The following is a 57,671-nucleotide window of genomic DNA, read 5'->3' on the forward strand; positions in this document are numbered from 1 at the left end:
GGGGGCGGAGGGGCATAAAGCCCCTAGAGGGAATTCCTGACGGAATTCCTGCCCCCGGAATTCGCCTGACGGCGAATTCTTTGTGGTTTATGCCGGGGCCGCTGACGCGTCCCTTGTTTGGGATGTGAATTCGCCTGACGGCGAATTCTGATGTGGGAGTGATTTCTTTGTTGTTTATGTTGGGCCGCTGGCGCGTCCCTGTTTGGGGTGCGAATTTGCCTGACGGCGAATTCTGGTGTGTGGGTGGGGTTTGTGGGTTGTGTTTTTGCCTGGCGGCAAATTGTTTTCTGTGTTTTGTTTAGCCGCTGGCGCGGCCTTTTGTGAGTCGGTGGTGTGGGTTGGTGGCGTTCCGGTGTTTGAAGGGGTGCGCCTGGCGGCGTTTTGGCGTGGGATGTTTTGAGTTGTTTCAATGGTTTTGTTGTGTTTATGGGTGGGGGTGGGCGGTGTTGTGGTGGAGTGGGTACTTGTGGGCCTGCTGTTATGGGCGTTGGCGGTTCTTTGCTGGGGCCGCTGACGCGGCTGTTGTGCCTTCTATGCGGTGCGGTGGCTTTGCCCCTTGAGCCTTGGTGTGGCTGGCGTAGTCGCCAGGTGGGCCGTGTCTTTTGAGTGGGCTGCAGGCTGGGTCTGGGCGTCGTGTTTGCGGGTGCAGGGCCCTGGGTTGTGGGGCCGCATAGGCAGCTACGGTGGGCCGATGTCCAGTCCTCTTCCTGTCAGCGGGCAGGCCGAGCCGGTGCCGGCTGGGTGTTCAGTGCGTTCGGAGCTCGCTTCTGCCCTTCAGGCCCAGGGTGCTGACGGGCGGCGGGCGCTGAGCCTGTTGTTGGACGCGGCTCACGTCCTGAACGGGCCTGCTGTGTTCCAGGCTCCTTACGAAGTGGCGCAGTCGTGCTTGCGTGGGGCGATGGACAGTGTGGGGAAGATCGCGGGCATGGACTTCCCTGGGCTTCTTAGCGCTACCCGGGCTGTCACCGAGGCGGCCGTGGCCGTGGCCGCTTCGTGGCAGCAAGGTGATGTGGGGGATGGGGATCTCGACGTCCTTGTGGATGCGGTCGCCCAGTTGCACGCCGAGCGGGCCGATCGTGGAGGGTTTCGTACACGGCAGATCGGGCGCTTGGTGCTTGAGCAGACCCGCCAGGAGATGGGGCTCGCTGAGACGGAAGCAGCCCGCAGCTGGAGCGCTTTCTACAGTGCCGCCTCCAGCGTGCTGCACGGTTCCAGGAGCGGGGCGGACGAGGCGCGCCGCCAGTTCGACGGCGTCACTGCCGCCATGGAGCAGCTGTTCCTCGGTTTGCCTGAGCGGGCCGACCGATTGCGGGAGCTTGCCCGACTGGATGCCCCAGTGCAGGAGGACGCGGATGAGATCGCGCGGATGACTGATCCGCGGGCAGGGGCGTACTTCTTCCGGGCGGCCGTGAGCGGGCACTGGCTCGGGTTGTTGTCGCTCTCCCGGCTTCTTCCCGAGGAACGCCGCTGGCCGGCTGCACCGTACCTGCGACGGGTACTGGCCGATGAGCCGGAACGAGTCTGTGGCTGGGTAGCGGAGAACCTGGATGCGATCCGTGCGCAGGGGCCTGGTGCGCTGTCGCAGACGGTCGCTCTGGTGAGTGAGACGGGCATAGCCGCGTGCGGGCTGATGACTACGCTCGTGCGAGCCCATTCCGAGAGGTTCGTCCTGCTCCGCGCCGCGTTGTGGGCCAGAGACATCCCTGTCTCCGAGCGCACCGGAGCGTGGGTCATCGTTGCGGAAAGCATTTTGCGGACCCGTTCGTTCACCACACACGAGTCATGGGAGAGCGAGCAACTGCTGGGGGCTCTGGTCGCCACCGCTCACCCCGATGGTCGGCTGCGCACCGGTCAGGACCGGCTCGGCGGGATCATCCGCTTCGCGCTCGCCGGTGTTCTGGCCGACCATCTGGATGACGAGGCCACGAGTCTGCAGGCCGAGCTCGTCAACGAACTCGCAAAGGTCACGTTGGAGGACCCGCCGCAGCACATGGTGGTGACGCTGATGCGTGCCGTGCTCGATCTCTGCCTGGCTGAGGCGCAGTTGGGTGTGTCGCTCGTGCAGCGGCTGCGAGCAGTGCACGCGAAGCTGCCCGCCACCGCGCACCGGTCACGGCTGGTGGCTGTGCACCTGAGTGAGTGCTGGGCCCACGACAGTCTGGATACGCAGGCTGCGGCCGCGTGGTGGCAGGCCGCAGTCGAGGTCGCCCGGTACATAGGCGGCGGGTCGTGGCCGAGTGCGGACCTGGCCGATTTCCTGGCGCTCCTTGGCACCCGGTGTCCGCAGCCGCTGCGGGCGCAGATGGAGGCAGCGCTCGGGGAAGGTCTGGGTGCGCCGCCGGGCGCGGAGGAGATGAGTGCGTGGGCCGGGGCTTTCCCGGGGCCGGTGCCTGATCAGTGGCGGATCGTTCGAGGACTGTCGGTGGTGCTGCCCGAGGCAGTGCGTGCGCCGTGGCAGCCGCTGCTTGCTCTGTTGGAGGAGAAGTACGGGCCGCCCCCTGGGCGGCCCGAGCCCGTGGTGAAGATCAGCACCTGGGTGGAAGCCTACGGAGGGCTTCAGTTGGAGACCTTCGCGAGCCAGGCCCAGGACGCCGGAATGGTCACTGCTGTTGTTGCGCTCGCCGCTGCGCCTGTCGATGACGACGATGGTGATGGTGATCGCGCCGCCCTCCTGGGCGAGCTCGTCGCCCAGGACCCTCAGGAATGGGCTGGCGGGCCGGGTGCGATCGCGGCGGCCGCCGCGCGCCCGGCTCTGCAAGCCGCCTACTTCAATGCCCTGCACCACGCCTCTGCCAGCGGCTTGCTGGCTCCAGGAATGCTGGGTTCCCTCGCCGAGGCAGCTTTTGCCGTGCGTCCGCAGGACGCCGGCGCTCCGGGAGCCGTCCGGCTCCAGCTGGTCATATGCAACCTCCTGCACCGTACCTGGGATCGTGGTGAGTCCATGGGAGCCGCGGAAGCGGATGCCGTGGTGTGGCTGCACGGCCTGGTTTCGGGCTGGAGCACACCGCGTCTGGGTACTTCCATGCCGCTGGCGGCGGCCACGGTGGTGCCAGGCGGCAGTGCCCTGCTGTCGCTGATCGCGTGGGGGCTGCGGGAGACGGTGCGCAGCGGTCAGGGCCTGCCCGAGGAGCTGACAGCCACCCTGGAAGGGCTGCTGGGTGCTGAGCCGGACGACCAGGCCCTCGCCGTCATCGGGTTCTGTCTCACTCAGCTGCACGTGTGCGACCCGGTGTGGACGGCCGCCCACACCGGGTCGCTCCTGTCTCTGGATGCGGTGTGGCGCCCCGCGCGGGTCTGGCTCGCCCACGGCAGGCCCGACTCATCGTTGCTGGCCCGCCTGGACCGGACCGGCCTGTGGTGCGCCATGTGTGCGTCTGATGCGGAAGGCCCCATCGACCGGGCCTTGCATGCTCTGCTGGACGAAGCCGAGCCCCTGGGCTCTGCTGGGGAGTTCATTGCCGGGCTCGCCGGCTGTCCCGGCGGGGACGAGGGCGTCTCCACCATGCTGTCCCGGCTGGCCACCTACACCGCTCGTGCCGGGAGCGGTGAGGTGGCCGGGCGGGCCGCTGTCCTGTGGCGGGCCGCTCTGGACGCCACTCTGCCCGGGTCCGCGCTGCGCGGGGCGGGGCACTTCGCCTTTGCCGATGCTCTCGATGAGGACACCTGGCTGGAGCTCACTGCCGCTACCCTCGCCCAGCAGCCCAGCCTGCACGACACCGACCGCATCGCCGCACGCGCCGCCCGCACACCGCGCTCCCCTACCGCCCAGCTCATCGCTGCCGCCGCTCTCGACCACGGACCCGTCGACGGCTACCGGCGCACCAGGACCGTCCATTACGCGGCCGCCCTCTACTCCCAGGCCCCTGACAACAACAACCCCGAGCGTGACGCATTGCGGGTGGCCCTGATCAACGCAGCCGCCATCGACGACGCCTATGCGGGCTGACGGGCCTTTACGCGTCGGTCGCATTCGGCGCAACGTGTGTGACAGGCCCACCTTTTCTGTTCACCCGGCTTTCGGGGTAAGTGGGGTCTTCTTCTGACCTGGGAGTAGTAATTCCTCCCGCGGCTGCGCGTGGGTTTCGGTCCACGGAGTTCTCCTTCCGGGAAGCACTCGGAGGTCGTGGCGATTTCCCCCTTTATTGGCGGGATTTCCCTGTCGCTGAGAGTCGTCTGACGGCTGCTTGTACGGTTGCTTTTTCCTGCAGACCCTCGATGCTTTCTTTGTTTGCTGGGAGCACCAGAGTTGAACTGTCACCCTGGAAAAGGTTCAGCAGCTTCTGTGCTGCCGCCACCAGCTCTGTGAATGTTTCATCCGAATCGAGCCGTGGAGGTTTTCCCTTGCAGGTGAATGTAGATAGTTCCTGATTCGACAGGGGGACATGGCAGTCGGTTTGGAAACGTGCCGGGGAAGTCTCTCCGTTCCATCCGTGATGCTTGTCGGCAGGGCAGTAAAGTTCCTCGAGGAGAGCGTTGCGGGTGACTGCCAGAATTCTTTCTTTCAGCATCTGATGTTCGTCAATAAATGCTGAGCGCACGGCGTCCCGGCACGTCGCCGCAGCCAAGCGGTCGCGCCATCCGAGGGGCGGCTGCAGCACGAGTCGGAGCACGAGGTGTTCCCACCCGGTGCCCTGCATCGGGTGGGCCGCCGCCCCCGGCTCCTGGTGGGAGTCCAGGCGGTCGAGCCAGGAGCGTCTTGCGTTCCATCCGCCGCTCCCCTGCCCGGCGAGAATGCGACGGAGTTCGCAGGTGAGCGCAACAGCAGCAAGGTATTCCCGTGCAGCAGCAGGCCGCCAGGTCTCCTGCCCCCGCGGCCGCGCCCGGGGCGCAGCCACCACGTACAGCACCTGGCTGGCGTCGAGGTGCTCGCTCTGCCACGGAGTGAGGTCGGCGCCGCTCGCCCGCATCAGGAGACCGGATGCCCCAGGGGCGAGAAGGTTGGTGCCATCGCGCCGGCCCCGGGCGTCCCTGCCGCCGCCTCGTTGGTGGTCGGTTCGTGCGCGGTTTCCTGCACCGATGCGGGACAGGGTGTCGAGAAGGTCGCTGTAGAGGTTTCCGGAATGCGAATACCGGACTGCCTCCAGTCCTGCGCCCAGCTCGTCCGTACCGTCGAATCCACTGCTCGGGTAGAATGTGTATTTCCTGTGGAACCTCACGTTGCCAGGATTCCCAGGAACGGGAACAGCTTTTCCTGCGTCATGCACGGAATGTTCCTGAATTACATTTTCATAAATCCTTTCTGCCGCTTCGGCGAAGTGTTCTGCTGAGTCGTCAGGCCATCCTGAAGGGGAATTGTTCAGGAAGAAAATGGGCGTGATGATTCTGGTCACGAAGCTTACGGTAAAGCTGTTCAGTTGCTCTGAATTGTGTGACCTGCTGCCATCATCCTGTCGCTCGTGGTCCAGGTCCTGTTCCTGCTCGTGACGCTGCGTCGGGGGTTGTACTTGATCCACGTCCAGCTCGGCCGGAGGTTCGACGCGCTCGATGCGACCGGGGTCAGCGGCGTCCTGGCGGGCAAGGCGGGAAGCGAGGTGTTCCTGCACAGCGGAAGGTGTAAGTCGGCGCAGCGCCTGCACCCGCGGGGCCCCCAGGCTGGAGGCGTCCAGCAGGGCGTCGAAGGCGTCGTGGCTGATGGCCACCTGGTTGGCATCCATGGCCCCTCCTGTCTGGGTTGTCATCGCGTGCCTCCCTCGCTGTACTGCTCGCGGATCTTGGTGCGTACGCGGGCAAGGCGGCCTTCCAGCTGCTTCACGCTCAGGTCGGCGAGTTTGGCAGCGTCCTCCTGCGTGCATCCCGCTCCGCGCCAGGCCACGGCCACGCGGAGTTCGGGCGTGGTCAGCAGCGGCAGGATGCGGTCGATCGTGTCGTTGACGACGGCGGTGTGGCAGGGATCCGCGGCACGCTGGTCGGGAAGGGCGAGGACGGGGTCGTCCTCGAGCCCGGTACAGGTCTGCGCAGCCCGGTCCCTGGTGTGCTGCTTGCTCCAGGCCACGTAGACCCGGCGGAAGGCGAAGATGCAGGCGCGCACGTAGTAGGTCGTCAGTGCCGCCCCTTTTACGGGGCTCCATCTTCCGCGGACCAGTGCGTTGGCACGGAAGGTCTCCAGACCGTCCAGGACGGAGTCGGTCACCACCCCGTAGCGGTCCTCCCAGGGCCAGTCGGGGACGATCAGGGCAGCGGGGACCGGACACCCGTTGTCACGGGCCTGGCGGAAGATCTCCCCGGTCTGGGTCCAGTTGAGCAGGACAGGCCAGGCGTACTCCATCAGCCGGCCGGCGAATTTCTCGAACATCGGCCCCTCGAAACCCTGCCCGTGCAGGATCCGGACCAGCTCGGCATCCCTGGCACGGCGGTCGGCCCGCTCGAGTCCGCTCTCGCCGGGGGCACCCGGGGCCATGAGCTGTTCGAGACGGTCGAGGTCGCCTTCGAGCGTGAGCAGTTCCGCTCCGCCGTGCAGGGACAGGCCGAAATGGTGGGGAGTGCCCGCCGCATCGTCAGACATGTGCACTCCTTTGTGCCGCGGCCGGATCGTCGGTTGACTGGGTTTGCCTCACCCCCACCTCATAGGGCCGAGCCGCGCTTTTCCCCTCGGCTCCCCCGCGCATCCCTTGCGTGACATGGGTCACCCGAGGGGGGCGCGGGGCCCGTTCGCTACAGCATCAGCGAACCCGGCCGGTGGTGTCGGGCTTTCTTACGGAGCTGCTGTGAACGACCACGATCCCCTTCTCGACCAACGCACCGCTTTCGTCCTCCTGCTCGGCGTGCTGGCCGCCGTCGGGGCGGGTGCGCTGACCCGCCTCAACGACGGCACCCTCGCCGCAGGTGTCCTCGCCGCCGGGGGTGCCTTCGCGGCCGCGGTGTATTTCTTCCACAAGATCATCCGTTGATCGGCCGGCCGGCTGATGTCTGTCTGCTTCCACATCTCCCAGGGGCGGGTCCGGTCGGCGGCGTCTGCGGCACCTTGGCCGCCCCGTGCCTGAAGACGCCGACTGCGTCCGGGTGATGCCCTGTTGCGGAGGGGCAGCGGGTGCCGGGCCGGGCTGATTGTCAGTGCCTGACGGTACGTTCACGGCGTGAGGCCTGGCTTCGGTGGCGGGTACGGCGGCCCGCGGGCTGTGGCCCGCACGGTGGTCAGGTCCATTCCCCTGAGCCGGAAAGCGGCGGCGGGCTGCGAGCGAGAACGGGGTTCGGGTGAACGAGCATCAGTGGGAGCGGGCGCTGGAGACGGGGCACCGCAACCGCGGGATCATCGAGCTGGCCCATCACCACTGCACCCGGATGCAGTTCCGCTACTCCGGCGGCCACGGCCTGGCGGAAGCGGAGAGCGGGCTGCCCATCGACATGCGGGAGATCTACTGCGAGGTCGGCGGCCACGGCAGCATGGCCAGCAACCTGGAGCTGATCGCCGGAGACTACGTGCGCGAGCACTGCCGTGACTGCCCCTCACGTGCGCCGACGGGCCGGATGCCCAATCTGCTCACCGTCGTGGACGCCTCGGATGCCACCGCCGAACAGCAGCATCAGCAGCACAAGGCGCTGCAGGAGGCGGCGGCGCTGCAGGCACGGCGGCGGCGTGCCGCTCGGACGGCGCTGCTGGCGGCGAACGATGCCGGAACGCACCAGCTGCGTGAGGACCTCAACATCGTTGACTCCCCCGGTCACAGTCCGGATGAACGGGTTGCCGCTGCACACCGGCGGCTGGCCGTTGCAGCCCGCCGGGCCCCCGATCTGTTCTCCGGCGATCTGGTCGGGCAGCTGTTCCCGCTGGTGCGTGAACAGCATGAGGACAGGCTGCTGACGCCGTTGCGTTCCCTGGTGCGGGCTGGTGTCACCCGGGCGGACCAGGTGGCTGCGCTGGCCTGCGAGGTTCTGCGCGTGCGGCCCTCGTCCGAGGCTGCCGCCTGCCTGGTCGACTTCCCCCGCTCCTACGGGCCCCAGGACATCACCCGTGAAGTGATCATGTCGTGTGTGCGTCTGGTGGCCGGGCCCGTGTACACGCGGTCAGGGCGTCGGCAGAGCCCGCGGTCAGCCGATCCGGCCGGTCTCATCGCGGTAGCCGACGCGCGTCTGCCGTTGGCCTTGGACCTGGTGGCCGAACTGTTGACCGCTTCCGTACCCGGGCGGCCCGCGCTGGTTCTTCCCGCGGGCAGTGCCGGGCGTACCACCGGAGCCGCGGTGCAGCCGGTGCGGGAGGCGGAGGTACGGCGCCATCAAGGGGCTGTTGCGGCACGCCTGTTGCTGGCAGGCGGGCGTTGCAGGTGGCAGGACATGTCCGGGTCGTTGCGCGAGGCCCTGGCGCAGCCGGACGCGGACCATTTCGATCTTGTGCCTTCCATGGAGGTCGCTGCGGCGGTGGCTGAGGCCATGCTGGGCGAGTTCGAGGTGGTCTTCGCGGATCTTGCCCGCGTGACCCCTCGTTGCGCCGAACACGCCGAGCGGTTGGTGAAGTGTCTCGATCACCTGCGGCGGCTGCTCAGCCAGGACGACCGGTTCCTGCGCCGGCAGGTGGCCCCCGAGGTGCGGGAGGCCGTTGCCCCGATGCTGTGCCAGGCGGCCGTCGGTCTCCTGGACGGCCGGTGGGGGCAGGAGGCGGGATTCGAGGTGGCCACACTGGTGGACGATCTGGCGAAACAGTTCCCTGAGGTCATGGCGGTCCACGCGGAGACGTTGCTGGGCCACATGCTCCTGCTGCGGACCCCGCCCACGCCGCACAGCGCGCTGGTGCACCCCTCCTCCGCGACGGGTGTTCCCCCGGTGCTGGAGCATCTCAGCCGGGAACACCGGGTGCAGGCCGTACTTCGGGAGGTGCGCAGTGCCCTGGCACGCTGCGCGGGACAGGCTCCGGTGCACGTCCTGGATGCGGTTCTGGCTGCGGACGCCGCCACGGATCAGTATGTGCAGGCCGGACAGCGGACACCGGAGCAGGTGCGGTGGATCCGCCGTGACTGCCTGGAACTCGCCTGCCGGATTGCCGGCAGGTACGCAGAGCGGCCCGGTGTCGTGGCGCGGACGCTGCCGCTGCTGTACCGGCGCCTGCTCGGCGAGGACACGCTGCTGCGGGCAGCAGCCGTGGAGGGCTGGGCCGGGCTCGCACAGCGGCATCAGCTGCCCGGCAGTCTGGCCGACTGCGGGCCCGTCCTGATGCAGGACCCCTATGTGGCCGTCGTACGGGCCATGCTGACCCACGGCCGCCGTCTGCTGCACGACCAGCACATGTGGTCCCTGATCAATCTGGCAGCGAGCGTTGCTACCGCCTACCAGGATGACGCGGAACGGCAGGACCTGGTGGCCCTGGCGCTCGACGTGATCTTCTACGAACGCACGCGGTGGGACGCGGCGCAGGTTCCGCAGGTCGAGCTGTGGATTCTCGGCAAGGCTCAAGCGCTGTCCGCGCACCGCTCCGAGCGGCTGGCGGACCGTGCCGGGTGGAGCAGCACCACGGCGTGCAGCGAGGCGATGGCCGCCGTGCGGATGGCTGCGTTGAGCGACCCCGACCTCAACGACCCGTTCAACAATCATGACGATTTGCGCTATGTCCTGCTGATGGACACGGCCGGCGGAGGGGTGCATGTGCCCTTCAGCAAGTTCCAGGAACTGGTCTCTGCCGACGGGCTGTGGGATGCCGTGGTGCTGGTGGAGGTCCTCCAGCGGTTCGGGCGCTGGTCGCAGGCACATGCCCTGGCGTGCCACGTGAACGAGCTGCTGCCCCCTGTGCCCGCCTATGACGGTCACCGGGACCTGCTGCGGCCCGTGCTCGATCACGCCCTGTCCCAGGCCGATCCGGCACACCGGTCCGGGCACACGCCCGTGTGGCCTCTTCCGGAACATCAGGGCGACCTGGAAGACGTCTTTGTTGCTCAGCGTGACCTGGCGGTCCATGCGCGTCTGGCGCTGCGCGGTGAAACGGCCGGCGTGATCGCTGCTCCGGGTGGGACGGATCCCGCTGCCCGCAGGGTCGCGGCGGCATCGGCACGCCTGGAGGACATCGCCTGCCGCGTGGAGCAGGACCATCTGCCATCCACCGCCACGGCCGGGTTCCTGCGGGTGTGGGCGGGATCTCTGCGTGTAGCGGCGTATCTGATGCGGGCTCACGAGGCGTTGCGCCGGGCGGACGCGGACCAGGAGCGGGCACATGCCCAGGCTGCCCGGGTCCGTGCCGAGGAGCTGCGGGAGGAGCTCGAGGGCAGTGACCCGCTGCACGGTGCGCTCGCTGTCTGGCTCGAGCAGGTCCTGGCGGGGGGCGTGCGGGGCGACCGGCTGGCCGGGCTGCTGGCCGATGTGCCGGTGCCGCTGCGGGCCGCCCGCGGCGTCACTGCGCGGGGCGGTGTCCCGGTGCCGTCCGCTGACGCGGCGGCCGAGGAGGATTTGGTGCTGGTCTGTCTGCTGTGGCTCGACGAGCGCCGTGTCACCCACGGCCAGGTCGTCCATCCCGCGCGGGCTTACACGCTGCGCGTCGAGTTCCGCATGGATGCCTGGCCGGACTGGGCCGACCGTCTGGAGGTCGAGCTGCTGTCGGTGTTGAGCCCTGACGAACTGGTCGTGCCGTCCTTCTCCTTGTCCCGTCCTGCGTCCCCCGCCGGCGGCCGCGCGGAGGAAGGCGAGGACGGCGTTTCGGTTGGCGGTGAAGGCACACTGGTCGTGAGATTCGCCCTCGGAGCAGGGCAGCCGCCTCAGGCGGTCCGGGTGGTGGCACGCTTCTGGTCGCAGGAGGGCAGGGTGTGTGCCGCGGACCTGGCCGGCTACCCGGAGCTGCGTCTGCGCCCCTTCGACTCCACCCGCGACGCGCTGACCTCGCTCCCCCAGATGGATTTCCGCCTGCTCACCCTGCACGAGAGGGTCCGGGAGTTCACCGAGGACGAGGAAACCCTGCAGGCATTCGGGCGCCTCTTGGCCGCCGTCACCGCCGTGGCCGCCGAACTCACCTACGACCAGCTTTTCCGCCGCGGCAGGTATGTGACCGAGGCCCGCTTCCACGACGAGGTCGAGCAGCGCCTCCAACAGGATCCGCTCCTCGGCGGCCGGGTGGCCCGCGCCACCCGGCAGGGGCTCGGCATCACCGACGTCGTGCACGACGGCGTGACCTGTGAACTCAAAGTCGAACGCAGCAAGCACTTCGACATCGACCGCTCCCGCCGGTATCTGGGCCAGCCCACCCAGTACGCCTCCGCCGTCCAGCAGCAGCTGTCCATCCTGCTGGTCCTGGACAGCACCCGCAAGACGCAACCGGTCGGCATGCAGGAGAACTACCTGTGGCTCATGCGACCGGAACTCCACGGTGCTCCTGATGCTCCGGCGCCCTCACTGGTGGCTGTCGTCGTGGTCAACGCAGGGCTCCCCGTTCCCAGCAACTGGTCGCGTCGCACCATCGCCGCCACTCAGATCGACCTGGCCAACGGCGCCTCCAGCGGGCCCGTCTGAGCCCACACCAGGTGAAGCAGGGCGCCTGGGGCCCAGTCGTCGGCGGCAGCTGATCGGCTGCGGCCAGGTGAACCAGTCTCGCCTCCGGTTCAGTTTCGTGGTGTGGCCACGCCGAGTGACGACCGAGGGCCGTTGCGGCAACCGGCTTCGCCAGGAGATCCCCCTTCATACCTTGCATTCCAAAACGCCGAGGCGCAGCAAAGCCTTCGATTCCACTGGGGCGGGCTCAGGTCCGGCTCCGACTCCGAAGCAGGCCCTGAAGCCGTCGGCCGCTTCCCTTCGTGAGCCTGCTGGCTCACGCCCCCGCCTGCGTGCGGCCTGACGCGCACAGGTCTCGTCTCCCCTGCCGAGACTCATGTTGGGGCCGAAGCCACTTCCGCGCTCGGCGGCCTTGCGGGCTCAGGGCCGCTCACAGGGCCTCGTCGGTGCTCTGCAGGATGTGCGCTGGCGGGTTGTCCAGGTAGTCGTTGAGGAGCTGGAAGGTTCGCAGGTGTGAGGGCAGTTGCTCGTACCAAGCCAGACCGCGGGTGTTGCAGGCGTGACAGAGCAGGCCACGGACGCAGGTGCCGCATCTGGTGTCCCCGGGGCAGCAGCTGTGGTCGTGGTCGAGGTGCCATGCCGCTTGTCCTTTGTTCGTGCGGCAGATGCCGCAGAGTTCCTCCTGCCTTTCGGCGAGTCGGACAAGGAATTCGACGGTGACGTTGAACTTTTTCGACTGGCTTCGCAAGGAGGCGCAGGAGGGGCAATACGGTTGGGGAAGACCGTCCCGGCGCACCCTGAATGTCTCGATCGGAAGGATCTTGGTGCAGGCTCTGCACTCGCTGGTGTCCTGGGCGCGAAGTTCGGCTAGGTACCGGGGGTCCCGGGTGCTGCGGACAGGGTGCAAGACGCGTCCTTTGCGGCGTTGCGTGTAGTGGGCCCGGCACAGGCCTTGACCCAGGTGCGGTCTGTCGCAGCCCGGGAAGTCGCAGCCGGTCTTGGGTTGCTGCACCGGCCTCATTTCGGTGCCTCGCTGGGATTGTGTGTAGTGCGCTCTGCACCATCCCCGTGCGTCCTGAAGCTTGTCGCACCCGTCGAACGTGCAGGGCTGGCCGGGAATGTGCAGGGGGCGCAGTTCGCGTCCTTGCCGGTATTGGGTGTAGTGGCCTGGGCACCAGCCCCGGGTGGTGGCGTACTTGTCGCAGCGGGGGAAGGAGCAGTCGCGGCCACCCGGCTTCTTCAGAGGTGCCAGGGAGCGGCCCAGGCGGTTTTGGCTGTAGTGCGCCGAGCACAGGCCCCGGGCCTCCGCTGGAAGGCCGCACTCCTCGTAACTGCAGGGGCTGGGTGCTTTCGCCGGCAGGGGCTTCAGGGGCCCTCTCCTGCTCTGGGAGTAGTGGGATCCGCACAGGCCAGCGGTTCGTGCGGGCCTGGGGCATGTTTCGAAACTGCACGGGCTCTCGGCCTGTTTCGTGCGCAGTGGGCGCAGTTCCTGGCCTCGCAGAGTCTGGGTGTAGTGCCCGGTGCACCATTGCTTGGACTTGGATGGTTTGTCGCATCCGGGGAAGGCGCAGAGCTCGCGTCGGGTGCCGGTGGGGGTGAAGGTGCCCAGCGGGCGGAGGGACTGCCCGCGTTGAACTTGGGTGTAGTGCCCGTTGCACAGTCCGCTTCGCCCCTTGCAGGGGTGTGTGCATCCTGAGAAGGTGCAGTGCTCCGGGCGTTGGTCGGCGGGCCTGTCGTCCAGGAGTAGTGGCCGCAGAGGCTCGTTGCGCCACAGTTGGGTGTAATGCGCGGCGCACAGTTGCTTCGCGTGGTAAGGCCTGCTACAGCCGGTATATGTGCAGGCGGCGGGGTTACTGAGGGAGCGCTCGCGCAGTTCTGTGAGTGGCTTCCCTGCCGTTTCTTGGTTGTAGTGTCCGTTGCACAGCCCGCGTGCCACGACCTTGCCCGCGCATGGCGTGAAACGGCAGTTGACGCTGTCCGGTGCAGGAGCGTGAAGCTCTTCGCCGCCTGCGTGTTCTCTGTGATGGGGACGGCACAGACCGCTTGCGTGGTGGGTCCGGGTGCAGTCGGGTACCTCGCACCCTGTGGGTGCCGGCCCGTTGGGGCGGCGGGTTCTGAGCGGGATTAGGGGTTTGCTGGCTCTGGCTTGGGCATAGTGGCCACCGCACAGTCCCAGGGAGCGACTGGGGTTTTCGCAGGAGCTGAAGGAGCAGGGTGCCTTGGCTGGCGCGGTCCTGCGAACGTGGCGCAGCGGGCGCAGGGGTTGGCCCATGTTGCGCTGGGTGTAGTGACCCGCGCACAGCCCTCCCGATTTGGCGCGTGCGGGGCGCGTGCATCCTTCGAAGTCGCAGAGGGTCATGCCTGGTCTCCGTCTGGGCAGGCAGGGTTTGTTCCCCATCGGAGGAGTGCGCGCCGGATGCCGATTGCCGCGGTATGCATCATGGCTGGGACGATATGGGGTGGGTGTGACAGTGCCGGGCGGGGCCGTCAGCGGATGAATGGGGTGCGTCACGCTGACCTTGACTGCAGTTGGCTTGACCTTTCGCGGCTATGGGCAGGGCGGTGCGCTCCAGCCAGGGCTGTGGGGACGTGGCGGGTCGGCCGGTCTCACGTTGAGGGCTTGTCGGTGGAAGGCCGTGCAGCACAGGTATGCCCTGCCGGCTGCCCGTGGCTGCCGGGTGAAATGATGCGGTGGGTAGGCCTGGGACCGTTCAGAAGTTGCCGACGGCCGCTACCCGTCGACAACGGGGGTAAGCAATGCGTCTGGACGAGCTGTTTCCTTCAGTGGCCGCGCATCTGCCGACTGGGAAGGAAGTGACCGGTGGGCTCGGCGATCCGGAGACGGTTCTGGCCGTGGCACTGGTGCTGCGCCAGCAGCAGGATCAGCTGGAGGAAGCACCCCATCTGCTGGATCAGTTCACTCACGCAGCGCTGAGCGATACCTGGCGGTTGAGGGCAGCGCACCCCGCGGTGCCAGAGCAGGCTTGTGTGGTGCTGGCGATGTTGGTGGGGTGGTACCCGGCGCGGCGGGGGTATGAGTACGCGCAGCCATTGGAGATGTGGCGGTGGCTGCACAGCGCGTTGGGTGCTCCTGTCGCCCTGGGGGCCACCACCGCTGATGTTGACCTGGCCGCGGTGGACCGCGCGCTGCGCAGTAGCACGTGGCGCCCGCTGGCAGGGCACGCCTTGATCATGCTGGCCCCGATCTTGTTCCACCTGAACACCACCGCTCACTCGGCGCAGGACCTGGCGCAGCAGCTGTGTCGGCCTGTCCTCGTCCTGTGCGGGGTCATGCTCGCCCATGGCCCTGCGTCGGTGGTGGAAGCGGCGGTGGCTCTGGTGCATCACCTGGTGCGGGCAGGGCGGCATCACGACGCGAAGGTGCTGGGTCACGTACTAGAAAGAATGCTGTATACGCGTCCTGGGCACACCATGGCGGGCTCGATCGCTGTGCTGCTGGCTGGTGCACAGCCTCCTATCACCCATCAGAGGCCGGAGGTGATCGCTCAGTGGGCCCTTGACCGCATCGGGTTGGACCCGCTTACGGTGCTCTCCTTGAAGACGGTCGCGGCGGCGCGGATGGAAGTGCCTGAGCTGGCTTCCTCCTTCGACGACGTCGTCTCGCAGCTGCAGAAGGTCGTCGCTTTCAACGAGCGGGAACAGGACGTGGCGCAGCGGTCTCGGGACCGGGGCGTGGTGTGGTCCGTGTGCCAGCCGCTGGTTCATGCTTTGCTGCAGGCAGGTGATCAGGAGCGGCTGATGCAGTGGCTGTCGGTCTGGTACGGCACCAGGTCCGATGAGCGGCGTTCCGGAGGGTGCGTTGTGCTCGCGGCCGGCGGTAGCCGCGCTTGGTATAGGCCGCAGACCGCTCCTCCCGAGGAGGATGACGCTGGGCTGGTGCGGTTGGCTGCTGCGATGAACGCGGCCCTCGGGCGGAGCCTGGTCACACCAGGTCTCAGCGATGCGGTGCTGGTGACACCCGCTACCGGCAGCAAGTCTTTCGAGCACGTCGACGAGCTGGAGGCTGCGCTGCTGGCGTACGTCGATGTGGACGATCTGGCGCAGTACGCGCGTGCCGAAGACGCTGAGGCGTTCGTGGCGCTGCTGCCTGCCCTAATCCCTGTGCAGGCGCTCCTGGCGCGTGGGGGCGGTCCTGTGTTGCCCTTGGCTGTCAGTCTGCGCCAGCCGCTGCCGGACCGGCTGGTGAAGTCGGTCCAGTTGTGGTGCGGAGATGCCCCCTTCTCCCGGGCCGAGATCGAGGTGCTGGAGACGGTGTTCTCATGGGCTGGCATCCGCTGTGACGTCGTGGAGGGCGAGGAGGTGACGCGTTCTGGCTTCCTGTCCTCGTACGAGAGCGACGCCTACGACGTGCTGTGGGTGGTGGCACATGGCCATCACCCGGTGCTGGACCCGGACGAGTCGGCTGTGCTGCTCACCTCAGACGAGCAGGTGACGCTACAGGAGCTGGCATCCGCTGCGCTGCCGTCCGCGACGGTACGGAGACTGCTGGTTCTCAACACCTGTCACAGCGCTGCCGCTAATGCCCAGGGCCCTTATGACGATCATGGTCTTGCCCGTTCGGTAGCTTCCCCCAGGCAGGCCGTCGTCGGGCATTTGTGGCCGGTCCCCGGAGGAGCGGCCGTTGTCTTCGGCGCCCTGCTGGCGTGCGAGCTGGCGGATGGGAGCGGCTTCACGCAGGCTTTCGAGGCTGCGCTGCGGGCGTTCCAGCATCCCTGGCACGACATCGCGGGCCTTCTCGGCGACCGTGGCCTCGGTGCCCAGATCGCCGAGGCACTGCACGAGTTCCGGGACCCCACGTTCTTCGACCGGAGCAGTCCCACTTTCCTCGAGTAGAGCGCTCGGACCGCTGCGAAGGACATCGTCTCGTCTTCTGGTCAGGCCTCAGTGATCCAATCCGTGGGAATCAGGGCTGTTCCGCCTCTCCAGTTCTCCACGACGGCTTCGCGGAACCAGTCGTCACGGAGGTTGACGTGATCGCAGACGATTACCTGGAGTGCTCCTTCGTTCAATGAGACGGCCTGGGAGATCAGTGAGAAGTACGCGCGGACAGCCTCCCAGTCGGCGTCCAGGACGGTATCGGCATCGTGCACTTCTTCCGGGAAGAACGCCTGCGTGGGCTGGTCCAGCATGAGGAAGCCCGGCACCGGCCGGTTGTGCCGGTTGAGGTAGGTGTGCAGGGCCAGGTGCGCGACGAGGTGGTAGCCGATCCAGTTCTTCGCGCTGCCGATGCGGGTCAGTGGGCGGCGTCCATCCGGGGTGCGTAGGACGACGTTGAGCAGGCTGGGGCTGATCCGGACTTCCTCTGCCGTATCCGCGTGCTCGAGGTCGAGGGTTCTCGCCCAGGTGGTCATGAGGTCGGCGACTTCGTTGAGGCGGTTCTCTGTCTCGGCGCCGACCTCGTCGGCGTCCACCATCAGCTGCAGTGCCTCGGCCTGCTCATTGAGCCGGTCGGCGTTGCGGTGGAGGTCTGCCAGTTCGTCCTTGCCCAGGGGGGTGGTGCGTTGCAGCTCTTGCAGAATCCGGCCCTGGATGTGGGCGAGGCGGGTGCGCTGGTCCTGTGCCTGTCTGAGTTGCCGGTCGCTGGTGTTGATGGCGTCGAGGGTCGCGGCATTGTTGCGCAGCCTTGCCTGGATCTCGTTGCTGCGGCCGTCGAGTTCCTCGCGGTGGCGGTTGCGGGCCGGCTGGAGAGCGGCAAGGTCGTCCAGTTCACGGTCCAGTCGGCGTGTGAGGCTTTCGAGGTCGCCGATGTCAGGGTCGGGAAAGGGGAGTTGTTGCGAGCAGACGGGGCACGTGTCAGATCCCGCGTTCTCCGGGTGGGCGGCTGCGAGCAGTCCGATGGGCTTGAGTCGGCTGAGCTGGGTGTGCAGTTCCCCGGTCAGCGCGGTGCTCTCTTCGTTCCAGGTGTCAAGAATGCCCCGGGCATTGGTGAGTTCCTGGAGCTGGCTGCGCAGTTCACGGCGTTCGGCGGCAAGCCGATCGCGGCGGCTGTCCTGGCCGGGCAAGGAGGGCACATCAGGAACTGCTTCGAGGGCTCGGTGCAGCAACTGGTCGAGCGCTGCGGCGGACACCGCTTCGGGGATTTCGGCGATCATGCCTGCGTCCGCCGCCATGCGGGCCAGCGCGATGCGGTGGGCTTCACCGCCCTCCACTCGGCGTCTGGCTTCCTCGATCAGTTTGCTAATGCGGCGCTGCGCCTTTTTGATCTCGGCGAGTTCGTGGCGTCGGGCTGCCTGCTCGGGTCCTGCGGCTCCGAGGAAGTAGGGCAGGGTGTCCTTGATCGCCTGGGCGATCCCGGGTTCTCCCTGACGGTGGAAGAGCAGGGTCTGGTTGGCGATCTCGTTCTGTTTTTGCAGACACAGCAGCGCGGCCTGGGAGATGGAGACATCGAAGGCGTGGCGTCCAGCTCCTGGCGGTGGCTGGAAGCGGAAGTCTTCGATGCCGATGCGGGCGCTGAGTTCGGCTCGCAGAGCGGTGGCGTCCGCGTTCACGTTCAGGTGGCTGGCTGTGGGCAGGGTGAGCGTGTGATCGCCGATGACGAGCATGGCCTTGTTCGTCGAGGCGCCCTTGGGGGCGGGTCTGCCGAGGACGAGTCGGGTAGGGCCGATCTGGACAAGCAGCGCATACCAGCCGGTTGTATTGGTGATGACGCCGTCGGGAAGGGTGAACGTCTGCCGACCGAGGCAGTACTCGACGATTCCGAGTACCGCGGATTTCCCCGTCTCGGACTCTCCGGTGAGGATGTTGAGGGCACCGGGGCGGAAGTGGACCACCCGGGGGTCGGGCCTACCGTCGCGGTGGTAGAGGGCGAGGGCGAGCAGATGCATGGGGTGCAGGCTCCTTTGGAAGGGTTAGGGCCTAACGCCCAGCAGGGTGAAGACGGTGGCGGGGTCGGCGGCGGCGAACCATCGGCCGACAAGCGTGGCGGCCCGGACGCAGGTGACAGCTTCTTCACCGTGCTCGCCGGGATCAGGCTTGCTGGGCTTTCGGGCCGCTTGCAGGCCATCAGGGGAGAGCGTCAGCGCGCGGTGGCGGATGCCGAAGCGGATGCAGCCCTGTGTGTAGCCGCGGAGGGCTGGTGCGCGTTGAGGGAAGGCGGCTCGGATCATGGCGTTGTCGGCAAGCCATCCAGCGAGTTGGGTCCGGGTGTCGCGGGGCAAGGCGCGCCGTGAGTCAGGGGGCAGGATCAGCGGCAGGGCAAGGAATGCGGTGGGCCATGGGAGGGCGGCCTCGGGCTCCGTGTGTGCCGCGGTGTATGCGGCGGCACAGTGCATGAGGATGTAGGCGCCGAAGGCCGGGTTGAGGAGCGCTGCCGCTTCGGGAAGCTGCGGTTGGGTGGTGGGCACTTGCTACTCCCCGCTCGTCGTCTGGTCGGGTGCCCGTAGCAGTTCCCGGAAGTGGGGATGCCAGCCGAGTGGGTTGAGCTCTGTCCGAGCGTTGTCCGCGAGTGAATGCAGGGTCCCCCGGGCGATCCAGCGCTTGTCGACCTGTCGGAGTTTGATGTCCTGGGCCGCGCCGAAGGTGCCGTCCAGGATGTTCTCGCCGACGGCCTCAGCGTCATTGCCGGCCTTTCCCGCTTCGAAACGGTCGGCGTGTTTGGCGAAGACGAGGTTCCATTCCTGGCGCAGGTCGCTATCGAACTGCGCCAGTTCGCCGGGGGTGACGTGGTGGCGGTAGACCCAGCGTGAGCGGTGTGCCCAGGCATGGTGGTACTCGCCGATGTGGGCACGGATGCTGCGGTTCCCCAAGCCGATCAGTTTCAGCTGCGCGACGAACACATGGCCGTCGTACTGGGCGATCTCCTGCTCGGTCAGGTCGTCGAGGCTGTCCACCACGGGCAGGGCGGTCTGTGTGTACTTGCTGAAGACGTAGTCGATCTGCGTGCGCAGTTCCTCAGCTGTGACCGATAGGCGTCTGCCGGGCGTGGCGTGGTCGAGCATCTCGTGCGACACCGTCCACCACCAACCCTTCAGCTCTTCAAGGATTTCCTGGCTCTGTCTGTCGTTCTTCCAGATCCCGACCACTTCACGCAGCGTAGAGTCGACCTCTGACACTCGTGGTGCCTGATCGTCGAGAACGACGGCTCCGACCAGGGCTGCGCGGGTTTGCGGGCTGCAGGACATGAATCGTGCACGCCAGGGTCGTGTGGTCCTGGCACCGTCGGGATCCTTCGCCACGGCCTCAAGGACCGCCAGCGCTCCGGGTACGTCGCGGTCCTCTGCCTTGAGTTTGGCCAGCAAGCTACCCGGCGGGACGCTCTGCGTGGTGACCAGGCGCAGCATGGGCATCTGCCCGGGCTGTACGTGGTCGAGAGCGTCACACCACGAGTTGATGGAGCGCCAGAGGTCAGCGCTGGTCAGCCCGAGTTCGCCTGGGTGACCGTGATGCTTGGACTGCACGAGCTCAACGGGGTTGTCCTCGTGGAGGATGTCGATGTCATCGAGCATCTCCATGCGGAGTTCGGCCTGAGGGTCCTTGAACCAGCGGCGGGCGAGCTCTACCAGCGCCCATTCACACTGATACAGGTAGCCGATCATCTGCCCGGCTGCTGAGTGCGGCATCTTCTGCATCACGATGGGCGAAACTATAGTTACGCGTCGTGATATCGGGCAAGTCGCCTCACGATGCAACTCGCTCCGGCAGCAGCCAAGATGATGCCGCCCTGCCCGATGTGTGTGAGCTCCGGCCGTCGGGCAGACCGTCGTCGAGCTGGATGACGGCGCTGCAACCAGATGCCCGCGGGGATGAACCGGTCACGGGTGGCTTTGTTCACGACTTCCGACGTGCAGATGACGATGACTTCGCGAGGCACCCTGCAGACCGGCGAAGTCGATGTTCACGAGAACGCAAGGCGCCTGCCGGCACTCGGCAACGGTACGAGGACGGGTGCCACCTGCGCCCGTAGCCAGGGCTTTTGCCCCAGCATCCAGCCTGGCGATAGATGGCGCTCCACCAGTCGTCACAGAGGCGCTGCCCGTTCTCACGAAACATCCGGCGCGGGAGGTGCCTCCCGAACTGCTGTCGAAACGCTGCTCTGCGACGTGTACAGAGCCATCACGAGGCACCGTACGGAAGATCTGCTGCCACACGGCCGACATTTTAGAAGCATAGGTAGATGGTCCCGCCCCGGACTCAAGGGCGGACTGCCCCGATGCGGGCAACGGCCAGACCGACGAGCGGTCTCGGGTCAGCCGATCCCGCACTCGAGCTCAGAGAGATGTCGTCGACACCCCCCGCTACATCGCATTCGATGTCCATCCGTCGAGAAGCTGGGCTTCCTGTGGAGGACAGCAGGGACGCCGGGATCGCCGCGCAAGCATGTACGGGTGCCGTCTTCGCGTTGCGGCAAGGCACTGGAACTGGTGATAGCACACAGGGTCCGCGGCCTAGGCCGGCAGTGCTTCCGGGGGCGACCTGCGACCCCGCGTCATGCATAAGAGCTCCGATCCCACGTCGTCGCTGGCCTACTGCCGGGAACCGATCTGCGCTGTCACCGCGTCCACCGTCCACCGTCCGACATCGGGCAGGGGCCGGAGCTGGCAGTGGTTGTCGAGTGCCATCTCCGAGGCAGGCATCGCGAGTCCTCCGCGCGACCTATCGAATCTCGCTGCCCGCTGGGGGCGGATCAGACAGACTTACGTGGGCAGCGGTGGGACCGCATCGTTTCTGACAAGGACCATGCCCATGGGGAGAGATCCTGTCTGGAGAGAAGCCCATGACCAATCGCACAAGAACCGCCACCGCGTTTTTCGCCGCCATCACATCGGCTCTGCTTCTTGTGGGTTGTGGCGGGCCCGTGGCACCCGAAGTAGCGGACTTGTCAGGTAAAACCTTTGAGGAAGCCAAGAAGGATGCTATCCAGGCCGGATACGGCAGCGAGTTCGGCGTCAACGGTCAGTCTGCCAACGCCTACACCGCCCCTGGAAGCACCAACAACTACCATGAGCGGGAGTTCGACGAGGATGATCCAGCCCACTTCTCGTGGACCGTCTGCTCCCAGGACCCCAGCGACCTGTCTTCTGAAAAAGACGGCAGCGACTGGGTCCTCTTTCTCTACCTAGTCGAGAAGCCGTCAGACTGCGAGGGCGGCGAGATCACCGCTGAAGCCCGCGAACGATACGTCGCCATTGCCAAACAGGGGAAAGCGCTGGCGACGGAGCCCACCGCAGATGACACAAGCGACATCCCGACAGAGGACAGCTACCGCACCATTGACGACCCCGACTTCACGTACACCGGAGACTTCACCCTTGACACCGGTCTGCCCGATCCTCAGGAACGGGACGCTTACGGTTCCTACCGTTACAGCTTGTGCGAAGGCTCTGACTACGCCACCGCCAGCGACTGCTATCCCACCGAGTGGCAGAGGGTGTACGAGGAATACCGCGAAGAGTACAACTAGTACTCCAGCCGCAGATCGTGATCTTGCTGGTCGGGCCGGTGCGGCCACGGTTGATCATCGCGAGTTGTGTGGACCTACGAAGAGACGGTGGCCGCAGGTCACAACATGATCCCGGCAGTTGGCAGGAGGCATTCGAAATGGCCATCAGCCGGATCGCTGGCCGATTCGCACGGTGAAGAAGCGCTATGCCGTGGGTGTTCCGTCGGGGTGGTCGTTGATCCATGACAGGCCGCCCAGGTCGAGCCTGTGGCGGGCGCGGGTGACAGCGACGTAGGCGAGGCGTGCTTCGACTCTGTCGATGGGGCGGGGACAGGGCGCCCGTTGGCGTCTTTCTTGTCGGTGTCGCGGGGTGGGGTGAAGTCGTCGGCGATTATGACGCTTGCCCATTCGCGGCCCTTGGACTTGTGGGCGGTCGAGACGGTGACGTGGGCGGTGCTCTCGGGTTCGAGGCGGTGAACAGCGTTGAGGATGGCGTCGGTTCCGTGGGTATCGACGAGGTCGACGAGCGGCTGGAAATCTCGTCCCGCGGGGTCGTTCGCAGCGTAGTCCTGCAGGTCACTCCAGGTGGGGAAGAGTAGAAGTTCGGGGTGGAAGGTGCGCGCAGGGGTGCGGTGGCAATGGAGAGCCAGCGGTTGGCTTCGTGGGCGAGGTCGGGGCCGAAGCGGAAGGACTGGGCCAGGGTCAGGCCCGTGCCGCAGAAGGCGGTCATGATGCCGCGGGCGCCGCGCCACTGGTAATGGCCTGGGCGGAGTCTCCGACCATGACGAGCTGGGCATGGTCGCGCTGGGCGTTGAAGACCCCGTGCGCTAATGGACGGGCTGTCCAGTCCCGGCCATGCCGGCCGTCGCCGGGTTTCGCTCTAGGTGACGCGGATCCGCAGCACGTACCGCTCGCCGGCCCAGTCGCCGCCACGACCTTCAGGAAGACCCGCAGGGGGGAGGACACCAGGGCGGGCAGGTCTACACGCACGAACATCGTGTTCCTTGTGCAACTCGGTATGGAGCTGGAGGACAGGGCGGAGGTCGAGGGCCCCATCGCCGACCAGCACACCGCACTTGACGGCGTCCGCCGTGACATCGCGACGGTCTGGACCCCGGACGGTCACAGCCGGTTCGAGCTGGCGAAGCACCGCAGCCTCGCGCGATCAGCGCCGGGCCGCACATTCTGGGCACGCACCGCGTCATGTTCGCCGTCAACGACATCGAGGACACCGTTACCTGCCTGCACCCTCACGGCGTCGAATTCGCGCGCGAGATGGCTCGGTCCAGGAACAGCTACCCGATCTGCTGCATCCACAGTCCGGAGGGCATCATCTTTGCCGTGGCTCAGCAGCTGCGCCAAGAGACGATCTCATTGGAATCACCAAGAACCTTCGAAAATCTCTTCGAAAGTGATGTTCCACTCCGAGATGGGATCCTCAAAGGGGCGTGGTCGAACTGTTTGATCTTGGCGTGTGTCTGCTGTGCGAGTGCTTCTTCATCGTCGACTTCGTCGCGCTCGGCATGGTAGGTCTGCAGTGCGCAGAGACTGTAGATCAGGGATTCGACATCACGGTGGATGAGGAGGTGCCGTGAAGTGCCTTCCAGGAAGGCATAGATGTGTTCGGTGTCGGGGTCCAGGGCCAGGACTGAGTCATTGAAGTAGCCCAGGAAGAGCCATTTTTGCGCCTCGGCGGGGTAGGACCGCCCCGTGGTTTCGAGGAACTCACCGAGGTACACGGACTCTTGGCTGGGATTTTTGACGTCCATGCGTGAGAGGAAGAGGTCGTCGTGCGGGAGACCCACTTCGTACAGGATGCGAGTCGAGCGTGACAGCTCGGCAGACGCTGCCAGATGCGCTCTTCGGGATGGAGCCGGCCAGGGCCCGTGCTGTCGGTGACGACTTCCTTGCGGCCTTCGGTCAGCTTGAACTCGAAGGAGGCCGAGAACGGGAAGTTCAGAGTGTGCCGCACGTCGTCCAGGACTCGGGACCACCAGCTTTCCCGTTCGGCGAAGGCCAGGGGGTCGAGGTCCTTGAGGCCGGTCATGAGGCTGCGAAGGACGGGGAGCGCGTCCTGAAGGCCCTCTGTAGAGGCGAGGCGTGGCAGGCCGCGGTCGAGCAGCATCAGTGCTTCGTTGAACAGATCCACGCTTGCGCTGACGTACATGTCCGGAATTTCCTCGGCCAGGAAGACGGCTTGGACGGCGCCGTCCGGCCTGACGCACAGCTCGGCTCCTCCATCCGTGCCCAGGCGCAGCCAGCGGCTGAGCATGCCGGGCGGGGACGGACGCTTTTACTGGGAGGCGAACGCTGCGAGTTGGGCGGCGTCGTTGGTGGCCGCCGCGCGGAAGTAGGGCGCGACAGCGACCGGAACACCTTGGTCTCGCAGCGCGCGGACAGCGTCCTCAGGTACCGGGGCGCCGTGGAGGGATACGGGGTGGAATCGGCGGACTCCGTCAGTGCCGAAGTGCGTGGTGATCGATTCGGTTATGACTACGTATTGCTCCTCAAGGCGGTGTCAAAGGTCAGGGCACATTTGGGGTTTCCCTCGTATTGCCCCGGTTGTGATGCGGAGGATGTGGCCTGCGGCTGGTTCGAGGGTCAGCGTGGGCGCCAGGTGCGGATTTCCAGGTGGGTGATGTGGGCGCCGGGGTGGATGCGGCCGGTGTCGACGAGCCACTGATGAATGGCGGTCGTGACGTCTCCGCCGGAGCGGTCGACGCGGCGGGCGAAGTCTCCTGCATCGAAGCCGCCGGTGGCGGCGGATCCGTAGGAACGCTCTTCGGTGTGGTCGGTGCGCTGGATGACGTCGCGGCGGATACCGGGTGAGTCGGTGCGGCTTCCGGAGGCGTGGACGTAGCCGGTCTTGGCGAGGCGCACGGTGAAGGCAAGGCGCAGGCCCTGACGGGCGGCTTCAGCGATGAGGGGGCGCAGGCGGGCAGAGCCGGAGGCGATGGCCTGTGCTCCTGCGCGGCCGGTGCCGGTGCCGGTGGGGGTGATCAGGAGTGCTTTGGTGCGGACGCGGGCTTTGGTGCCGGCGGCGGTGGTGCGGCGGGTGATGTGCCCAGCGGCGATGGCCGCGAGTTCGGCGGTGTCGGTGATACCTGCGCTCTGGACAGCGGTGAGGACTTGGGTGAGGGCGGGGACGAAGACTGCGCCTTTGTTCTTTGTGTAGAACTGGGAGACGAGGGAGGGGTCGCGGTTGATGATGCGGGCGATGTCGCGTTTGGTGTAGCCGGCTGCCTGGAGCTGGTCGGCGAGCTGGGCTGCGTCGTTGAGTTGTGGTGCGGGGGCGCGTCGGCGGCGGGGCGGCATCAGGACCCCTCGTTGTTGGGGGAGGTGGGCTGGATGGTGCGGCCCTTGTCGCGCAGGGTCAGGAGTTCGTCTTCGGTGGTAGGTGCGGTGAGGGGGCCTGTGAGGTGGCCCTTGTTCAGGTAGTCGCCGGGCTGGCCGTGGTAGGGCCAGGCCTGGGGCTGGGTGAGGTAGACGGCGTCGGTACGAAAGGCAACGACGCTGCCGGGCGGGGCGTGGAGAGCGCCGACGTAGGTGTTGTCGTCGCGGTGGCGCTGGGAGAGCAGGGCGGCTCGGGCGGAGGACCAGATGTGGGCGGCCCATTCGGGGTGGGCGTTGGGGTCGCGGGTGAAGCCGGTGGGGCGTTGCCAGGTGATGGTCTGGTCGTCGAAGCCGATGATCTCGGCATCGGTGGGGACGTCACGTTCTGCGGTGCGGGGTGTGGTGCCGGTGACGGTGCGGGGGCGTTGGGCGAAGGCGCCGATGCCGTAAAGGAGGATGGCGCGCACCGCCCGGGCTGCGAGGTGGGCGGCGGTGCGCTGGGCGGGGTCGCCGTTGAGGTCGGCCTGGGCAGTGAGGGAGGACCAGGCTTCCTTGAGCTTCTTGGACCAGTCGTCCAGGGGCTTGCCGTCGTCGAAGAGGATGCCGTCGAGGATTTCGACCTTCCACGGGCCGTGGGGGTTGGAAAGAGCGGTGTGGATCTCGGGCCCACCCGCCCAGGTGGTGAACGTGGTGCCGGGGGTGGCGGGGTAGTGCCAGGCCCGGTCGCCGGGGGCTGGCGCGGGGAGAATGCCGACGTGGCCCCAGTTCTGGGGGACGGTAACGCGGACGTGCCAGTGCCCGCAGGCGAACAGCGCTTTGGCCTGTTCCTTTTCCGACCACGCGGCGAACCTGGCGGCGGTGACACGGCGGGGGGTGCCGATGCCGGCTTTCCAGGTGTGCTTGGCGTAGGCGAAGGTCCGGTCGTACTCAACCAGGGCAGGGAGCTGCTCAGGGACACAGGGCGGGGTCAGGAGTTCGGTGCGTCCCTGTCCGGCGGTCGCGTGGAAGAGGCCGCGCAGTTCTTCGGACAGGACGGGGTAGCCGCCGGCGTACTGGCCCTTGGTGGGGATGGTGCGGGTCCACAGGTCCCGGCCGGTCTGGGACGGTGAGCCCATCAGGACGGCGTCGGGCCAGTGGCGGCGCAGGGCTTTCCACAGCAAGACGAACGCGTCGCGGATGACGGCGGGCTCGGTGCCCTCGGTGTCGAACCACTCCCCCGCCGAGCGGATCTCGACGTGCTGTTCGCCCTGTTCGCGCTGGTAGCGGCCGACAGGGTTGCGGGGGTGGACGAAGTGGCCGGCCATGCGGTCCTTACCCCGCCCGGTGTCCGTGCGCCAGCCGGGTGTGGGGGCGTTCAGCCAGGCTCCGACGGCGTCCTTGAGGAAGGGGTGCTGGTCGGCCTGACGGTGCCAGGGGGCGCCCGCGGTGATGTAGATCCGCTCAACACCGTCCGGCAGAACGTGGAAGACGGTGTTCAGGATTTCTGCGGCACTTGCGGTCGGCAGGTCGAGGCGGAACGTCTGGTCGCGGTGGACCAGCACACCCGCCTCGGTATCGAGAAAGACGGTGCTGCGGGCCTGCTGGGTGAAGTTCGGGTGCGTGGAGGCCAGGTTCGCCGTGTGGGCGAACCAGCGGTCTCCCTCAGGGCCTTCCGGGATGCCGGGAAGGGTGCGCTGCGCTCCATGGGCCGCGAGAGGAGCAGCCGTGAGCGGGGCCGGCGCAGAAGACGACGCAGAAAGCGACGCTGAAAGGGCTGCAGGCGGCTCGGGTTCCGCTGCCGCTTCAGGGGCGGGGCGGGTCATTGCCGGGGCGACCGTGCCTGCCCGGGACGGGGCCTGCTCCTGTGCGGGTTCGGGACCGCTGGGCGGTGCTGTCTGCCTGGCAGGCTCAGGGGGTGCGACGGCTGCGCCGGTCGGGGCTGCTGGTGCGGGGTTGGTGAGCTGGTCGGGGGCGAGAATGGGAGCGATCGCCACGATGTCGGCGAGGCTGAGTCCGGCTGCGGGCGCGATGCGCTCCGCCTTCGCCTTCTCGTATCCGGCCAGCGCGGTGATCTGCCGGGCGCGGTCCGTCTCGAGTTTGGCGAGGGTGGCCTGGGTCTTCTTGATGTCATCGCGCAGAGCCCGCAGCTCGGCCAGCTGTGCGTTGTAGGTCTTTGCGTCCATCACGATCCCTTGGGCCTGCAGGTCAGTTGGCGGTACTGCTACGGGTTGAGACGTACGCGATCGCGCCGCTCGACTGCGAGGGCAAGCGGGTTCCTAGGAGGAGATCCGCGACGTCCCGGTCGGTCTGGCGCGGTGCGGTCAGATGTTTTATCGGGGTGGCCAGGTCGCTGACATATCCAGTGAGGACTGCATCGGGAAATGCGTGCCGCCCGCCTTCGCCTTTCTCCCACCTGTCCAGGCCGGTCAGGACCGCCACCACATAGCCCGACACCGTCACCGGCAGTACTCCCCCGGCCGCGACGCTCGCGGCATCACAGCGCCACCAGCCTCTCAAGCCCTTGAGGAGGTCGTCGGGGCCAAGGTCTGGCGCGTAGCCTGCCCATTTCCGGTGGGTGTCATGGACTTGTTGTGCCGCGTCGACGCGCAGGACCCCGAGCAGGTCGGCGTCCAGGCGGTCCACGGGCGCAGGGGCGCGTTTATGCAGGGCCTGGACGACCCAAAGCGGCGTCATCACGCGAACACCGCGCCGGGATAGACCGGGCAGTACGCCTGCTCTGATGAGACGCCGGTATGTGGTAATCGCACAGCCGAGTTCTTCTGCGGCCTGTCCGGTGGTCAGCAACATGGCCTGCCTCCTCGGATCCGGGCGCTGCCGCGCTTGGACGCTATCGGCAGTCCCACCATCCACGCAAGTCTGATCAGATATCTGATTCTAGTTGGTGTAGCCCTTGGACGGGGCCGCAAGTTCCTTGGCCCGACTGGTCGTACAGTCCGTCGCTGAGCGGCTGGAAGTGCCCGACCGGCCCGGTCGCGGGACAGGGCCAGCCGACCGTGGCTTCCGGGACGGCACCCCACCACCTCCGGACGCCGGGGTGGCGGTCAGGAGCAGGCGGCCCCGGCGCACTGAGGCTGCGAGTACGCGCCTGCTGCATTTCGCCAATTCGCCCTGGCTGGACCGTCGGCGTCACCGACCATCAAGTGTGCAGGTGGGAGGGCTTCACTGGGGTGCTGGGTGCCGGACCAGCTGTGGGGTGAGGGCAGGTGTGGCAGGGAGCCGGGAAGCAGGTCGCCCGAGGTGGAGCCGCCTGGAGCATGGAGAGCCGGGACGGCAGGGTTGGGGTGGCTGTGGTGGCTTGATCGAAGCTTTGCCGGACTGTGCCTCGTAATGATCCACCAGTTTTTGTCAGTGCCCGCTGCTACACCAATTCCTTAAGGGACGGGCCGCATTCCGCGGCCCGCCGGCGGGAGGGGAACAGCATGTCGAAGGTGCCGGACGGGTTCCATCGCGTACGCGGGCACATCCGCCGCAACCCGAAGCCGCGCAGCGCGAAGCGGATGAGCGGCTGGATGATCGCCGGTCTGCTGGCGGGCGCGTGGCTGTGGGGGCAGGTCTTCGGGTTCGGCGAGTCCGCTGTCCCCACACCGGCTGCTGATCCGAAGCCGGCCGCCTCCGCACAGAGCGCACACTGATGGCGCTGCCGCGGTTGCGGCGTCCTCGCGGCACGGCCGAGGTAGTCTCAGCCGCTGTTGTCGTGGTGGCCATGCTCGTGCTCGCCCTGCGGATGCTGGTGGCAGCGGCAGGCGCGTTGGTGCAGGCCTGGCCCGTTCTGCTGGCACTCGTCCTGCTCGTGGGAGCGGTGAGCGTATGGCGCCTGCGGCAGGCGAGCACACGGCGGCGCCGGGAGGCAGCGCGGGTGGCAGCGCTTCGGATCACCCTCGTCGAGTTCGACGCGATGGACGACCGGCACTTCGAGCATGCCCTGCGGGACCTGCTGGTCCGCGACGGTTGTGCGGCCCGCAGGGTCGGAGGTGCCGGGGACCAGGCCGCCGATGTCATCGGGGACCATCCGCGGCTCGGCCGGATCGTGGTACAGGCCAAACACACCCGCGTCAGCGGGAAGGTGGGCTCCTCGGTGATGTACGCGGTGAAGGGCACCGCCTGGCCGGTACACAAAGCGGCGCATGCTGTCGTCATCACCAACGGGACCTTCACCCGTGACGCCATGGCGTGGGGCGAGCGGCACAGCGTGCACTGGGTCGACCGACACAGGCTGGAGCGCTGGGCCCGGGACGGCGCAGCGTTGCACGAGCTTCTAGGCCTGTCCGCAGCCCGTGCGGGCCGGTTCAAGCGGGCTGCCTGATCCTCAGGATCCGGATCCCTCGTTCATCAGGTCGGGAGGTGTGGTGTTCGAAGAAGACGGGTCGCTCGACCCGCTGCTGAAGTTCCTGCTCTACTCCGTTCTTACGCTGGCCATCGGCAAGATGCTCTGGGAGTGGATCACCGAGGACGTCAGCCGGTGGATCACTGTGGGCCTGTGGGGTGTGATCACTGGCCACCCGTGGTGGACCGGGGTCATCGTGGCCGGCGGGCTGCTCATGTTCCTCATGCTGGGCCGGCTGGTGGCGTTCGTGTCCGACGCCTCGTCCGCTGTCTACGCCAGCCCGCAGGACACGCTCATAGCTCCCGAAGCCTTTGCCGGACCGGACATGCTCACCTTCAGAATGAAGGAGCTGTCCTCGATGAGCGCGACGGGCTTCGAACAGGCATGTTCTGACCTGCTGGCACGAGACGGATTCCTCAGCCCACACCGGGTTGGCGGCGCCGGTGACCTCGGCGTGGACGTCACCGCCCGGGACAGCGACAACCGTCTCCTGATCCTGCAGTGCAAGCAATACCAGAGCCCGGTCGGATCGGGACACGTACAGAAATTCAACGGGACAGCTCGCCCCCACCACGGGGCCGACCTGCCCATCATGATCGCGCTCAACGGATTCACCCGGCCCGCGACCGACTTCGCCCAACACCACAAGCTCATCCTCGTCGGACGCCCGGAACTCAAACAGTGGGCCCACGGCCAGCACCTCTACGACGTCCTCGGCATCCGAAACACGACACAGTGACACTGCATCAGCGCCGCCGTTGAACAGCACCAGGTCAGTCGCCGGATCTGCCAGGTTGTGTACGGGTTGCCGAACGGACAGGCCAGCACGAAGCCGTGGTCCGAACAGAAGGGTTCACCCCCGCGTTCTACCAGCCGTACTACGCCCGGCGCATGCCCGGTAGCTAGCGCTCAACCGCACGGACGTGGGCATTCACCGCAGGAACGATTCGCGGACACACCCGTCGGGGCTGGAGAGTTGCAAAACCTGAGCAGATTGGAGGAGGCGCTCCAATCCGTGGTTCGACACGACCCGAACTTGACTGCCCTGGCCACCTCACCGCCGCTCTGCTCAGTGCTGTGCGCTTTGAATCGTGACCGTCACGGTCTGTTGCCGCAGTCGGTGATGAGTCTGTATGAGGCCGCCCTAAGCATGCTTTTGGTGCGGCGCGACGCTGAGCGCGGCATCGGCGCTGCGGGAGTTCAGATCAGCGAGCGACAGAGCGTGCAGTTACTCCAAGCCCTGGCCTACTGGCTGATACGCAACGGCCACTCCCAGACCGATCCGACGACCGCCATACGGCTCCTCGGCCCAGTCCTCGCGGCCATGCCTACCGCACCCGGCGATGCCGCGCAGGTTCTCAGGCTCCTGCTCGAACGATGCGGCGTACTTCGAGAGCCTGCCCCCGACCGGCTGGAGTTCATCCACCGCACTTTCCAGGACTTCCTGGGTGCCCGGGCCGCCATTGAGGCCGAGGAAATCAGTCTGCCGGTAGCCAACGCCCACGAGGATCAATGGCGCAACGTGGTGAAGATGGCCATCGGCCACGCCCGACCACGAGAGTGTGCGCAAATGGTCCAAGCCCTGGTGGCTCGCGGCGACCACGAAGAGCCGCACCGAAAACAGCTGTACGCGCTGGCCGCCTCCTGCGTGGAGTACGCCACGGAACTTGCCCCTGAGGTCCTGACGATCGTGCAGCAGCGGAGCCGTGACCAGGAGCTGTAGGAGGGGAGCAAGCCCGCCCGGTGGCCCACCGCAGGGCGTCCGGGCCGCAGGACGCCACCTCACAGGAAGGGCTTGCGAGGCTCAGAGCCTTACCAGAACGGTGTTTCGGCACTCTGCGCTGCCGACTCACCGCTCGGCCCTCGCAACGCGAACGGCGAGCGTGCTCCCGACTCGGGGACATAGCTGGGTCTCCGGAACCGGTACAACGCTGGCGCCTGCGGGCTGGAGTGGGGTCAGTAAGAGAACTCGATGTACACGATGTCGGTAAGCGCCACCATATGGAGCTTGCCGCTGGGCGAGACGTTGAAGTACGCCTCGCCGACGGCGTCGGCAATGATTTCTCGGAGTTCACTGTCGTCGGCGTTGCGGTATCGGGCTTGGAACAAGCGGGCGGCATAGGCCGTAGGAAGCCATTCGGTGATGTGGCGTACTCGGCCGTCGTCGGAGGAGCCGGCTGCTCCGGTGAAACCGAACCAGGCTTTGAAGTGCACGAGCATGCCATCGTGGCCGGTGGAGATCAGGTGGTGGGCGCGGCGTCGCACGCGCGGCTGCCAGAGGCGTACGACGTCTTTGGCAATGGCCTGGGATAGCACGCTGCCCGGCGCGCTCCGCCGGCCCTTCATGACCTCCTTGACGAGGCGGGGCTTGGTGCCCAGTCGGCTGGCCAGGGCCCCTAGGTCGGCGTAGCGGGTTGCGAGAAAGCGCAGGCGGGCGCTGTCGGAGCGCGGCGGTTGGCGTGTCCAGTGGTGGGTGTCGGCGAAGTCGAGCGCTTCGGCGATGGAGGCGGTGTAGAAGTCGTCGAGCATGTTTTGGCCCTTTACAGGACGCGTGCCCGCAGCATGCTGCGGTTTGCACGGCGTGTTCCAGTGGTGACAGGTGCGGTGCGGTGGCGGTCAGGCGGTGTGGCCAGCAGGCGGCAGGCGCGCAGGGCTTGTTCGATCTCTGGGTGCTCCCAGGACGGGGTGGAGAGCACGTTGGGGGCGTCTGGATGGCCTTGCAGGTGGGTGAGGTGACGGGCGGCGTTCAGGAGGGGCTGTGCCCATGCGGGCATTTCGGCCAGACCGTTTCCTGATCTTTCGTGCAGGCTTTTGATCTGCTGGCTGCTGTAGCCGGTCAGGGCGCGCAGGGCGACGCACGCCGCGTGGACGGGGTGGGCGACGCGGGTGTGGATTCGGGCGGCGATCTGGGCGGTATGGGGGTGGCAGGGGTCTTGGTGTGGTCCGGGTACTGGCAGAGGTGGGGTGATGCCGGTCGGCTCGGAGCCGGGAATGAATGTGAGGGTGAGGGGCTCGCGCGGTTGCGGGGGCAGGCGGAACCAGAGTTCGGCATCACGGGGTGGGAAGGCGGTCGTGTGCTGCCACCACGGGTGGTTGTCGGATTCCGGCGGACCGCTCGGGGGATTCCAGTGGGTGGTCGCGGCGCGCGTGGTGTCCAGCACGCGGTGGGGAATCGTGTCGAGAAGGGCGGCGGTGGGGCGCGGGAGGGGGCCGTTGCAGAGGAGGGTGAGACGGGTGCCGGTGAGGGCGCTGAGTGCCAGCAGGTGTTCCCATTGAGGTTTGCTGAGGCGGTGGGCCCGGCAGACGGTCGTGTGGGTGATCCCGAGTGCGATGAACCAGGACGCGGCGATGCGCCAGCTGCGGTCGGAGTTGTTGGTCCATGCGGGTAAAGGGTGCGCTTCGTCGGGGACGGGCAGGTGTTTGCCGAGGGCGCGGATCAGGTCGTGAGCAAGGTATGCGCCGGTTCCGGCCAGGGGTGTGGGGTGGACGGTGATGCGTCCGTGGGGCGGGGTGGATGCGGCGAAGGCGAGGCGCATGTAGTGCGGTTCGTCGTGTGGGGTGACGACGACGGTGACGAGGGGCAGTGCGGTGTGGTGATGTGGCTGCCAGGTCGGGCACCACTTTTCGCCTCTCTTCGCGTCGTCGGGTTCTGCCGTTTGTGGTGCTGTGGGGGTCAGAGTCATGTTTTGGCCGCTCTGGGGGCCAGTTGGCGCAGTAGTTCCTGCGGGCCTCTAGTGATGTGCTGGGTGCTGCGGTGGGTGAGGGTGGCCCAGCGTCGGAAGTTGCCTTGGGCCCATGTCTGGTCGAGGTCGCGGAGTACGGCGGGATCGGTTCGCTTCCAGTGGGGGTGGAAGGCGGGGATGACGGTGGTGATCTCGTCTTCGTCGATGACGTCGAGTTCGTGCCAGCAGGTCACGCGGGAGGCGAGTACAGGGGTCGTACGCAGGGCGCGGAGGCGGTGGCTGCCGGCGGCCAGGGCGACGGTCACGCGTGTGTGCGGGTCGTCGTAGAGGTAGCGCACGTATTCCAAGCAGGACGCGGAGAGTTGGTGGGCTTCGTCGATGGCTAGGAGCCGTGGGGGGTGGTGCAGGGCGTGGCGGATGAGGTCGTCGCTGGTGCCGGGGTCTTTGGGTGGGGGGCTGGGCAGGCCGAGGGCGTGGTGGATGCTGTGGCGGAGGTCGTCGGGGCGGGCTTGGGGCTGGGGCAGGAGCCGGATGGGGTGCCAGGCGGGATGCTGGTCCAGAACGGTATGGAGAGTGAAGGTCTTCCCTGCTCCTGCGGGAGCGGCGATGCACAGCATGCCTTGTTGGGCGACTGTGGCGTTGAGGGCAGATGTGGCGGCGGCGACCTGGCGGGTGCGCACGGTGCGAGCGCCGGTGAGGTCGAAGTGGTGGCGGGCGGAGCGGACGTTTCCGTGGGCGGTGCTGATGGTGGTGGTCCGCGTGGTCCGCGTGGTCCGGTAGGAGGGTGCGGTCATCGGTCGTCGTCGCGCCGTACGGGGCGGGCGGGGCGGGCGCGGCGGACGGCCCAGCGGGCAATGGTTTCGTCGACTTCGCTCAGTCCGCGGCGCTTCATGCCTTCGAGGACGTGGTGGGTGATTTTGGACCACATGCGGAAGGTGCCGCCGCCGGCTTCCAGGTCGATGAAGTTGATGAGGTCGGCGGGAACGGAGGCCCAGACGGGGTGGAACAGGGGGATGTTCTTGAGGACTTCGTCCGGTTCCATGGGCGTGAATTCCTGCCAGATGTAGATCCGGGAGGCGAGAGCGGGCTCGTTGTAGAGGGTTTTGTAGCACTCTTCGCCGCCGACGAACAGGACGGCGGGCCGGTTCTTCTTCCTGCCTGTGTCCCACAGGTGGCGGACGAATTCGAAGCACTCGCGGCTGAACTGCTGGGCCTCGTCGCAGACCAGGACGTAAGGGCGTCGGGCCAGGGATTGCTTGAGGAGCCGGTCGAATTCGCTGGGGTGGGCGGGGGGCTTGCCTTCCAGGTGGAGGGCTTCGAACAGTTCCATGCGGATGTCTCGCGGGGTGGGGCGGGAGCGGAACTGCAGGAGCAGGACGAGGTCGGGTGCGACTTCCTTGAGTGCGGCGAGGACGGAGAAGGTTTTGCCGAGACCGGCGTCCCCGTAGATGCAGGACATGGCGCGAGCGTCGATGGTGTCAGCGATGTTCTCGCCCGCTTCCAGCAGGGCTTCGGTGGCCACGATGCGGGCGTCGGCCAGGTCGAGGTAGAAGTCGGGGTCGTCGCTTGTCTCGGCAGTGGTGTCGGTGATGGTCATGGGCTCTGCTCCTTGGGTTGTGGGATGAAGGGGTGGTTCAGGAATCGCTGTTGGTCCGGGCTGTGGCGTGGTGATGACCGGTACGGGCGGCGTGGGATGCAGGGCGTGTGCTGTGCCGAGGTCATGGCCGGTGGCGGGGTCGGTCAGTTCGATCTGCCCCTGTTGCGGTGAGGGGTGAACAGTGACCCGGGTTCCGGCGTGGGCTTGGGTGAGGGCGCCGGTGTAGGTGCGGCCCTGCCAGCGAATGTGTCCTTGGGGCCCGATCCGCCGGTGTGCTCCTGGAGGTGGGGTCATGCGGTGTCCTTGGGGGTGCTGGCCGACGGGGTCGGGATCGCCCAGCGGGCGCCGGGGATCACGCGGCGGGGCATGTAGCCGGCGGGGACGCCGTCGTCCTTGGGCCGCGCAGGGCGGGTAGCGGTCAGTTCTGCCACGGCTTGTTTGCGTGTCATCGTTCCGGCCAGGCGGGCTGGGCCCGGCTGGGTGGCGGGCTGGAAGCGGCGGCGTCGTCGGCGCTGCGCTTCGGCCAGGTCGCGGCGGATGCGTCGGACACGGTCGTCGCGGGCCTGGTAGACGGCTTGGATCTCCTCTTCGCTGGCCTCGTCAGCCAGGTGGGCGGTGCCCAGATGTTGGTGCGTCTGGGCGTGGAAGACCTCGATGGCACGGGGGTGGTGGGGCTGGTAGCGCACGGTGACCTGGGTGCCGGTGCGGCCGGTCATCCATGCGCCGATGTAGTCACGGCCCTGCCAGCGGATCCCGTGCCCGTGGATGATGCGGGTGGAGCGTTCGCCTTCCATCAGGAAGACGTGCAGGTCCTTCAGCGGTGGCTCTCTCAGGGGGGTGGTGTCGCTGTTCCAGCTGTCCATGGGCGTCAGATTGCCGCGGCCCGCCATGCGGTGCTCGGTGTTGCGGGTGCGGACCCATTGGGCGAAGAGGTCGACGAAGTTCTCGAACGTCAGCGCCGGGTCTTTCTCCCCCGCCCGGTGCTTCGTGTCCAGCTTCTGGGTCTTGGTGTAGCGGGGCAGGGTGGAGAAGAACATGCTGGTTGCCGCACGGTTGAGGTTCTCGATGCTTCCTTTGAGGTGCGGGGTGTAGGGCGGCAGTACTTCGACGTGGACGCCGAAGCTGCCCATGGCCTGGGTGACGGCTCGGGAGAGGAAGTCCTTGCCTCTGTCGATGCGGATACGGCGGGGCAGTCCGCCGGCCGGACCGTGGATGTCGTCGGTGAGGATGCAGGAGCGCAGGGCGGCCAGGATCGATCCGCGGTGCGGGTAGTGCGGGGTGACGGCCCAACCCATGGTCACGCCGGTGTGGCAGTCGCAGAACCAGGTGATCCAGGGCTTGACCAGTCTGCCGTCGGCCCACACCAGCACGGGTGCCTGTTTGTGGTCGCCTTCCCATTCTTCGTTCCGGCAGGTGGGCGGGCGCTTCAGGTGGGGGTCAAGGGCTCGGGAGGCGGGGATGCCGGATCGGAGGCCTGCCAGGTCGCCGGGGGCGAGGTCCAGTTTCACCGCCCGGTGCAGCGTGGACAGGCTGGGCACCTGCTTCGGGTCGTCAGCCTCCTCGAGCATCTCTTGATGCACGCGTTTGATGTTGCCGCGGTAGTAGGCGAGCTTGATGCGAACTTCGTCGGTGACGCTGTAGCGGCTGCGGGGCGCAAGGTCGGCGGTGCTAGTGGCCTTGGCCTTTTCCAGGCGCCGCCAGACGGTGCGCTCATGGACGCCGACCGTACGTGCGACGGTCTTCACCTCGGCGCTGGTCAGTTCCCCACGTTCGCGCAGCACGACCAGTGAGCGGACTCCGGCGGTCAGCAATGCCCTCTTTTCGCGGGCGGAAGGGGCAAGGACGGGTTCGTCCGCGAGGGTGCCGATTGGGGCCCGGCGCATGGGGACAGCACTCCCTTCTTGTTGATGCGGTCTGTCGGTAGGGCTGAGAGGGTTTGAGGGGCAGCACGTCAGCCGAGAAGGCCGATGTGGGAGACGTATGCGTAGCTGCGGTGGTCGGAGTCCAGGTCGCTGATCTCCCACTCCCACTGGTGCTCCAGTTCGAGGAAGTTCTGGCTGGCCCAGGCCTGCACGATCGGGCCCCAGCGGTAGATGTTCTTGTTCCTCACCCGCAGTGGGCGCCGATGGCGGGCTTCGACGCCCTCCTGGTCGACGGGATGGATCTCGATGCGGGTTCCGCCGCCGGCGTTGAGGTAGCGGGTCAGCCACGGGGCAATGTTGTGGCGCCGTAGGTCCCGGAAGGCATGCCGCACGCGTTGCTGTGTGTCCAGGTCCGGCACGTGGTCCGTCGACAACCACTGAGTGAGAGCGGACGGATCCGTTGTGATGTGGTGGGATTGAAGGGCCACTGCTGCACCCTTCCTCGAGGACAGGTACTTCACCGCTTGCTCCAGGCGTTCCCGGTCGTTACGGGTCCATTCGACGTCGTCGAAGACTCGCACGTCCAACGTCTTGGCAAGGGCTCGTCCTCCTTCGAGGCCCTCGGCGCCCAGTTCTCCGAATCCCATCGCGTGCTCCTGTGTGTCGTTTGCTGTGCGGAATTGAACGGCACAGCGCGTGGTCGGTCCGCTGTGTGACGCCAGAGGCACAGGCAGGGCAAGTGGCGTGGGCCGTTGCCGGTGACGTGTTGTTTCACACCGGATGGCAGGACGATATGCCAGCACTCGGTTCGCTAACCGTTACGCGGACGTTGCGCGAGCGACCGCGCAACGCGCGTAGTCAATGACCTGAGAATCGTTCATTTCTGAACCATCGCAAAATTCGCCTTAGGGACGCCGAAGGAACAAAGCGGTTACGGCGTGGAAGCAGAGATGCGCGGCGCACAGCCCGCAGCTGCTGCCACGGTCGGCTCAAAAGCCTAGGTGGGAGTGGGGTTGGCAGATGTTCTGCGGTGTCGCGCAGGAGGGTTGCCACACGACTCAGGAAGTGGGGTCAGGCCGATCATTCGTTGTTTCGCGTGGCGATAGGGATGGACGCCAAGCCGACTGGTGGGCCAAAAGGGCCGTCACCGTAGTACCCACCACTGACAACACGTGCGACTACCAGAAAGTAACCTGATCACCCGTCACTATATTTGGCGGAAACGCACTCTGCTTTGGCTTTATATCAACCCGTTAGGGGAATGCGTGTTCGATGTTCCGCATCGCGCGGGTGCGCAACTACGTAGTGACCTGAAGGCCTGAACCCCGTCCCGCTGTACGCCGATAATTAATGGCTTGTAAACGCGCCTTGGACCACTCTCCTTTCACTCACACATTGAAGAATCAGGGGTCTCTCGAGCTGCACGGGCACACATCACTTCCTTCCGTCTGGCCGGTTTCATTCCCTTCAGGAAGAGAGGAAACGATTCGCTCCTGACCCGTTGTCAGAGGTAGCCACAACGATGAATCGCATGAGTCTCACTTCCTGCCTGAAGGACCCCGCCTCCGCCATCTCGCGCTTCTTGGCGGAACACCTCCCCTTCCCTGACGTCGTGCTGTGCGACTACCGCGATCGCCTGGCCCAATACTCACCTCCGATCAAGCCCGCGCCTGAAGCGGGCCGGCGCGCCGAGTACCGGATGCTGGGGCACACCATCGACCACCGGCTCCGTATCAGCCTCGGTGTGCCCACCGGTCAGCCGATCCGGGAGGGTGTGGTGCGCGCCGCGCTCGACGACGACGGGTGGCCCAGCATGGAAGTCATCGGGACCGTGCAGGCGGCGGGGCAGGTGCTGCTGGAGGAACTGTCCCGGTACGAGGACGCTGATGGTCGGCCGCTCGCCCTCGACGACGCATCCGAAGACCGTCTCGTGCGTCTGTGCCACGTCGCCTCCAGTTTCGAAGCGATCTTCCGCTGTGTGGGGTGGGTACGCGGCAACAATCTCGGTTCAACCCGCCCCGGGGACACCCTCGATGACATCGCCGCCGCGGTGCCCGATTACGTGGTGGCCGACATCCGCAGCCAGATGCGGCTGGCCGGCACGTCGGGCCCGTTCGACCGCTTCATCAAGCTGCCCGCCGCTGCACGGATCGGCGGCCCCGTGTTCGACGGCAGTCGCGATGTCGGCGGAGCGGACGCCGACTTCATCCTCGACAGGCAGCTGATCGACTGCAAAGCGACCATCCGGCCGGAGCGGATGAGCCGGGCCGAGATCTACCAGCTCGCCGGCTATCTCCTGCTCGACTACAGCGACGCCTACGCCGTCACAGATGTAGGACTGTACCTGTCCCGGCAAGGCGCGCTCATCGACTGGAGCGTGCAGGACTTCCTGGATCTTCAAGGATGCCGACTCACGTTGCCTGAGCTACGGGCAGCATGCCAGCACGCATTGACCGAGGGCTCCGCCGGCGCGCCCGCGCCCGCGGAAGCGATGCGGCGCCCGCTCCCCCGCCCCCGCAACGCGCCTGCCGTACAGGAGAGCCTCTTCGACTGAAATTGCTGGCCGGAGGCGGGGCTGGGTGGGTGCTCAACCACAACGCACGCCACGTCTCCGGTCAGACGTTGGCGCGGCCGTCGGCCCGTCGCGTCGCGCGGGCCTTCGGACACCCAACCTGTTGGACATCTCAGGTCTGCCGGGCTGCACGGGGCTCTCGTCGACGTAGCGGCCGACAGCCGCTTTGTGCCTACCGGGCAGGCAGCCTGCGAGAGTCGAAGACCGTGCCTGCGAGAGGATCGGTCGGCTTTTCGAACCTGGTGACCTCGCGAAGCATGTGGGTCCTGATCACCTCCCTGGGTGCGAAGTAGGCGTTTGCCCGGTCCCGCAGTTGGTCCAGTGGTGCGTGGGCGGGGTTCAGCAACGCGCTGCGCACTGCGGACTCCACGGAGCGCATGGCGCGGGCCAGTTCGCTGTCGAGCAGCTCATAGCCTGCGTGTACCGCTCGAGCGAGGGCGCTCTCGGCAGCAGACCTGAGCGGCTCGCTCTTCTCGTCGAAGTCGTCGACAGGAAGCACTCTGCCTGCCTGGGCGTCCTCCAAGACGCGGACGAGGAAGGTAAGCCACGCACGACAGCACACGCCGGCGTCGTTGACGACGTCAATTCTCCGTGCGATAGCGTCCTCCAGCCTCTGCCTGCTGTCGACGCGTTCTTTTCTGCGCTGAACAGTCAGAGGGCCGATCGTCGCAGCCAGCGCTGCGATCAGGGCAGCAGCGACTGCCCCCAGCAAACCGATCTTCGCGGCATCCACCAGGCCACAGTAGCCAACGCTCGCCCGCACCACGCTCTCGATGCATCCGCCAGGGACTCACTGTCCGGCGCATCGGCTGCGTGCAGCCAAGCGCGCCCTCCGGGAGCTGCCTAACGCAACCGGCCGCCCAGGTGACATCGGTGTGCCAGTCCGGCCTTCGCGACTTCCCGATCCGAAGCCGCCGACCCACCGGTCAAGGGGCCCAACACCCATGAGAGCGCCCGGCGAAGCGCGATCCAGCACCTGACCCACAGTATCCAAGACCGGTCTCGTGACCGGACCGGTCAGCGCCGTTGGCTGGCGAGCACGGTGAGGTAGTGCTCGTACTGGTCAGGAGTCAGGCGCTGACCGGACCATCCGTGGCAGAAGAAGCAGCGGGGCCCGTTCCAAACCCAGAAGCTGTTCAGGTCGAGGAGCTGGGCCAGGGTCATCCGCTCAGTGTCCAGGGTGAGTGAGCGGCCGTGTCGGCAGCCCCCGCCTCCGGCGTGGGAGCGGCCCTGGTAGTGGCCGCTGAGGTTGGAGCCGTACACCCACACCTCGGCCAGCACCGGGCTCGCCACGAACGGAGGGGGCGGCTGCGCCGGCATCGGGTGCACTCGTGCCGGGCTCGAGCTCTACACCACCTTCAAGGGTGTGCGCAATCCACTACCCGCCAGCAGTGGGCCGCTTGTTGCACAGCGGTGGCAGACTGCAGTCCATGGGTGAGGGCAAGAGTGAGGTGCGCACTACACGGACGTGGGCTGATGAGGTGGCGCAGGTCCTACGGAGCAACAGATTGCACTCCGCGGAGAGGGAGCTGACCTGGCCGGAGGCGCTGGAACAGCTGCGTGCGCGGGCTGGCGACGGTCCCTACACCGGGCAGCAGCGGCAGCCTTGGGAAGCGACCATTTCCGATCTCACGCATGCGGCTGTCCAGTTGGGTCCGGCGGTACGACAACAGTTGGAGCCTCGTCTCTCCGAGCTCCTTTCCGCTCTGTCGACGCCACCGAACGCCAGCGCCACAGACCGCATCGCCAAGGCGGCGCGGCTGGCTGATGAGCTGCTCATGCAGGCTGATAGTGGGCAGTTGCTGCCCGCGGCGTGGCAGGACTTGGTGGGCTCGGCACGCGATGATGTCGGCTTCGACGCACTCAACGGGTGCCGAAAACTGCTGTACGTGTTGTTGCAGCGTTCACAGCAGCGAGCCGAACAGGTGTGCAGCCAGTTGTCCGGGGTGATGCGCGATGACGCAGTGTCCGTACAGGGGGCCCAGCTGCGGCTGGGTGATCTCGATGTCTCTGCACCGTGGAGAGACATCGCGGGTTGTGCGGCCGGCTGGAGCCCACAGGCACGCGCTGATCTGTGCGAGCGGCTGGTGGTGACTCAGCCCCTCACGGCCCATCACGTGGTATGGCACGCATTCAGACGGGCAGCGATCAGCAGGATGGTCGAGGAATACGGGCCCGTTACGTTGTACGACAGCGAGTGGTTGCGCGGGAACCTGCTCAAGGACGGGCCCTTCAGGGGCGATCTCCCTGCCGAGACAAGAGCCGACGACGGCTTCTTTCCCGCTGAGATGCTGCCCGAGGGGAAGGATGTGGTGATAGCCAGAGTCGATTTGGGTTCCGGAGCAAGGGCCGACGCTCCGGCCGACTCCCGAGTCTTGGTGCAGTCGTTGATTCTGGCAGCCACATTCCCCGAAGACCAGCACGGCTGGGAGCTCTACGAGGGCTACATACATGTCGCCGATGGTGCCTGCGGCTGGAAGGTTTTCAGTCTGCTCGACGAGGACATCGACGCCCGGATGCCTTACGGGCCGATGGACATCACTGCGAAGCGCCTGTCCGAAATGGCACCGCGCGTAGCTCCGCACCTGGCTTCCGGGCTTGCGAACGTGTCCGGTGTAGTCGATGCCATCGGCTGGTGGAAGGCCTCGGGAGTGCAGCCTCCGCACGCGTCAGTACTGCTGGATGTGCGCATCCTGGAGACCGTGGCGACGGCGGTGTGCGGGCACGGCCAGACCTGGTACGGATATCTCGACGCCTTCCACAAGAACTCATGGATCCGTCGCTCCATGACATCCGAGCTGTTCGATGTGGTGTGGCATGCGCGCGATGACCTCCACGGGTGGAGCCCGCAGGAACAGGAAGCGATCACCACGATCCATGACAAACTGCTGCGTCATCGAAACTGGGAATCTCGCGCTGACATGGCCCAGGTAGCTGTCGAACTTCCCTCCTTGGCAGCAGCTCTCCCAGAGCACACCCTGCAGCATCGCCGGACCGCTGCTGCAGCCCACCGGATATCAACCCCTGCCGGCGTACGCGTCTGGTACACGGACCTGGAGAACCGGTGGACGCGAACCCTGGGCCGCCTGCGGCTGGTCCGCAACGCCCTCGCCCACGGCGGCCCAGTCACCGCGGCCGCCGCAGCCAGCGTCGCCCCAGTCGTGCACCAACTAGCGGGAGGGGCACTGCTGTCCAGCCTCACCGCACTCGCAGAAGGAACGCCTGTAGCTGATCAGCACGAGGCGCACCGCGATCGATGCGATGCGTGGGCCCGGGACCGTCTGTCAGGCAGCACGGCCTACAAGCCCTAGCAGCTGACTGCCGCGATCTTCGTCACTGGCAAGCGGCCGGCCCGCGCCCGAGTCCGCGCCGGCGCTCCAACGGACGCTTACCGCAGGGCGAGCACACAACAGGAAGCCAGAACCTCAGCCAGCAGATCCTCCGCTAAGCTCTTTCCAGGGCCGGTCACTTCGGGTGTAGTGACTCGCAATCACTCCGGCCCACCTGGGAGAGACCAGGGTTCGAGTCCCTGTCCGCTGTGCGGGTCGTCCAATAGGCAAAGACACTCCCTTCCTTCCTCATCTGTCCGTCTTTCACGTCACAGTCGGTCGTGTCCGTTCGATGTGGGGCTGGTCAGGTGTGTGAACTGCAGGCCCACCACGGCAGCGTCTGCCTCGAGATGACGGATCACGTCCTGCTGCCGTTTTGCTAGTTCGGTGATCACTCGGTGTGCTGTCCAGGTGGCTTCCGGAAGTTGAGCCGAACTGGCCACCGCATACCAGTTACCCAGCACTTCCAGTGTGAGATCGAGAGTTCCGCGGGCCCCATGAACGTCATGGCTGTCCGCGACCGACGCGAAAACCCCTTGGTGCAGTGCTGTGTTGCGCAGCACGTACATCCAGCTGAGCTGAGCTCGGCAGCGTTCTTCGGCGTCCCTGAGCCATGCTGCGCACTGCTTCGGGCTGCTCATGCGGGCTCGCCAGACGTCGATGTCATAGGCGGGCAGGCCGTGCAGGACGGTCCTCAGGCGTGACAGGGCTGCTGAGCCGATCTTCACTTCCTGAGCGGCTCCGGGTGGCTCGGCAAGCAAGTCGGCCCACCGATTGAGGTCGCTCAGCAGGCCATGGCCGTTGACCTGGGCTGCTCGGTCGATTTCGTTCAGCGGCTGGAGATACAGGTTGTCGGCGTCTGCCGCCTCCAGTTCGGCAGTGGCCGCTCGGCCACGCGCCTCCCGCAGTTGCTGTTCCAGGGCCGACTGAGCGCCCTTCTTGGCGAGGTGCCGCTCCAAGCCCTCCACAGCACGACCGGTCCCCGCCGCACGCTCCGTCACCTCGCCATGGATCGCGCTGGCGACACGACGCACGCACTGATGGGAACTGAGCAGCTGCTGGCGCATTGCCTGAAGGCTGAGAGCGCGGGCGAGTTCCACATGAGCGGCACTGTCGTTGTAGCCGTGACGGATTCCGGCCGCTTCGATGGCGGCCCAGGACAGGGCTGCGCTGGTGAGTGGTGAGGAGGTGGAACGTGCGATGTGGGCCATGCGGAGGCATTCGCGGATTTCCGCAGGCCAGTGCCTGGTCAGTGGCCACGCAGTGTCGACCGTGGGCCCTCGAGAGGTGTAACGACGCGAGCGGTCGTCTGACTCCTCGAAGACCAACGTCTCGGGCGCCAGGCGCAGTTCGGCAAGCCGGTGGCCCGCGACATAAGTGTCGAGCGCCTCTTCAATCCGTCGCCTGGCCAGGTGAACGGCGACGCCCCGGTCAGGTGCCATGACGGACAAGGTCAACAGGACGGCAGCAGCAGCGCGTTCCCCTTCCCGTGGGTCCTCGCCAGGGTGACGGCCGTGTAGCGCTGCGAACTTCCTCAACTTCGCGGTCCCCTGGCTCCAGCCGTCCGGTGCCTTCTTGCCGATTGGAAACTGCCGGACATTGGTGTCGGCGTCGAACAGCTGGCCAAGCCCGGCCAAGGTGCGGGCACCCTCCACGACGGCAGCCACCCGGATCTGGCGATGCGCTGGCCGCAGCACCGAGAGTAGTCCCTGCCCGCAAGGCGCTTTCCGAAGGAAGCGCTGCAGATCCGCAACCAGGCATTCATAGTCTCGTCCACGCCACACGGCGAGACTCGCGACCTCGGCGATGGCGCGCTCGGCCGCCGTCACAGGCATTGCTGTGTCCCAGGCCTGCTGAAAGAGATCCAGAACGATGCGCTCGATCTTGGGTACGAACGCTGCCAGCTGATGAGCCAGAACGCCGCAGCGGGACGGCTCTTTGAGATCGTTCCGGCCACGGAACACCATGTCTGCCAGCAGATCGTGGATATCCGCGAGCGGCTGCTTGGCCGGGATTACAACAGTCTCCAGTGCTAGCACTGACTTTAGGGTTCGCTCAATGACCGTGTAGGCCAGCTTCTCGTTCGGCTGGGCGTCTTTGCTGTCGCTCGCGCCGGCTCGGGATCGGAGCACAGCTTCGGCGCGGCTGAGGGAGAGTACGGCTGCTCCCCCGGCCGCCGCGTGCTGCGTGGCATACGCACCGGGATGCATCGCTCTCAACGTCGCCTGTATCAGCAGTCTTTGATGGCCAGCCAGACCAGCCTCGCTCATGCCGGCGACAAGCTCCGGCTCAGATCCGGGATAGAACATCCCCGGACCTTACCCAGTGAACCGAGCCAACAGCACGAGGGCCCGCGTCCCGCACCTCCTGGTCAGGTCAGCCTAAGGCAGCATCTCTCGGCCTTGCGCTCAGTGCGATCCGGTCCGAAGTCTCCAAGTTCTCCACCTGCGCACCGTACCGAGACATGGTGCCCTTGCTTATTCCCGCTTGCCCCAGCGTGGCCTGTCGCGCCGCCACCCACAACAGCATCGGCCTGGCTACTGCTCCCTTCAGATTCCGGAGGCGGGTGCAGCCGCCTGATGAGCGTGTGCGGTGACATGCAGGGCAGCCAAGAGCACGAGTGCCACCGTCTGAGGGGCCGTCTCCGTGTCGGATAGATCGTGGAGTTCGCTGTTGCGGAGGTTGAGTCCTCCGTCGCTGTCGACGAGTAGGAGACGCAGGAAAGCCTGCCAGTCGGCGTGCATGCCGGCGTCGGTCGCGCGGTCGATGAGGGTGGCCAGGAGGGTCACTCGGCCGCGGCTGTCGCCCTGTGGCGGCTGGATGATCGGAATGCGGTGATAGCGCAGGGTCTCCCGGAGGATTCCTTCGATCCGGGGCAGGGCGATCGCGAAGGCTGCGTCGTACTCCCCGCTCCAGTAGTAGCGGAAGGCGCGCGCGAGCTTGGTGGCGCGGATCCCCGTGATGATGGGGTCGGCCGTGAACAGCTGGGCAAGCTGGGCGGTGGTCGGGTCGAAGCGGTCTCCCACCGTCTCCAGGAGGTGGTGCACGTAGACAGAGGTGATCATCATTGCGGTGACGTGCCACTCGCTCTCGTCGTCCGCTGCCGTGCGCACTCGGGCCTCCGCCACAGGAACGGGGCCGGCGGCATTGATCCGGATGCTGGGGATGAAGGAGGACAACAACCCCTCGGATGCCAGCCTCCTTGCATGTTCCTGGGCAGCCTGCCGCGTTCCGCAGGGGGCCGGCAGGCTGGCCAGTGCGCTGAAGGCCTGCCCGAGGGTCTGCGCCTGGCCAAGGACCCTCTGGGAGTAGTCCTCGATCTCGTCTCGCCGCAGAGGGAACTCAAAGTGGAAACTTTCCATGCCGAGTTGGTCCGGAGCGATCGCCTGCATCCGTACCCGAGCGTCATCGAACAGGTCCTCCAAACCGTAGTCACGTGCTGCGGTGGCTGCCGCGTTGAGCCGGTCCACGCGGACAAAGCCCGTGAACCGTTCTGCTTCGGTGAGCAGCGCTTCGACGATCTGTCGCTGCAGTGCCGTCCGTTCTTGCGGGTCTTGCGTCCCCGCGATACGCAGCTGCAGCAGTTCCACCACCACCGGAACGTCCCCTCCGTGGATGCCGGTGGCCCTGCTGAGGAGTGCTTGCACGGCAGCATCTGAGGCGTGGCGGCCAACCAGCTTCCTCAAGATCTCCAAGACCAGGCCCGGCGCCGCTTCCTGGGAGTCGTCGAGAAGCTCAGACACAAAGCTGATCATGGCCTGCTTGGTGGTGAGTTCCAGGTCGCGCACGCTCAGCCGTACCGCAAGGTCGTACGCGAAGCACAGGCAGTCACTGGCCCGGCAGCGCCCCGCGGAGCGGTCCGCCATACCCAGAAATCGGGGCACAGCCTCCGTGTAGTCTTCGATCGCCTTCCGGGCATGCGGGAAACTCTTGCGCGCCTCCCACACCAGGTGATGCAGGCGGGCACGCAGCATGGGGTGGCCCACAGCCTCCGCATAACCGGCCCAGGTCTCCATGGCACTGTCCGAGACGGCCTGAGGGTTCGCAGGCCACCGATCGGCGCCCCGGCCGATGAAGTCCCCCGCCAGCCCTCCCCGTTCCGTGACGTGGAAACACAGGGCAGCCCATATCGCGTCAGCTTCGGCTGCGGCCTGACCTTGCCATGCCTCTGCGTTGGCATGCTCGATCCAGCGCTGCAACAGCTCCTGGAGAGAAGCGAACTCAGCAGCTGTCGCGTCGATGCAAGCAAGCACGGCCGGGTCGATTCCCATCTGAACCTCCTGGAAGACCAGTATCGGCCGCGTCACATCTGCCACCTACCGGTTTTCATCTGCGGCAACACCACATAGGACTACGCCCGCGGTCCTTCCCCCGGCCCCCGACACCAGAGGGTGCACACCTGCACAAACGCGCGCAGCCGAAGATGGCACCAACCACCGCGCCCGTAGGGCCACATGGGAAGTGTCACCACGCTGCCCAGCAGAGATGTCACGTCCTGCCACTGGTGACCTCACAGCCGTGCCATCGAGCGCAACTACAGAGGCACAGCTCACAGGGTCGAAGCCATCAACCTGACGCTGGCTCAGTAATGACACCACTGCGCTGGCATCGCAACGGCACTTCACAGGCGACCGACGATGTCCTGGAGGATCACCACGGGGGTGGGTATGGAGCTGGCGGCATTCTTCAGCAGCGGTGGCGGATGGGCGCAGCCCTGGGTGCTCGACATCGAACTGGTCGAATCCCTACGGTTCGGTCCGCCGGCCGGGCACACCGACCTGGACGTGGCAATCGCGCTGACCCGGCTGCTGCACCACGACTTCGTCTCCTACGGCACCGACGGCCAGGGCCGGCATCTGGACGACGAGAGCGTGCCCCTGGTCATCAAGGCGCACCGCGCCGTCCTGGAGCGCCTGGCCCTCAAGCCGCCCGTCTGGCCGTTTCGTACCTTCGACGGACCGCGCGGGTTCGGCAGCTACTGGCGCGCCAACGATATGAGCGGCAGTTGGAAGGCGCGGCGGGACTGCATCGAGCAGATCCTCGGCCCCACGCGGGACGCGCTGGAGGATCTGCAGGAGCTGGAGTACGAAGCCCGGTTCACCAAGGGGCCGTCGGGCAGCTTCAAAAACCTGATCTTCGCCGCCGACGGGGTCAAGCCCGAGATCGTGCTGCGGGACGCGGTGAACAACGAGGTCGAGATCGTCCGTCACGCCGACACATGCCTGGTGTTCACCGACCCCCTGCCACCTCACGGGCTCACCTGGCGGCAGATGGTCGCCTGGTGGCAGAAGAACCACCAGCCGGGCGCCGACGAGAAGACGGCCGCCGAGGGGCTGTACCGGCGTCTGTACCGGTCGCTGGACTCGAAGCCCGAGCAGCTCCTCATGATCACCTACTGTGCCCGGTATGCCGAGGAAGGAGGCTTCGACCTGCCCGCGCTGATCCCCCAGGTCTACCTGCACTACGACCCCTACACGCGCAAGAGCGGCAAGCAGTCCGGCACGCTGTACCGGCAGCGGATGGACTTCCTGCTCCTGGCGCCGGACCGCTCCCGCATCGTCATCGAGGTCGACGGAGTACAGCACTACGGGCGGCCCAACCCTCCCGACGAGCAAGGGCGCATCACGCATACCGCGGTGCCGCGGCTGTACGCGGAGATGGTCGCCGAGGACCGTCGGCTGAGGCTCGCGGGATATGAGATCTACCGCTTCGGCGGCTGGGAACTGAAGGAGCCGGGCGGGAGGCAGGTTCTGGAGTCCTTCTTCACCAGCCTCCTCGCACGGCACCAGAAGCCGGCGCTGTAACGCGGTCTGCCGCAGTGAAGCTGCCCTTCGAGGAGACGTGTACGGTCGCCAAGGTGAATCCAGATGCAGCGTCCGACCCGCGCCGACTCGGCGTGCCCAGGGAAGTCGTGGACGAGGGCGCGCGTACGCTGCGCCATGCCGTCGAGTCACTCGACGCCTTCGTCGGGAGTCTCACCGAAGGCACCGCGGTCGAGGGGATGTCGCCCGCCGATGCGGGCTGGGTCAGTTCCTCACATCACCGGCACCGCACAGCACGTTCCCGGTTGTGGGCGTGGGCCGGCTGGAGCACTCAGCTCACCCTCGGGAACATCGTCGATCACGTCCAGGCGATCGAGCGGACGCTGGTGGGCGAGCCCGTGGCCATATGGTCGCTCGTCTCGCTCTCCCGCGTCGTGCAAGAGGGCGCCATCCGCGTGTGCCATCTCTACGAGCCCGGGCTCAGCCCCGAGCAGCGTGCGGTGCGCATCGCCGCCGCGTGGCTCAATGGGGCCCGGCAGCATCAGGTCGCGGCCAAGGACGTCGGCGTGCAGGCGGTCCCAGAAGCGGAGAAGATCTGGCAGGTGGCCGAGCGGACCGTCCAGCGCGCCGGAATGAGCATCGGCCTGGACAGACGGGGCCGTCCGGCCTCGGCCGTGCTGGGGTCGGTCAAGGCGCCGTTCAAGGTAGACCTCACCGGCATCGCCGCGAAGCGGCCCACGCATCTTCCTGCCTGGTACCGCATATCCTCCGCGGCCTCCCACAGCACCGTGTGGATGGTCGCCCAGGCTTTCGCTTCCGACGACGACCACCAGCCGGTCATGCGGGCCGACCCGGAGATCGTCACCGCGGCGGTGCTGGCCGTTCTGGGAGCGTTCGAGGACTTGGTGCAGACGCTGGGCGACTACTACGGCAAGAACCCCCACCAAGCGCTTCTGACTATCCGCCGGCGCACCGTGGCGGTCCTCGACCGCCAGCGGAAGTGGCGGCAGCAAGCGCAGGACGATGCACGCCTCCTACTCGGAGAGAGCGGCACCTGACCCCCTCGTGCGCCGTACCGTCTTCGCCGCCCCGCTGGTATCGGTCCTGGTCGCGTCGGCCTGGCTCTGAGGAGATGGTCAGGGCCAGGCCGGCAGCGGGGAGGCCCTCAGAGGGAGACGAAGCGGCAGTGTTCCGGGCTCCAGCTCAAGTTCGATCGCAGGTCCCCGGCCAGTCACCCGGCGCAAAATCGCGCTGGAAGGGTAGGGAGTGGTGCCCCAGATGCCCTGGGCGCCTGGCCGGTCCAGGACAAGGACCCGGTCGCTGTAGTCGGCCATGCCGGCCGGCAGGTGCGCGGCGGTGACCGGGACGTCAGGGTCGTCCGGGTCTTCGGTGACGACCTGCGAAGTGACCAGGACGGCCAAGTTGTATGCGCGGGCCAGGGAGCGGAGTTCTGCCATGGTCGCGGCGGTGTCACGCCCCTGGTCGGTGAAGTCGCTGAAGTGCCAGAGGGAGTCGACGACCCACAGCCTGAGCGTGAAGCCTCTGCGGGCTGCGGCCAGCAGGCCGGCTCGAAGGCTGTCGCGCGCGCTGGTACCCACTCGCGCGCCGTGCCGGAGCAAAGGGGTGGCGTCGAGTTCGGGCACCGCGGTGGCCGTGAACGTCTCCCAGCCGCCGGGAGGGACCTGCGAACGTACGTCGAACCCGTACCGGGCGGCGATGACCTTCTGGGCCAGAGCCTTGCTGGTGATCTCCCCGGAGGTGAACAGTGCGCCGATGCGCTGCTGTGCGTTGTGCAGGGCGACGTTCAGCGCCAGGGTGGAGCGGCCGGCCGTCGGCAGTGACACCAGTGCCGTCACCGTCCCCGGGGCAAAGGATGCAAGCGTGGCGGCGTCCGCGCCCCACGGCCAGAGGCACCGCGGCGGCACGGGGGGCTGGGTCGTGGGTCGAGGGCTGGTGGCGGGTGTTGCCCGGACGGCGCCCGCAGTCGTGGCTTCGCGCGTCAGGAGGTCGACGGCCGCTGCTCGTCCCTGGGCGTTGAGGGGGGTGGGCAGGCGGCCGGCGGCTGCGGCTTGCCTGACGCGGCGCAGTGCTTCCTGGTAGCCGCATCCCACGGCGGCGTTCAGATCCCTGGCGATGCGCAGGCACGTTTAGACGAAGCACGTGCCGTAGAGAATAGCCAGCTGCTCCTGACGGCCGAAAGGGCCGGTTCACGCCACTGGCGGAGCCGCTGTCAGGGCCGGTGACCGGCGCGGTGTTCAGCTCACCGGGAGCCGGGCGTGCGCGGCCCGCTGATCAGCGGCTTTGCGGGGGGGGGCGGTCAGAGGAAAGCGGGAGTGGGGTTCTCGTCGGTCCAGTCGCCGTCGAAGAGGGCCGCGACGAGCTGTGCGTGTTCGGCATCAAGCTGGCCAGCGCGCACCTTGGTGCGGGTCTTGGCGAACCAGGAGCCGATCTTGACGGTGTGGCCGTCGACCGTGATCGTCTCGCGGGCGGCCGGGGCGCGGCGTTCGCGGTGGAGGAAGAGCTCGAGGATCTGAACGGTCTCTTGGAAGGCCCGTCGAGCTGTGGGGCGCGGCGCCAGGGCGCTGGTGGCGGGGGTGAGGCCGAGGGCGGCCAAGAGGCGGTGCTGGCCCGGGACAAGGGTTTTCCAGGCGGTGAGCTGGCGGGTGGCCCAGCTGCCCAGGTTGACGCTTCCAGCGTGGGTGTCGGGGGTGAGGGGCTGGCCGGTCTCCACGTGGCGGCGCACCTGATGGTATTTGCGGTGCCAGTCCGGGCCGTGCGGGAGCTGCCAGTGGGGATCGATGGCGGTGAGGTCGGCGGCGCGGGCGGGGTCGAGACGGCCGTGGGCAGCGAGGTGGCGCTGTTCGGCGAGCCAGGCGCCGATCGAGGTGGTGGCGGGGGCGGCGAGGTGGCCGTGGAGCCGGTGGTAGTCGGCGGCGGTGGTGAGGCGGGCGCGCCAGGCGGCGTCGTGCTTGTCCCAGATCATGCCGAGGGCGTCGAGTTCGGCGGTCCACTCGGGTTCGAGGCGGCCGGCGGTTGCGGCGTCGCGCATGGTGGTGATGAAGCGGCCGAGTTCGAACCCTGCGGGGTCGGTGTGGTCGGTGGGAACGTCGAGGTGGCCGTAGGTGTCGTGGAATGCCTGGGCGGAGGCGAGGCCTTCGCGGCGGGTGCGGTTGATTGCGCCGCGAGGGTTGAAGGCGATGAGGTCCATGGCGCGGGCGATGCGTTCGGGGTGGATCGTGTAGTCGAAGTGCCAGCGGTGCTGGATGAGGCGGCTGGTCTCGGTGGTGAGGCGGTTGGCCTTGTTGGGGAGGCGTTCGAGGATGCGGTGGTCGTGGCTGGCCAGGGCGGTGGTGATGGCCCAGACGGGTTCGTAGGGGGTGCCGAGGATGTTCTCGGGGTCGTCGCTGGGCGGGATGTAGACGGGGACGATGAGGCTGGCGGTCTTGCCCGAGACATCCAGGCGCAGGGCGCGGCCGAGGCCCTGGACGCAGCGGGTAACGCTGCTGGTGGGGTCGGCGAAGACGACAGCGTCGACGCTGGGAATGTCGATGCCTTCGGCGATCACTTTGGCGTTGGCCAGGATCGCGCTCGGTGAGGCGGCGAAGTGGGCGAAGATCTGTGCGCGTTCGTCAGCGGTGTGGTCACCGTGGACGAAGGAGACATAGGGGTCGAGGCCGGGGAAACAGTCCGGGTCGGCTTTGCGGAGACGGCGCAGGGTGTGGGGCAGTTCGCGGGTGAAGCGGACGGAGTCCTCGACGAGGTGGAAGAAGACCAGGACCCGGCGCATGGAGTGCTTGGTCATGGCGTTCAGGACGGCGAGGTGCAGCGCGGTGGTGCGCAGCGCCTCCTCGGAACCTGTGCCGGGGGTGGTTGTGCCGGGGGCGGGGAGGTTGAGGCGGGCGCGGAGCTCGTTGTCGGTGACGGCGGGGACCACGATGCGGTAGTCCGCGGCCACGCCGTCGGCGATGGCCTGGGCCAGGGGGTACTCGAAGACCTTCTTCCCGTAGACGGCCTCGTTGTCCATGCTGTTTGCCGCGGTATCCACGGCGGACTCGGTCACGGGGCGGGGCTGGCGGCGGGTGGTCGAGGCGGAGTCGGTGAGGTCGGGGGCGGCGAAGCTGCGTGGGGTGGCGGTTATGTAGAGACGGCGCTCGGCATGGATCCGGGCCGCGTCGTTGATCACGGCCCACTTCTTGTCCGCCCGGCCGGCGATGCGGTGGGCCTCGTCCATGATCGCGAGATCGAAGGGTGGCACGGTGTAGCGGGTGTGCTGCGTCGCCTCGATCTTGTCGAGTGAGTCGTAGGTGGAGATCACCGTCAGGGCGGGGAGCTGGTCGTCCCTCTCCCCCACGACCGACATCAGCGCCGCAAGGGCATGCGGGCTGCTGGTGGAACCGACCCGGCGGGCGGCAAGCGCGTCATGAACGGTGGTGTCCATCGAGGACACGATCACCATGTGCTCCAGGTGGCCGTCGCGGCGCCATGCGAGTGCGGTCTGCGCGGCCAGGTCCAGCGTGGGCACGACAACCAGGACCAGGCGGGCGCCGAGCTCGTCCGCAGCCCGGATCGACGCCAGCGTCTTGCCTGTCCCCGTCGCTGCCACGTACAAGGCCCGGGTATGCGGGCGGCGCAAATGTCCGACCACCGCCCGCAGGCCACGCTCCTGGTCCGGACGCAGCACGGGACGGTCGGCGGGACGCCAGACGGTGGGCTCGACCGATGTGACCATGCCCGCCATCATCCCGTATCGAATCGGAGCGGACTGGTGGGTGATCCAGAAGCTCCCCGCCCGGCGGACGGCGTGGTGCGCGTTCTGCCGTCAGCTGGATCATCAGCTCGGCGGTCCGAAGGCCGCAAATCATGGCGGTGCAGCACGGATGCCTAGTGCACGATCCCCGTCTTTCCTCAGCCCAGCGCATCCCATCGGCTCGTGGCCGTGACCCTCGCCGCTCACACCTCTCCCGGCAGCACGACCGGCGTCGCAGAGGCCGGTCACCTGGCGCGCATGAGCAGGCTCGCACGCCTCGATCTGATGGACGCTGTGGAGCTGCTCGTCGCCCGTCAGGCTCTCGGCTCGTGGAATCTCGACCCGTACACGGACGACCTCACTTGGATCACCGGCTCGCAGCGATCCCCGGCAGGTACAAAAAGCGGCCTGTAGCCGACCCGCGCCGGGTGCCAGGCCGCACTCCGGGGTTCACGTGGCTCATCGACTCGGCATGTGTACGGAGTCATGTGGGGATGGAGGCCACGGTCCGGTGTGGCTCTGCGCGGATGATGCTGCGGGGCTGGTGTTAGGTCGCAGGGGATCGGATCTGCTGGCGCCGAGCAGCATGTCAATAATGGCGCTGTTCTCTTGGTAGATCCTGCCCTCAACGCCACTGCGGTCGCGGGGAGGTTCATGGTCGTTCGTCTCCCTGCCGGCTCGTGGAAGTCGGCTCCAGTCGGGCTCGGAATCAGCAGCGCTGCGGTGTGCGGCATCGTCCATGGCGACGAGTGTGGCGCGGTAGCGATCATGGACCACCGCGGCGATGGCGTGACCCCATGGGTCGTGGTCCCCGGCGTAGTCGATGGCAATGCCTGCGTCGCAGGCGAGAGCGAGCAGGGTGTGGTCGACGGCGCTGAAGGTTCCCCTCGTGCAGGCGAGCGGTCTGGTGACGCCGCGTTCGAGTGCTTCGTCGATGAGGGAGACGTTCTCGACGACGAGCAGTCTTTGGCCGGCCTGGAGAGTCGGGGGGTGTGCGGTGAGATCGTGCAGGGTGAGGTGGACGGGGCGCCGGTCCTTGTAGGCGAGGTTGAGCGCTCGGTCGCTGGGACCGTCGCCGGTGGCCTGGACGTTGAACAGCAGGACCGTCTGGGACAGGCGGTCGGCAACGATGCCGAGGCGGGCCAGGAGCCCGCGGTCGCCCGCCGGCGTGTCGGGCTGTTCTGCGTTCAGGAGGTCGCGGGCCAGAAGGACGAGTAGTGCACCGCGGCCGTTGTCGTTGAGGTCGAAGTAATGGGGGTCGGCGGCACAGTGATGGGCGAGGCGGGCCAGTGAGAGCCGCCTGGGCAGGGGCAGGAGCGCATGGGCGCGCGCCAGGGCGTCAATGAGGAAGCGCCGTTCCTCGAGGGTGTCTTCGCTGATGCCGTAGGAGCGCAGGCGCTCGTTGAGGAGTGGGGCATCGGGTAGCGCATGCGCGGCATGTGAGTCGATTTCTGTGCGCAGGCGGCGGGCTGCTGTGCGCGTGGTGGCGGTGTCTGGGATGTGGAGGCCTGCGGCCTCGATGAGGTTGCGCAGGTCGTGGTGTGTGTGTCCAAGGGCGGTCAGGAGTCGGGGTACAGGGATCGTCGTGCCGTTGTCTCCGGTCCGTAGAGGACGGCGGCGTCCTTGAGGCGTGGTGTGGGCGAGCCAGCCGGCGATGCGTGCCCGGGCGGGCCGGGTGAGGGGGACGGTGATGGTCTTGATGGTCTCGGGGGCGTCTCCTTGGGCCAGGCGGTTGGCCAGGGACTGCCAAAGGGGCCGGATGTCGGGGTCATGGAGGTCTGAGGGCATCAGGCGCTCTCTTCGGTCTCGGGCTGCTCGTGTAGCCGCGGCGTGGGGATGCTGGCGTGGATGCGGGTGGTGTGTGGTGTGCCTGTGCCGGTCCAGATGCTCGGGATGGTGTAGCGGGCGGTGCTGGTCTTGTGGATGCGGTGGATGCCGATGGACTGGGTCTCGGCGACGAGGAGCGGGCGCATGGAGGGCAGGGTGACGACGGCGTCGAAGTCCCAGGTACGCAGGAGTTCGAGGAGTTTGCGCAGGTTGCGTGAGTCGAGGGCGGCGTCGAGTTCGTCGATGAAGACCATGTGCGGCCCCTGGTAGCCCTCGGTGGAGTAGAAGGCGTGTGCTGCCGCGAGTAGCGGCAGCATGGTGACCAGTCGCTTCTCTCCTCCGGAGAGGCTCGCGAGGGGGTTGTTGCGGGTGGTCAGTGTGCGGAAGACCTCGGTGTCGCTGGTGGGGTCGTCACGGAATTCGTTGTGGGTGAGTGCGATCTCCCATGTGAACCAGTTGCGGTAGTTGAAGACGTGCTCTACGCGTTTGGCCCATGTGGGGTGGTTGGCTTCTTCGTTCTTCAGCTGCTCGATGAAGAAGTCGTACATGCGGTCGAAGTTGCCTGTGAGGTCGGCTGCCTGGATGAGCTGGAGTGCTTCAGTGGCGATCGGGTCGTTCTTGGGCTGCCACTGGAGGCGGATTCCGACGTTGGCTACGCCTGTCCGGACGCCGTCGAGGGTTTTGGTGATGTCGTCGACGATGCTCTGTGCCGTGTCGATGCGAGTGTTGATGTCTCTGCGGAGTTCGGAGAAGACGACGCCCTTGACTTCGTTCTGCACCTGTTCGCTGAAGTCGTTTTCCAGCGTGGTGATGGTGTGGGTGAGGCCGGCCAGGATGGCGCTGAGCGGCTGCATGTGGGGTTGCGCGGTGCCGGTTTCGCTTGCGTGGCCGAGGTGGATGACTGTGATGCGCCGCCAGGTGGTGCCGGGGATGTCCTCGGAGACGACGTGCCGGTTGATTTCCAGGAGTCGGCTGAGGTTGTCGCGGATGCGGCGGTCAAGTCGTGTTCTGGCTTCACTCTCGGCTGTGGCTGCCTGTTCGCGGGTCGGCGCGCGGCCGAGGCCTCGTTGTTCCAGGACCGCCTGGGCGATGGCGAGTGCCTCGCCGGGTTGTTCGGGCCGGTGAAGGCTGTCGCTGTCTGCGAGTTCAGCGACCAGGCCGTGGTCGAACAAGCCCTGCAGTTGAGTCAGGGCCGCTGCTCGGTCTCCTGCCGCGGCCTCAACACGCGCGGTGCAGGCCTTGGACGCATCGCCTTTTCGCGAGTGGTCGAGGCGGGCCTGTTGATCGACGTTCCGGCGGCCGGCAAGGCGGGTGTCAAGGTCACTCTGTTCTTTCAGGCGTTGTTCGAGTTCGGCGGAGAGCTGCTGGTACGGGCGTTCGTGCTGGCGGACCTCCTCGTCATGGCGGTGGCGCGCATGGTCGGCGGCGCGCTGATCGTCGTTGGCGCGTCGGCGAAGGCGTTCCGCCTGCTCTTTGGCAACGGCGGCGTTGCTGAGGCTGCCTGCGGCGGTCTGGGCGGTGAACTGCGCGCGCAGCGCGGCGTCGCTCCAGCTGGAGAGGGAGGCGGTGAGCGTCTGCAGGCGGCTACGGTAGTTCCGCAGGGCTTCGGCTTCTACCGGGAGCTCGGCGAAGGCGTTGCGTGCCGTGGAGTGCAGGTGGGATGCGGCTGTAGTGAGCAGGCGTGTCCGCCGGCCGAGTGCTTCCTCGGCTGCGGTCGCTTCCTTCGTCGCCTCCTGTGCACGTCGGTGGGCTCGGTCGGCTGTTTCCTGGGCTGGGCTTACGAGGTCGAGTTCGCCCGGGAGGTTCCGGCGGTCTTGTTCCGTTTCACGTGCGGCTTGTCGTGCATGGCTGAGTGCGTGGTGTGCTTGGGCGGCTTCGGCCTGGGTCTTGTCGGCGTGCTCGTTGGCGGCGTGCAGGGTGCGGGTGGCTGTGATTGCGGACTTTGTGGCGACTGTCGTGGTGGTGATGTGCCCGGTCAGCTCGGTGCACAGGGTCAGGGCGGCTTCCACGGCCTGCTGGTTCATGGTGAGGCTTGCGTTGGTGCAGGCCTGCTGTGCGGTGCGGGAGGTGGACTGCCGGTGCTCCTCCGCGGCGGCGGCGGTTTGTGCCGCGTCACCAGCGGCGGCGTTCTTGACCTCGGCTTCGAAGGCAGTGGTCGCGGCGGCTTCTTCAGCGCTGCGCCATGGTGCCGGGTCGGGGCTGGCCTGCTCGCGATCGGCGGTGGTCAGGTCGCGCTTGAGGGTGTCGACAAGCGTGCCGGATGCGGCGAGTGCCGTCGTCGCGTGGTGACGCTTCTCGTTCAGGTCGGCGAGAAGCTGCCGGCGAGCACGTTCACGGGCTGCGGCGCCGATGTGGCAGGCGTCCCAGGTGGCAGGGGACGCGACGGCCAGCGGGCCGATGTATGCGGTGCCGTCCAGTCCGACGGCTGCCTGCCCGGGCAGTGGTCGTTCACCGGGCTGCAGGAGGCGGATTCCTGCCAGGATCCGTCGGACCAGTGCCAGGTCGACCGGGGTGTGGGAGTCGGGCACCAGGACGTCGGCCAGGGACGGTCCTTGGTGCTCGGGGGTGAGGGTGAGGGTGATGTCGCCGACTGTCATTTCGCCTGTGGGCGAGATCCAGGCGTCCAGGAGTCCGGCCGCGAGCAGCGCTCCTTCCAGCCGGCTGGCTTCATCGGGCTGGAGGTGCTGGGCGAACTCGACGGCCTCCCACAGGGGCGTCCCGGCCCGGCCGTGTCGCGAGGCCCTCCATTCCGGTGGGGTGGGAGGGGTGGCGCCTTGACGGGCGTGGCGGATCTTTTCGTCGAGGTCTTCCAGGGATGCGCGGTCCGTGTTGAGGCGCA

Annotated in this window: 37 protein-coding genes and 2 pseudogenes (1 of these 39 running past the window's edge); 15 read left to right on the forward strand and 24 right to left on the reverse strand. The window is 67.0% G+C overall.

Annotation, left to right across the window (positions count from 1 at the left end):
• The first annotated feature begins 898 nt into the window (after window positions 1-898).
• Entirely contained in the window at window positions 899-3,946 is a 3,048-nt protein-coding gene (locus EES43_RS30135; protein ID WP_124272220.1) for a hypothetical protein, read from the forward strand.
• 193 nt (window positions 3,947-4,139) lie between these two features.
• Here EES43_RS30135 and EES43_RS30140 read toward each other — a convergent pair whose 3' ends face one another.
• Both EES43_RS30140 and EES43_RS30145 read right to left on the reverse strand, forming a co-directional pair.
• The gene (locus EES43_RS30140; RefSeq protein WP_124272221.1) at window positions 4,140-5,654 is read right to left on the reverse strand and encodes a hypothetical protein; all 1,515 of its coding nucleotides are present in this window, start codon (window positions 5,652-5,654) and stop codon (window positions 4,140-4,142) included.
• Window positions 5,655-5,674: 20 nt separating this feature from the next.
• On the reverse strand, window positions 5,675-6,502 hold the full coding sequence (locus tag EES43_RS30145) for a sigma-70 family RNA polymerase sigma factor (RefSeq protein WP_124272222.1): 828 nt from the start codon (window positions 6,500-6,502) through the stop codon (window positions 5,675-5,677).
• 202 nt (window positions 6,503-6,704) lie between these two features.
• Here EES43_RS30145 and EES43_RS30150 point away from each other — a divergent pair, with 202 nt between their 5' ends.
• From EES43_RS30150 to EES43_RS30165, 3 genes are all read left to right on the forward strand, one after another.
• Entirely contained in the window at window positions 6,705-6,887 is a 183-nt protein-coding gene (locus EES43_RS30150; protein ID WP_124272223.1) for a hypothetical protein, read from the forward strand.
• Window positions 6,888-7,191: 304 nt separating this feature from the next.
• Window positions 7,192-11,418: a hypothetical protein gene (locus tag EES43_RS30155; protein ID WP_124272224.1), complete on the forward strand. Its 4,227-nt coding sequence runs from the start codon at window positions 7,192-7,194 to the stop codon at window positions 11,416-11,418.
• 2,736 nt (window positions 11,419-14,154) lie between these two features.
• Window positions 14,155-16,251, forward strand: coding sequence for a CHAT domain-containing protein (locus EES43_RS30165; RefSeq protein WP_124272226.1), 2,097 nt, complete (start codon window positions 14,155-14,157; stop codon window positions 16,249-16,251).
• 41 nt (window positions 16,252-16,292) lie between these two features.
• Here the strand turns inward: EES43_RS30165 and EES43_RS30170 are convergent, their stop codons facing one another.
• The 3 genes from EES43_RS30170 to EES43_RS30180 are packed head-to-tail and all read right to left on the reverse strand — an operon-like array spanning window position 16,293 to window position 19,985.
• Window positions 16,293-18,242: a DUF3732 domain-containing protein gene (locus EES43_RS30170; RefSeq protein ID WP_124272227.1), complete on the reverse strand. Its 1,950-nt coding sequence runs from the start codon at window positions 18,240-18,242 to the stop codon at window positions 16,293-16,295.
• A gap of 24 nt (window positions 18,243-18,266) precedes the next feature.
• Window positions 18,267-18,761, reverse strand: a complete 495-nt coding sequence (locus EES43_RS30175; protein ID WP_124272228.1) for a three component ABC system middle component — start codon at window positions 18,759-18,761, stop codon at window positions 18,267-18,269.
• A 3-nt stretch (window positions 18,762-18,764) separates the two neighbouring features.
• Complete coding sequence (locus EES43_RS30180) at window positions 18,765-19,985, reverse strand: ABC-three component system protein (RefSeq protein WP_241192747.1); 1,221 nt, start codon at window positions 19,983-19,985, stop codon at window positions 18,765-18,767.
• 1,145 nt (window positions 19,986-21,130) lie between these two features.
• On the opposite strand from EES43_RS30180, the gene EES43_RS30185 reads away from it, so the two are divergent.
• Window positions 21,131-21,817: a hypothetical protein gene (locus EES43_RS30185; RefSeq protein ID WP_124272229.1), complete on the forward strand. Its 687-nt coding sequence runs from the start codon at window positions 21,131-21,133 to the stop codon at window positions 21,815-21,817.
• Between the two features lie 183 nt (window positions 21,818-22,000).
• Here EES43_RS30185 and EES43_RS31675 read toward each other — a convergent pair.
• Window positions 22,001-22,615 (reverse strand): annotated as a pseudogene (locus EES43_RS31675) (3'-5' exonuclease); the annotation flags it as partial.
• Between the two features lie 175 nt (window positions 22,616-22,790).
• On the opposite strand from EES43_RS31675, the pseudogene EES43_RS31680 reads away from it, so the two are divergent.
• Window positions 22,791-23,152 (forward strand): annotated as a pseudogene (locus EES43_RS31680) (VOC family protein); the annotation flags it as partial.
• Here the strand turns inward: EES43_RS31680 and EES43_RS30200 are convergent.
• From EES43_RS30200 to EES43_RS30220, 4 genes are all read right to left on the reverse strand, one after another.
• On the reverse strand, window positions 23,143-23,565 hold the full coding sequence (locus tag EES43_RS30200) for an SUKH-4 family immunity protein (RefSeq protein WP_241192748.1): 423 nt from the start codon (window positions 23,563-23,565) through the stop codon (window positions 23,143-23,145). The pseudogene EES43_RS31680 and the gene EES43_RS30200 sit on opposite strands and share 10 nt — an antisense overlap.
• An 832-nt stretch (window positions 23,566-24,397) precedes the next feature.
• A complete protein-coding gene (locus tag EES43_RS30210; RefSeq protein WP_124272231.1) occupies window positions 24,398-25,111 on the reverse strand; it encodes a helix-turn-helix domain containing protein in 714 nt (237 codons plus the stop codon).
• Window positions 25,111-27,291 carry a hypothetical protein gene (locus EES43_RS30215; protein ID WP_124272232.1) on the reverse strand — a complete coding sequence of 727 codons (2,181 nt, stop codon included), beginning with the start codon at window positions 27,289-27,291 and terminating at the stop codon, window positions 25,111-25,113. Before EES43_RS30215 ends, EES43_RS30210 begins: the two co-directional genes overlap by 1 nt.
• A 22-nt stretch (window positions 27,292-27,313) precedes the next feature.
• Window positions 27,314-27,916: a MerR family transcriptional regulator gene (locus tag EES43_RS30220; RefSeq protein WP_124272233.1), complete on the reverse strand. Its 603-nt coding sequence runs from the start codon at window positions 27,914-27,916 to the stop codon at window positions 27,314-27,316.
• Window positions 27,917-28,548: 632 nt separating this feature from the next.
• On the opposite strand from EES43_RS30220, the gene EES43_RS30225 reads away from it, so the two are divergent.
• The 4 genes from EES43_RS30225 (at window position 28,549) to EES43_RS30240 (ending at window position 31,176) form a co-directional block, all read left to right on the forward strand.
• Complete coding sequence (locus tag EES43_RS30225) at window positions 28,549-28,761, forward strand: hypothetical protein (protein ID WP_124272234.1); 213 nt, start codon at window positions 28,549-28,551, stop codon at window positions 28,759-28,761.
• Entirely contained in the window at window positions 28,761-29,432 is a 672-nt protein-coding gene (locus EES43_RS30230) for a restriction endonuclease (RefSeq protein WP_124272235.1), read from the forward strand. The genes EES43_RS30225 and EES43_RS30230 overlap by 1 nt, the downstream gene beginning before the upstream one ends.
• 43 nt (window positions 29,433-29,475) lie before the next feature.
• A complete protein-coding gene (locus tag EES43_RS30235) occupies window positions 29,476-30,192 on the forward strand; it encodes a restriction endonuclease (protein WP_124272236.1) in 717 nt (238 codons plus the stop codon).
• 276 nt (window positions 30,193-30,468) lie between these two features.
• A complete protein-coding gene (locus tag EES43_RS30240; RefSeq protein ID WP_124272237.1) occupies window positions 30,469-31,176 on the forward strand; it encodes an NACHT domain-containing protein in 708 nt (235 codons plus the stop codon).
• Window positions 31,177-31,409: 233 nt separating this feature from the next.
• Here the strand turns inward: EES43_RS30240 and EES43_RS30245 are convergent, their stop codons facing one another.
• The 6 genes from EES43_RS30245 to EES43_RS30930 all read right to left on the reverse strand — a co-directional run bounded on the left by EES43_RS30245 (window position 31,410) and on the right by EES43_RS30930 (window position 37,242).
• Window positions 31,410-31,982 (reverse strand): telomere-protecting terminal protein Tpg, encoded by a 573-nt coding sequence (locus EES43_RS30245; protein ID WP_124272238.1) that lies wholly within the window; start codon window positions 31,980-31,982, stop codon window positions 31,410-31,412.
• 11 nt (window positions 31,983-31,993) lie between these two features.
• Entirely contained in the window at window positions 31,994-33,136 is a 1,143-nt protein-coding gene (locus EES43_RS30250) for a CBM20 domain-containing protein (protein ID WP_124272239.1), read from the reverse strand.
• Window positions 33,133-33,930 (reverse strand): AAA family ATPase, encoded by a 798-nt coding sequence (locus EES43_RS30255; protein ID WP_124272240.1) that lies wholly within the window; start codon window positions 33,928-33,930, stop codon window positions 33,133-33,135. The genes EES43_RS30250 and EES43_RS30255 overlap by 4 nt, the downstream gene beginning before the upstream one ends.
• On the reverse strand, window positions 33,927-34,733 hold the full coding sequence (locus tag EES43_RS30260) for an AAA family ATPase (RefSeq protein WP_124272241.1): 807 nt from the start codon (window positions 34,731-34,733) through the stop codon (window positions 33,927-33,929). The genes EES43_RS30255 and EES43_RS30260 overlap by 4 nt, the downstream gene beginning before the upstream one ends.
• Window positions 34,734-35,023: 290 nt before the next feature.
• Window positions 35,024-36,616, reverse strand: coding sequence for a Mu transposase C-terminal domain-containing protein (locus EES43_RS30265; RefSeq protein ID WP_124272242.1), 1,593 nt, complete (start codon window positions 36,614-36,616; stop codon window positions 35,024-35,026).
• Between the two features lie 68 nt (window positions 36,617-36,684).
• Complete coding sequence (locus EES43_RS30930) at window positions 36,685-37,242, reverse strand: hypothetical protein (RefSeq protein ID WP_164493352.1); 558 nt, start codon at window positions 37,240-37,242, stop codon at window positions 36,685-36,687.
• A gap of 884 nt (window positions 37,243-38,126) precedes the next feature.
• Between EES43_RS30930 and EES43_RS30275 the strand changes: the two genes are divergently transcribed.
• Entirely contained in the window at window positions 38,127-39,149 is a 1,023-nt protein-coding gene (locus tag EES43_RS30275) for a hypothetical protein (protein WP_124272244.1), read from the forward strand.
• Between the two features lie 190 nt (window positions 39,150-39,339).
• Here the strand turns inward: EES43_RS30275 and EES43_RS30280 are convergent, their stop codons facing one another.
• Both EES43_RS30280 and EES43_RS30285 read right to left on the reverse strand, forming a co-directional pair.
• Window positions 39,340-39,900, reverse strand: coding sequence for a hypothetical protein (locus EES43_RS30280; RefSeq protein ID WP_124272245.1), 561 nt, complete (start codon window positions 39,898-39,900; stop codon window positions 39,340-39,342).
• Between the two features lie 284 nt (window positions 39,901-40,184).
• Window positions 40,185-40,460 carry a hypothetical protein gene (locus EES43_RS30285; protein ID WP_124272246.1) on the reverse strand — a complete coding sequence of 92 codons (276 nt, stop codon included), beginning with the start codon at window positions 40,458-40,460 and terminating at the stop codon, window positions 40,185-40,187.
• A 137-nt stretch (window positions 40,461-40,597) separates the two neighbouring features.
• On the opposite strand from EES43_RS30285, the gene EES43_RS30290 reads away from it, so the two are divergent.
• The gene (locus EES43_RS30290; RefSeq protein WP_124272247.1) at window positions 40,598-42,478 is read left to right on the forward strand and encodes a hypothetical protein; all 1,881 of its coding nucleotides are present in this window, start codon (window positions 40,598-40,600) and stop codon (window positions 42,476-42,478) included.
• A 287-nt stretch (window positions 42,479-42,765) separates the two neighbouring features.
• Here EES43_RS30290 and EES43_RS30295 read toward each other — a convergent pair whose 3' ends face one another.
• Both EES43_RS30295 and EES43_RS30300 read right to left on the reverse strand, forming a co-directional pair.
• On the reverse strand, window positions 42,766-44,805 hold the full coding sequence (locus EES43_RS30295) for a hypothetical protein (RefSeq protein ID WP_124272248.1): 2,040 nt from the start codon (window positions 44,803-44,805) through the stop codon (window positions 42,766-42,768).
• A 240-nt stretch (window positions 44,806-45,045) separates the two neighbouring features.
• Window positions 45,046-46,812, reverse strand: a complete 1,767-nt coding sequence (locus tag EES43_RS30300; RefSeq protein ID WP_124272249.1) for a DUF7380 domain-containing protein — start codon at window positions 46,810-46,812, stop codon at window positions 45,046-45,048.
• A gap of 351 nt (window positions 46,813-47,163) precedes the next feature.
• On the opposite strand from EES43_RS30300, the gene EES43_RS30305 reads away from it, so the two are divergent.
• On the forward strand, window positions 47,164-48,300 hold the full coding sequence (locus EES43_RS30305) for a hypothetical protein (protein WP_241192743.1): 1,137 nt from the start codon (window positions 47,164-47,166) through the stop codon (window positions 48,298-48,300).
• 14 nt (window positions 48,301-48,314) lie between these two features.
• The gene (locus EES43_RS30310) at window positions 48,315-49,316 is read left to right on the forward strand and encodes a hypothetical protein (RefSeq protein WP_124272250.1); all 1,002 of its coding nucleotides are present in this window, start codon (window positions 48,315-48,317) and stop codon (window positions 49,314-49,316) included.
• Window positions 49,317-49,394: 78 nt separating this feature from the next.
• Here EES43_RS30310 and EES43_RS30315 read toward each other — a convergent pair whose 3' ends face one another.
• Entirely contained in the window at window positions 49,395-50,369 is a 975-nt protein-coding gene (locus EES43_RS30315) for a P-loop NTPase family protein (protein WP_346774372.1), read from the reverse strand.
• 206 nt (window positions 50,370-50,575) lie between these two features.
• Window positions 50,576-52,987 carry a DEAD/DEAH box helicase gene (locus tag EES43_RS30320; RefSeq protein WP_206430224.1) on the reverse strand — a complete coding sequence of 804 codons (2,412 nt, stop codon included), beginning with the start codon at window positions 52,985-52,987 and terminating at the stop codon, window positions 50,576-50,578.
• A gap of 276 nt (window positions 52,988-53,263) precedes the next feature.
• Between EES43_RS30320 and EES43_RS30935 the strand changes: the two genes are divergently transcribed.
• Complete coding sequence (locus EES43_RS30935; RefSeq protein ID WP_164493354.1) at window positions 53,264-53,419, forward strand: hypothetical protein; 156 nt, start codon at window positions 53,264-53,266, stop codon at window positions 53,417-53,419.
• 45 nt (window positions 53,420-53,464) lie between these two features.
• On the opposite strand, the gene EES43_RS30325 is transcribed toward EES43_RS30935, so the two are convergent.
• Both EES43_RS30325 and EES43_RS30330 read right to left on the reverse strand, forming a co-directional pair.
• A complete protein-coding gene (locus EES43_RS30325) occupies window positions 53,465-54,793 on the reverse strand; it encodes a DUF2399 domain-containing protein (RefSeq protein WP_124272253.1) in 1,329 nt (442 codons plus the stop codon).
• Window positions 54,793-57,671, reverse strand: the 3' portion of a protein-coding gene (locus tag EES43_RS30330) for an SbcC/MukB-like Walker B domain-containing protein (protein ID WP_241192744.1). 2,329 nt of this gene lie beyond the right edge of the window; 2,879 of the gene's 5,208 nt are visible here — the last part of the coding sequence; its start codon lies off the right edge, out of view; the stop codon is at window positions 54,793-54,795. The genes EES43_RS30325 and EES43_RS30330 overlap by 1 nt, the downstream gene beginning before the upstream one ends.

It is taken from the genome of Streptomyces sp. ADI96-02 (assembly GCF_003846185.1).
Taxonomy (GTDB): domain Bacteria; phylum Actinomycetota; class Actinomycetes; order Streptomycetales; family Streptomycetaceae; genus Streptomyces.

Coding starts and splice junctions, on each gene's coding strand:
- EES43_RS30135 (WP_124272220.1), top strand. CDS start 899: ATGGACAGTGTGGGGAAGATCGCGGGCATGGACTTCCCTGGGCTTCTT.
- EES43_RS30140 (WP_124272221.1), bottom strand. CDS start 5,654: ATGGATGCCAACCAGGTGGCCATCAGCCACGACGCCTTCGACGCCCTG.
- EES43_RS30145 (WP_124272222.1), bottom strand. CDS start 6,502: ATGTCTGACGATGCGGCGGGCACTCCCCACCATTTCGGCCTGTCCCTG.
- EES43_RS30165 (WP_124272226.1), top strand. CDS start 14,155: ATGCGTCTGGACGAGCTGTTTCCTTCAGTGGCCGCGCATCTGCCGACT.
- EES43_RS30170 (WP_124272227.1), bottom strand. CDS start 18,242: ATGCATCTGCTCGCCCTCGCCCTCTACCACCGCGACGGTAGGCCCGAC.
- EES43_RS30180 (WP_241192747.1), bottom strand. CDS start 19,985: ATGCAGAAGATGCCGCACTCAGCAGCCGGGCAGATGATCGGCTACCTG.
- EES43_RS30185 (WP_124272229.1), top strand. CDS start 21,131: ATGACCAATCGCACAAGAACCGCCACCGCGTTTTTCGCCGCCATCACA.
- EES43_RS30200 (WP_241192748.1), bottom strand. CDS start 23,565: ATGGACGTCAAAAATCCCAGCCAAGAGTCCGTGTACCTCGGTGAGTTC.
- EES43_RS30210 (WP_124272231.1), bottom strand. CDS start 25,111: ATGCCGCCCCGCCGCCGACGCGCCCCCGCACCACAACTCAACGACGCA.
- EES43_RS30215 (WP_124272232.1), bottom strand. CDS start 27,291: ATGGACGCAAAGACCTACAACGCACAGCTGGCCGAGCTGCGGGCTCTG.
- EES43_RS30220 (WP_124272233.1), bottom strand. CDS start 27,916: ATGTTGCTGACCACCGGACAGGCCGCAGAAGAACTCGGCTGTGCGATT.
- EES43_RS30225 (WP_124272234.1), top strand. CDS start 28,549: ATGTCGAAGGTGCCGGACGGGTTCCATCGCGTACGCGGGCACATCCGC.
- EES43_RS30230 (WP_124272235.1), top strand. CDS start 28,761: ATGGCGCTGCCGCGGTTGCGGCGTCCTCGCGGCACGGCCGAGGTAGTC.
- EES43_RS30245 (WP_124272238.1), bottom strand. CDS start 31,982: ATGCTCGACGACTTCTACACCGCCTCCATCGCCGAAGCGCTCGACTTC.
- EES43_RS30250 (WP_124272239.1), bottom strand. CDS start 33,136: ATGACTCTGACCCCCACAGCACCACAAACGGCAGAACCCGACGACGCG.
- EES43_RS30255 (WP_124272240.1), bottom strand. CDS start 33,930: ATGACCGCACCCTCCTACCGGACCACGCGGACCACGCGGACCACCACC.
- EES43_RS30260 (WP_124272241.1), bottom strand. CDS start 34,733: ATGACCATCACCGACACCACTGCCGAGACAAGCGACGACCCCGACTTC.
- EES43_RS30265 (WP_124272242.1), bottom strand. CDS start 36,616: ATGCGCCGGGCCCCAATCGGCACCCTCGCGGACGAACCCGTCCTTGCC.
- EES43_RS30930 (WP_164493352.1), bottom strand. CDS start 37,242: ATGGGATTCGGAGAACTGGGCGCCGAGGGCCTCGAAGGAGGACGAGCC.
- EES43_RS30275 (WP_124272244.1), top strand. CDS start 38,127: ATGAGTCTCACTTCCTGCCTGAAGGACCCCGCCTCCGCCATCTCGCGC.
- EES43_RS30290 (WP_124272247.1), top strand. CDS start 40,598: ATGGGTGAGGGCAAGAGTGAGGTGCGCACTACACGGACGTGGGCTGAT.
- EES43_RS30295 (WP_124272248.1), bottom strand. CDS start 44,805: ATGTTCTATCCCGGATCTGAGCCGGAGCTTGTCGCCGGCATGAGCGAG.
- EES43_RS30305 (WP_241192743.1), top strand. CDS start 47,164: ATGGAGCTGGCGGCATTCTTCAGCAGCGGTGGCGGATGGGCGCAGCCC.
- EES43_RS30320 (WP_206430224.1), bottom strand. CDS start 52,987: ATGGTCACATCGGTCGAGCCCACCGTCTGGCGTCCCGCCGACCGTCCC.
- EES43_RS30935 (WP_164493354.1), top strand. CDS start 53,264: ATGAGCAGGCTCGCACGCCTCGATCTGATGGACGCTGTGGAGCTGCTC.
- EES43_RS30325 (WP_124272253.1), bottom strand. CDS start 54,793: ATGCCCTCAGACCTCCATGACCCCGACATCCGGCCCCTTTGGCAGTCC.